48 protein-coding genes (2 of these 48 running past the window's edge) are annotated in these 57,671 nt (G+C 49.9%); 34 read left to right on the top strand and 14 right to left on the bottom strand.

The window, feature by feature from the left end; translation table 11 throughout:
* The 3 genes in view from pxpB to QMG16_RS02050 are tightly spaced (at most 33 nt apart) and all read left to right on the top strand, a layout consistent with a single transcriptional unit that may run on beyond the window.
* Positions 1-490: the 3' portion of a 5-oxoprolinase subunit PxpB gene (pxpB, locus tag QMG16_RS02060; RefSeq protein WP_281792002.1), read on the top strand. Its footprint begins 212 nt before the window's first position; only the last 490 of its 702 coding nucleotides appear in the window; its start codon lies beyond the left edge, outside the window; the stop codon is at positions 488-490.
* Positions 471-1,421 carry a 5-oxoprolinase subunit C family protein gene (locus tag QMG16_RS02055; RefSeq protein WP_281792001.1) on the top strand — a complete coding sequence of 317 codons (951 nt, stop codon included), beginning with the start codon at positions 471-473 and terminating at the stop codon, positions 1,419-1,421. The genes pxpB and QMG16_RS02055 overlap by 20 nt, the downstream gene beginning before the upstream one ends.
* 33 nt (positions 1,422-1,454) lie before the next feature.
* Positions 1,455-2,225, top strand: a complete 771-nt coding sequence (locus QMG16_RS02050; RefSeq protein ID WP_373878704.1) for a LamB/YcsF family protein — start codon at positions 1,455-1,457, stop codon at positions 2,223-2,225.
* A gap of 83 nt (positions 2,226-2,308) precedes the next feature.
* Here QMG16_RS02050 and QMG16_RS02045 read toward each other — a convergent pair whose 3' ends face one another.
* The gene (locus QMG16_RS02045) at positions 2,309-3,286 is read right to left on the bottom strand and encodes a deoxyhypusine synthase family protein (protein WP_281791999.1); all 978 of its coding nucleotides are present in this window, start codon (positions 3,284-3,286) and stop codon (positions 2,309-2,311) included.
* A 314-nt stretch (positions 3,287-3,600) separates the two neighbouring features.
* On the opposite strand from QMG16_RS02045, the gene QMG16_RS02040 reads away from it, so the two are divergent.
* The 9 genes from QMG16_RS02040 to QMG16_RS02000 all read left to right on the top strand — a co-directional run bounded on the left by QMG16_RS02040 (position 3,601) and on the right by QMG16_RS02000 (position 14,124).
* Positions 3,601-4,212 (top strand): SagB/ThcOx family dehydrogenase, encoded by a 612-nt coding sequence (locus tag QMG16_RS02040; protein WP_281791998.1) that lies wholly within the window; start codon positions 3,601-3,603, stop codon positions 4,210-4,212.
* Positions 4,213-4,292: 80 nt separating this feature from the next.
* Complete coding sequence (locus QMG16_RS02035) at positions 4,293-4,745, top strand: CBS domain-containing protein (protein ID WP_281791997.1); 453 nt, start codon at positions 4,293-4,295, stop codon at positions 4,743-4,745.
* 186 nt (positions 4,746-4,931) lie between these two features.
* A complete protein-coding gene (locus tag QMG16_RS02030) occupies positions 4,932-5,471 on the top strand; it encodes a THUMP domain-containing protein (RefSeq protein ID WP_281791996.1) in 540 nt (179 codons plus the stop codon).
* 289 nt (positions 5,472-5,760) lie between these two features.
* Positions 5,761-6,237, top strand: a complete 477-nt coding sequence (locus tag QMG16_RS02025; RefSeq protein WP_281791995.1) for a CBS domain-containing protein — start codon at positions 5,761-5,763, stop codon at positions 6,235-6,237.
* A 24-nt stretch (positions 6,238-6,261) separates the two neighbouring features.
* Complete coding sequence (locus QMG16_RS02020; RefSeq protein ID WP_281791994.1) at positions 6,262-7,167, top strand: CBS domain-containing protein; 906 nt, start codon at positions 6,262-6,264, stop codon at positions 7,165-7,167.
* A 515-nt stretch (positions 7,168-7,682) separates the two neighbouring features.
* On the top strand, positions 7,683-9,350 hold the full coding sequence (locus QMG16_RS02015; protein ID WP_281791993.1) for a sensor histidine kinase: 1,668 nt from the start codon (positions 7,683-7,685) through the stop codon (positions 9,348-9,350).
* A 2-nt stretch (positions 9,351-9,352) separates the two neighbouring features.
* Positions 9,353-9,805, top strand: a complete 453-nt coding sequence (locus tag QMG16_RS02010; protein WP_281791992.1) for a response regulator — start codon at positions 9,353-9,355, stop codon at positions 9,803-9,805.
* A gap of 42 nt (positions 9,806-9,847) precedes the next feature.
* Positions 9,848-12,388, top strand: coding sequence for a PAS domain S-box protein (locus QMG16_RS02005; protein WP_281791991.1), 2,541 nt, complete (start codon positions 9,848-9,850; stop codon positions 12,386-12,388).
* A gap of 119 nt (positions 12,389-12,507) precedes the next feature.
* Positions 12,508-14,124 (top strand): fumarate hydratase, encoded by a 1,617-nt coding sequence (locus tag QMG16_RS02000; protein WP_281791990.1) that lies wholly within the window; start codon positions 12,508-12,510, stop codon positions 14,122-14,124.
* A gap of 322 nt (positions 14,125-14,446) precedes the next feature.
* Here QMG16_RS02000 and QMG16_RS01995 read toward each other — a convergent pair whose 3' ends face one another.
* Positions 14,447-15,565, bottom strand: a complete 1,119-nt coding sequence (locus QMG16_RS01995) for an NADH:flavin oxidoreductase (RefSeq protein ID WP_281791989.1) — start codon at positions 15,563-15,565, stop codon at positions 14,447-14,449.
* A 308-nt stretch (positions 15,566-15,873) separates the two neighbouring features.
* Here QMG16_RS01995 and rpiA point away from each other — a divergent pair, with 308 nt between their 5' ends.
* Positions 15,874-16,569 (top strand): ribose-5-phosphate isomerase RpiA, encoded by a 696-nt coding sequence (gene rpiA, locus QMG16_RS01990; protein ID WP_281797022.1) that lies wholly within the window; start codon positions 15,874-15,876, stop codon positions 16,567-16,569.
* Positions 16,570-16,664: 95 nt separating this feature from the next.
* A complete protein-coding gene (locus QMG16_RS01985; RefSeq protein WP_281791988.1) occupies positions 16,665-17,372 on the top strand; it encodes a TVP38/TMEM64 family protein in 708 nt (235 codons plus the stop codon).
* Between the two features lie 157 nt (positions 17,373-17,529).
* Here the strand turns inward: QMG16_RS01985 and QMG16_RS01980 are convergent, their stop codons facing one another.
* A complete protein-coding gene (locus QMG16_RS01980) occupies positions 17,530-18,291 on the bottom strand; it encodes an SDR family NAD(P)-dependent oxidoreductase (protein WP_281791987.1) in 762 nt (253 codons plus the stop codon).
* Positions 18,292-18,871: 580 nt separating this feature from the next.
* Here QMG16_RS01980 and ercA point away from each other — a divergent pair.
* Together ercA and QMG16_RS01970 are read left to right on the top strand one after the other, a co-directional pair.
* On the top strand, positions 18,872-20,062 hold the full coding sequence (gene ercA / locus QMG16_RS01975; protein ID WP_281791986.1) for an alcohol dehydrogenase-like regulatory protein ErcA: 1,191 nt from the start codon (positions 18,872-18,874) through the stop codon (positions 20,060-20,062).
* Complete coding sequence (locus QMG16_RS01970) at positions 20,046-21,596, top strand: PAS domain S-box protein (protein WP_281791985.1); 1,551 nt, start codon at positions 20,046-20,048, stop codon at positions 21,594-21,596. Before ercA ends, QMG16_RS01970 begins: the two co-directional genes overlap by 17 nt.
* Positions 21,597-21,706: 110 nt before the next feature.
* On the opposite strand, the gene QMG16_RS01965 is transcribed toward QMG16_RS01970, so the two are convergent.
* Positions 21,707-22,807 (bottom strand): 6-phosphofructokinase, encoded by a 1,101-nt coding sequence (locus tag QMG16_RS01965; RefSeq protein ID WP_281791984.1) that lies wholly within the window; start codon positions 22,805-22,807, stop codon positions 21,707-21,709.
* Positions 22,808-23,267: 460 nt separating this feature from the next.
* Between QMG16_RS01965 and QMG16_RS01960 the strand changes: the two genes are divergently transcribed.
* From QMG16_RS01960 to QMG16_RS01945, 4 genes are read left to right on the top strand one after another with little or no spacing between them, the layout of a single operon-like run.
* Positions 23,268-24,218, top strand: a complete 951-nt coding sequence (locus tag QMG16_RS01960; protein ID WP_281791983.1) for a 2-hydroxyacid dehydrogenase — start codon at positions 23,268-23,270, stop codon at positions 24,216-24,218.
* A 40-nt stretch (positions 24,219-24,258) separates the two neighbouring features.
* Positions 24,259-24,942 carry an ABC transporter ATP-binding protein gene (locus tag QMG16_RS01955; protein ID WP_281791982.1) on the top strand — a complete coding sequence of 228 codons (684 nt, stop codon included), beginning with the start codon at positions 24,259-24,261 and terminating at the stop codon, positions 24,940-24,942.
* Between the two features lie 58 nt (positions 24,943-25,000).
* Entirely contained in the window at positions 25,001-27,496 is a 2,496-nt protein-coding gene (locus QMG16_RS01950; protein ID WP_281791981.1) for an ABC transporter permease, read from the top strand.
* Positions 27,497-27,499: 3 nt separating this feature from the next.
* The gene (locus tag QMG16_RS01945; protein WP_281791980.1) at positions 27,500-28,183 is read left to right on the top strand and encodes an arylesterase; all 684 of its coding nucleotides are present in this window, start codon (positions 27,500-27,502) and stop codon (positions 28,181-28,183) included.
* A gap of 14 nt (positions 28,184-28,197) precedes the next feature.
* Here the strand turns inward: QMG16_RS01945 and QMG16_RS01940 are convergent, their stop codons facing one another.
* Complete coding sequence (locus tag QMG16_RS01940) at positions 28,198-30,132, bottom strand: potassium transporter Kup (protein ID WP_281791979.1); 1,935 nt, start codon at positions 30,130-30,132, stop codon at positions 28,198-28,200.
* A gap of 297 nt (positions 30,133-30,429) precedes the next feature.
* Between QMG16_RS01940 and QMG16_RS01935 the strand changes: the two genes are divergently transcribed.
* Complete coding sequence (locus QMG16_RS01935; RefSeq protein WP_281791978.1) at positions 30,430-31,875, top strand: sensor histidine kinase; 1,446 nt, start codon at positions 30,430-30,432, stop codon at positions 31,873-31,875.
* 13 nt (positions 31,876-31,888) lie between these two features.
* Complete coding sequence (locus QMG16_RS01930; RefSeq protein ID WP_281791977.1) at positions 31,889-33,238, top strand: sigma-54-dependent transcriptional regulator; 1,350 nt, start codon at positions 31,889-31,891, stop codon at positions 33,236-33,238.
* A 52-nt stretch (positions 33,239-33,290) separates the two neighbouring features.
* Here the strand turns inward: QMG16_RS01930 and lon are convergent, their stop codons facing one another.
* Positions 33,291-35,309, bottom strand: a complete 2,019-nt coding sequence (gene lon, locus QMG16_RS01925) for an endopeptidase La (RefSeq protein WP_281791976.1) — start codon at positions 35,307-35,309, stop codon at positions 33,291-33,293.
* A gap of 353 nt (positions 35,310-35,662) precedes the next feature.
* Between lon and QMG16_RS01920 the strand changes: the two genes are divergently transcribed.
* The 6 genes from QMG16_RS01920 (at position 35,663) to QMG16_RS01895 (ending at position 42,616) form a co-directional block, all read left to right on the top strand.
* Entirely contained in the window at positions 35,663-36,415 is a 753-nt protein-coding gene (locus QMG16_RS01920; RefSeq protein WP_281791975.1) for a putative universal stress family protein, read from the top strand.
* Between the two features lie 114 nt (positions 36,416-36,529).
* On the top strand, positions 36,530-37,594 hold the full coding sequence (locus QMG16_RS01915; protein WP_281791974.1) for a sulfite exporter TauE/SafE family protein: 1,065 nt from the start codon (positions 36,530-36,532) through the stop codon (positions 37,592-37,594).
* Positions 37,595-37,685: 91 nt separating this feature from the next.
* Positions 37,686-38,492 (top strand): cytidylate kinase-like family protein, encoded by an 807-nt coding sequence (locus QMG16_RS01910; protein ID WP_281791973.1) that lies wholly within the window; start codon positions 37,686-37,688, stop codon positions 38,490-38,492.
* 415 nt (positions 38,493-38,907) lie between these two features.
* Complete coding sequence (locus tag QMG16_RS01905) at positions 38,908-39,120, top strand: hypothetical protein (protein ID WP_281791972.1); 213 nt, start codon at positions 38,908-38,910, stop codon at positions 39,118-39,120.
* A complete protein-coding gene (locus QMG16_RS01900; protein WP_281791971.1) occupies positions 39,117-40,613 on the top strand; it encodes a sodium:solute symporter family protein in 1,497 nt (498 codons plus the stop codon). The genes QMG16_RS01905 and QMG16_RS01900 overlap by 4 nt, the downstream gene beginning before the upstream one ends.
* A gap of 386 nt (positions 40,614-40,999) precedes the next feature.
* Entirely contained in the window at positions 41,000-42,616 is a 1,617-nt protein-coding gene (locus tag QMG16_RS01895; protein WP_281791970.1) for a DEAD/DEAH box helicase, read from the top strand.
* 47 nt (positions 42,617-42,663) lie between these two features.
* Here QMG16_RS01895 and sppA read toward each other — a convergent pair whose 3' ends face one another.
* On the bottom strand, positions 42,664-43,668 hold the full coding sequence (gene sppA / locus QMG16_RS01890; RefSeq protein ID WP_281791969.1) for a signal peptide peptidase SppA: 1,005 nt from the start codon (positions 43,666-43,668) through the stop codon (positions 42,664-42,666).
* Positions 43,669-44,181: 513 nt separating this feature from the next.
* Between sppA and QMG16_RS01885 the strand changes: the two genes are divergently transcribed.
* Positions 44,182-45,285 carry a 3-deoxy-7-phosphoheptulonate synthase gene (locus QMG16_RS01885; RefSeq protein WP_281791968.1) on the top strand — a complete coding sequence of 368 codons (1,104 nt, stop codon included), beginning with the start codon at positions 44,182-44,184 and terminating at the stop codon, positions 45,283-45,285.
* Between the two features lie 126 nt (positions 45,286-45,411).
* Here QMG16_RS01885 and QMG16_RS01880 read toward each other — a convergent pair whose 3' ends face one another.
* From QMG16_RS01880 to QMG16_RS01860, 5 genes are all read right to left on the bottom strand, one after another.
* Positions 45,412-47,361: an ASKHA domain-containing protein gene (locus QMG16_RS01880; RefSeq protein ID WP_281791967.1), complete on the bottom strand. Its 1,950-nt coding sequence runs from the start codon at positions 47,359-47,361 to the stop codon at positions 45,412-45,414.
* Between the two features lie 336 nt (positions 47,362-47,697).
* Positions 47,698-48,252: a flavodoxin family protein gene (locus tag QMG16_RS01875; RefSeq protein ID WP_281791966.1), complete on the bottom strand. Its 555-nt coding sequence runs from the start codon at positions 48,250-48,252 to the stop codon at positions 47,698-47,700.
* 553 nt (positions 48,253-48,805) lie between these two features.
* The gene (prxU, locus tag QMG16_RS01870; RefSeq protein ID WP_281791965.1) at positions 48,806-49,525 is read right to left on the bottom strand and encodes a thioredoxin-dependent peroxiredoxin; all 720 of its coding nucleotides are present in this window, start codon (positions 49,523-49,525) and stop codon (positions 48,806-48,808) included.
* A 430-nt stretch (positions 49,526-49,955) separates the two neighbouring features.
* Positions 49,956-50,549: an EF-hand domain-containing protein gene (locus QMG16_RS01865; protein ID WP_281791964.1), complete on the bottom strand. Its 594-nt coding sequence runs from the start codon at positions 50,547-50,549 to the stop codon at positions 49,956-49,958.
* 75 nt (positions 50,550-50,624) lie between these two features.
* Positions 50,625-50,849, bottom strand: a complete 225-nt coding sequence (locus QMG16_RS01860) for a hypothetical protein (RefSeq protein WP_281791963.1) — start codon at positions 50,847-50,849, stop codon at positions 50,625-50,627.
* Positions 50,850-51,141: 292 nt separating this feature from the next.
* On the opposite strand from QMG16_RS01860, the gene QMG16_RS01855 reads away from it, so the two are divergent.
* Positions 51,142-52,614: an ATP-binding protein gene (locus QMG16_RS01855; RefSeq protein WP_281791962.1), complete on the top strand. Its 1,473-nt coding sequence runs from the start codon at positions 51,142-51,144 to the stop codon at positions 52,612-52,614.
* Between the two features lie 28 nt (positions 52,615-52,642).
* Complete coding sequence (locus QMG16_RS01850) at positions 52,643-53,323, top strand: response regulator (RefSeq protein WP_281791961.1); 681 nt, start codon at positions 52,643-52,645, stop codon at positions 53,321-53,323.
* A 92-nt stretch (positions 53,324-53,415) separates the two neighbouring features.
* Here the strand turns inward: QMG16_RS01850 and QMG16_RS01845 are convergent, their stop codons facing one another.
* Positions 53,416-53,886: a PaaI family thioesterase gene (locus QMG16_RS01845; RefSeq protein WP_281791960.1), complete on the bottom strand. Its 471-nt coding sequence runs from the start codon at positions 53,884-53,886 to the stop codon at positions 53,416-53,418.
* A 461-nt stretch (positions 53,887-54,347) separates the two neighbouring features.
* On the opposite strand from QMG16_RS01845, the gene QMG16_RS01840 reads away from it, so the two are divergent.
* Both QMG16_RS01840 and QMG16_RS01835 read left to right on the top strand, forming a co-directional pair.
* Positions 54,348-55,085 (top strand): FadR/GntR family transcriptional regulator, encoded by a 738-nt coding sequence (locus QMG16_RS01840; protein WP_281791959.1) that lies wholly within the window; start codon positions 54,348-54,350, stop codon positions 55,083-55,085.
* 212 nt (positions 55,086-55,297) lie between these two features.
* Entirely contained in the window at positions 55,298-56,095 is a 798-nt protein-coding gene (locus QMG16_RS01835) for a sulfite exporter TauE/SafE family protein (RefSeq protein WP_281791958.1), read from the top strand.
* A gap of 216 nt (positions 56,096-56,311) precedes the next feature.
* On the opposite strand, the gene QMG16_RS01830 is transcribed toward QMG16_RS01835, so the two are convergent.
* The gene (locus tag QMG16_RS01830) at positions 56,312-56,713 is read right to left on the bottom strand and encodes a response regulator (RefSeq protein WP_281791957.1); all 402 of its coding nucleotides are present in this window, start codon (positions 56,711-56,713) and stop codon (positions 56,312-56,314) included.
* Positions 56,714-57,566: 853 nt separating this feature from the next.
* Here QMG16_RS01830 and QMG16_RS01825 point away from each other — a divergent pair.
* Positions 57,567-57,671 carry the start of an ABC transporter substrate-binding protein gene (locus tag QMG16_RS01825; protein ID WP_281791956.1) on the top strand. The gene runs 1,089 nt beyond the window's last position, so the window shows 105 of its 1,194 coding nt (coding positions 1-105); its start codon is at positions 57,567-57,569; the stop codon falls past the right edge of the window.

Raw genomic sequence — 57,671 nt, 5'->3', positions numbered from 1 at the left:
CTGGGAATGCTCTTTCGAACAGCTCATCCTCGATATCGAGAAGTTCATGGATGAAAAGGAAGATCACCAGGATCGAAAGGTCACCGTTGAAATTCCAGTTTGTTACGGCAAAGAATACGGGCCGGATATCGAGGATGTCGCATCCTTTCACGACAAGAGTGTTGATGACGTGATCGCTCTACACTCGACTCCTCTTTACCACGTTTTCATGATAGGATTCACTCCAGGATTCGCCTACCTTGGCGGCCTCGATCCGGGGCTTTTCACTCCGCGCAAAACGACTCCGAGAATACGTGTTCCAGCCGGAAGCGTCGGCATTGCCGATCAGCAGACGGGCATCTACTCCATTGAAAGCCCGGGCGGGTGGCAACTGATCGGGAAGACCCCTTTAAAGCTCTTTGACCCCCAACGCACTCCCCCATTTCTGCTGGAAGCGGGTATGTCCATACGATTCAGGCCCATAAGCGAAGATGAATACACCAACTATTGAGATCATTCGTCCGGGGCCTCTTGCCACCATTCAGGACAGGGGGCGCCTAGGCTATCAGCACATGGGAGTGCCCGTTTCGGGGGCCATGGATCTTTGTGCTATGAGGATCGGTAACGCTCTGGTGGGAAACGACCAGTACGAAGCGTGCATCGAGATCACACTCGGAGGACTTGAAGCGGTCTTCCTGAAGAAGACGCTTTTCGCAGTAACTGGCCCCAATGAAAAGGCGACATTGAATGATTTTACGATTCCTTCCTGGACAGCCATGTATGCCGCCAAAGGGGACCGGCTCATATTGGAACGTTCTGCAACGGGAGGCAGAGACTATCTCTTTCTTGAAGGTGGGGTAGATGTGCCTGTCGTTCTCGGAAGCAAATCCACCTATCTGAGAGGCCGATTCGGAGGAATGAACGGAAGACCTTTGCGGAAGGGAGATATTTTGCATACGGGAAAACCAGGGGGCAAGATCGTCCGGAATCATCCGTGGAGTCTCATTCCCCCCTATTCCCAACAACTCATTCTGCGAGTGGTATTGGGGCCTCAGGATGACTGTATCACTGAGGAAGGCCTCAACGCTTTTACCTCCGGGATCTACCGCCTCACCGACCGTGCGGATCGCATGGGGTGTGCTCTGAAAGGACCCAGGATAACCCATCAAAAGGGCCCCGATATCATCTCCGACGGCATTGCCCTTGGAGCGGTACAGGTACCGGGAAGCGGCCAACCGATGATTCTTCTTGCAGATCGGCCCACCACAGGCGGTTACGTCAAGATCGCAACGGTCATCTCCCAGGATATCTCTCTCATTGCCCAGGCAGCACCGGGAGCGGAGGTGCGTTTTTCGCCCATCCCCCTTCTGAAAGCCCGGGAGATCTATCTCAAAAAAGAATACGCTCTGCGAAGATTTATTCTGCAGGGAGAACCCCTGTAACAGCCAAGGCAAACCGGGACGGAGACATTCATGGTGTCCATTGACATCAATTGCGACATGGGAGAGAGCTTCGGCTCCTATGTGATCGGGGAGGATGAGAAGGTCATTCCATTCATCACGTCGGCGAACATCGCCTGCGGGTATCACGCCGGAGATCCCCTGGTCATGGCCAAGACCGTTTACCTGGCCAAAGAACATCACGTGGGAATCGGAGCTCATCCAGGATACCCGGACCTTCTGGGTTACGGGAGGCGCGCTCTTCAGACGTTTCCCGGGGAAATCAAGAACTACCTGCTTTATCAGATGGGAGCCCTCAGAGCATTTGCAGAAGCTGCCGGGGCAAGACTTCGGCATGTCAAGCCCCATGGTGCACTCTACAATCTTATCGCCCACAACGAAGCTGCCGCCATGGAAGCCGTTGAAGCGGTAAAGGCTTTTGATCCCGATTTGTTTTTCTTCATTCTTTCCGGGTCCCTGTGCGCTGAAATGGCAGAGGCGTTCGGCCTTCGGGTCGTGCAGGAAGTTTTCCCGGACCGGGGCTACCTGAGCGACGGACAGCTGGCTCCCCGCGGCATGGAAAGAGCCGTCATTCATGACGCATCCGCCGTGCGCACAAGAGTGATAAAACTGGTGGCGGAAGGCCGCATAACATCCATAGAGGGACAGGAAATCGAAATCAAGGCGGATACCCTCTGTGTTCATGGAGACACTCCAGGGGCATGGAAGCTGGCCAGGGTAATCCGTCAAGCCATGGAAGAAACGGGTATCGAAGTGACCGCTCCAGGAAAACAAGAAAACAAGTGAAGGTTGAAAGGGATGGAAAAACAATCCCTCTCCGTCCCTGGAAAAAAGATGAATGGATCATCCGGATGGGTTTTTCCGTGCGATTAAACCTGGTCCAGAACATAAGCAAAAATCAAGGGCGCCACTATGGTGGCATCCGATTCAATGATGAATTTGGGAGTGGCTACATCCAGTTTCTCCCAGGTGATCTTTTCATTGGGCACGGCGCCGGAGTAGGAACCATAGCTCGTGGTTGAATCGCTGATTTGACAGAAGTAACTCCATAAGGGCACATTCTGTTTCAGTTCCTGCCTCAAAACGGGCACCACGGAGATGGGAAAATCTCCAGCAATCCCTCCACCAATTTGGAAGAACCCTATGGGATGTCCTTTTGAAACCTCCTGATACCACTTCGCCAGGTGCATCATGTATTCCATTCCCGTTTTTACGGTATGCACATTCTGAATATGACCGCGCATACAGTGGGAAGCATAGATATTTCCCAATGTTGAATCCTCCCATCCGGGTACGAAGATGGCCAGGTTCCTCTCCGAAGCGGCAAGCATCCAGCTCTCTTTTTCATCAATTTCATAGTGATTCCGAAGTGTTCCACTTCGGAGCATACGATAGAAAAACTCGTGAGGAAAACAGCGTTCCCCTTTTTGGTCGGCTTCCACCCAAAGATCCAGGACGACCTTTTCAATGCGTTTGATGGCTTCTTCTTCGGGAATACATGTATCCGTCACACGGTTCAGTTTGCGTTCCAGCAGCTTTTTTTCGTCTTGCGGCGAAAGTTCCCGGTAATTGGGAACACGGATATAATGATTATGAGCAACGAGATTGAAAATATCCTCCTCCAGGTTCGCCCCCGTGCAGCAAATGGCATGCACCTTATCACGGCGAATCATCTCAGCCAGAGACAGCCCCAGCTCCGCAGTGCTCATAGCTCCTGCCATGGCCAAAAACATGAACCCGTTATCATCAAGAAGATCTCTGTAGGCTTGCGCAGCATCTACCAGGGCAGCGGCATTGAAATGCCTGAAATGATGTCGAATGAAGGATGAGACACCGCCTTTTCCCATGAACCACCACCTTTCTATCCCACTTTTGGCAACAACCGAACTTGAACGGCAGGGGGAGAATTCTTAAAATAACAACAATGGGGTAGAATCCTTTCAGGTATTTATACTGTGAACGGTTGAAATCTTGACTTCTGCAGGATGATCAAAAGTCATAATTTTATCCGTGCAGAGTATATGTTGAGGAAACGGATATCATGATAAATTCGAGAAAACCATCTGATGGAATACCCCGAAAATTCATCGTAAGTGCAGTTGTAGTCTCCTTTCTGATTTTGATGTTTATGATTTTTACCCAGCCGGCGAGAGGAGAAAACATGTCCGAAGAACCGCGTACAGACACCATCAAGCTTCCAGACCCTCAGTACAATAGCAAAATATCGGTGGAGAGCGCAATCCTTGCCAGAAGATCTATCCGGAATTACAGGCTGGAGCCTTTGGATCTTTCAGATATTTCACAGCTTCTTTGGGCGGCTCAGGGGATCACCGATCCCGGAGGATACCGGGCAGCCCCTTCTGCGGGAGCGCTTTATCCCCTTGAAATATATGCCCTTGTCGGAAATGCGACTCACCTTTCCGCAGGCATCTACAAATACCGGCCTGCAAGGCACGAGCTCCAGAAGAAAGGGAGTGAAGACCGAAGAGACGCCCTCTGTCAGGCGGCTCTCAGCCAGGACCCCATCAGGAAAGCTCCCGTTGTTCTGGTCATCTGCGGAGTCTATGAACGCACGACTTCAAAATACGGGGAACGTGGAATCAGGTATGTATATATGGAGGCCGGCCACGCCGCTCAAAACGCCTTGCTGCAGGCCGTTTCGCTGAACCTGGGAGCGGTGGTCATCGGCGCCTTCCGTGACGAAACTGTGGCCCAAGTAGTCGGTTGCGAGAAAGGCGAATCCCCTCTCTATATTATTCCCGTCGGGAAATAATCCATATTTTTTCGCAGCATGTGGCGCAATTTGAGATTCGTGGAATGCTCTGCCCCCCCAAACTGTGAAGGAGTAAAATCATGACAGCAGGTGAGATCTGTATTCGGGAAGTCGCCATCGCCACCAGGAAAGAAACTCTCATGGAAGCGAGTAAACGCATGCGTGAATATCATGTGGGCAATCTGGTCGTCGTCGAAGAAAAGGAGGGGGAGCGGATTCCCATTGGCATTCTGACGGACCGGGATATCGTCGTTGGAGTCATGGCCAATGCTCCAGATTACATTGGATCGCTCACTGTCGAAGACGTGATGACGCCGGAGCCTGTGACGGCACTGGAAAACGACGACATTGCCGAAGTTTTAAAAAAGATGCGCTCCCGCGGTTTTCGCCGCATCCCGGTGGTCAACGCCAAAGGCGGGCTTGAAGGGATTCTTACCCTCGATGATGTGCTGGAACAAATCTGGGAACAGCTCACGGATATGGTCACAATCATTTCCCGAGAACAAAATCTTGAAAAAGAGAGACGAGCCTGAAGAAACCGGAAAAAGTAAGGGCATAACCTTCTTATGACCCCTTCCTTTCCTTGGACAGTTCACCGCCATGACCCGGAAAGACACAACGATACATGGAAATCGGTGAAGGGGTGAGCCGGCCCGCCTGTCCACCGGCTCACCCCTTCACCGGTCCAAAGGTTTTTCATATAGATTCAAGGGCACGAAATGCGGGATTGGAACGTTCTCATCACGGTTCATGAAAAAGCATACGGTCGAGTCCGCAATTTATTGAATGAATTTGGACCGATCCAACGCACCGAGTTTTTCAACGTACTCATCATGCGGTGTTCTTATGTTGATGAAATGCTCACAAGATTGAGTGAAAAAATCGCCGCAGATCCATCAATCCTCACGCACCTGGCACGTCTCATTCCTGTGACCGATATTTTCAGCTTTCAAACACCGGAAGAATTTCAAGCGAAAGCCAAAGAAATCGCTTTGAGCTTCGTGGAGAAACTGCAGGGAAAGAGTTTTCATGTCAGGATGCACCGGCGGGGCTTCAAGGGCAAAATTTCAACGGTCGAGGAAGAAAGGATGCTCAACGAAGCCATCCTGAAATCCCTGGAAGAGCTGGGAACACCGGGTCACCTGAATTTCGAAGACCCGGATGCCATTTTGGCGGTCGAAACCCTGGGACAGCAAGCCGGATTTTCCATCTGGACCCGGGAAGAACTCAATAAATACCCTTTTTTGAAATTGACCTGATCCCTCCGCTGGAGTTCAAAGCCTCCCAAATCCCGATGCTCCTGGAAACCTCCCGGGAAATGGTGGCGGATCAGGAAGGGTAGACCATCCGACGGTGTTCTTTCATCGTTTCGAGGTGCTGCTCCCAAGATGAATATGAATATGGATCTGGTTCATCTCGTAAATCTTTCGTAATGCCATAAGAATGTTGACACTTCGGCCTGAAATGATACATCATATTCCAGTCCTCGACAGAAGATTTCAAACCATATTTTCCATTTTGATGTCTTTCAAACATAGAGGGGATGATATGACCGTTACAGCAAAAGACGTAATGGATACCACCTTCCTGACCCTCCACCCCAAGATGTCTGTTACGGAAGTCGTCAAGGTTTTCAAGAAAGCCAGTGAAGAACAAAAGTCCAAGAGTTTTGGACTTCTGGTGACCACCGACCAGGGGGAGCTCGTGGGAATGGTTTCCATGTTCGATGTCCTGCTTCTCATGCGCCCCAAGCATATTCATATCTGGGGTGAAATGAACGACATGGACGTAACGGGATTTTTGGACGAAACCTGCCGCCGAGCCAAGTCCATCCTGGTCGAAGACATCATGACCACCGATCTCATCTCCATCACACCCGACACTCATCTGCTCTTCATCGTAGACATCATGATCCGCAAGCACCTGCGCCGCCTCCCTGTTTTAGAAAATGGAAAAGTTGTTGGGATTGTTTATATTTCCAAGGTCTTCTACCATCTCATGGAACGTCCCAGCTGCATGACTTAACCTTTTAGCTTTTTGGTGAGTACTATGCCCATCGTCGAGAGGAAGAGCGTTTTGAGTGGGCTGACGGTCCTCGATGCCATGCGCAGGATTGCCGCCCAGTTACCTAAAGATGCGCCCATCGAAGAGGCAGCCAAAACTGTCATCAAGTTTCGAGTCAATTCCCTGCTCATTACAGACGAAAAGCATGAGCCCGTTGGGGTTGTGTCCAAAACCAACATCATGGGGGGATATTACGCAGGTATCCCCATCGAAACCCCTCTGGAAGCCATCATGATGCCCTCTCCCCTGTTCTGCGAGCCGGGGGATACCCTGGAATCCGCTCTCGACCTCATGAGAACCCACAACGTCCACCGCCTCTTTGTAAAGGAAAGCGCTCCTGACCAAGTTGTAGGTGTTTTGGCGTATTACGATATCTGTGGTCTGCTTTACAGATATTGTCACAAGTGCGAAAGGAATATCCTGCGCACCAGGGAAGCGGACTCCGAAGGGTTCCTTGCCGAGCCTTTTCATGTATATGAAGTGATGACCCCATCCGTCTTTGTAAACCATGAAAACGAAAGCTTGATGGAGGTGATGGAGGGGCTCGAGGCCAACAATGTGGGAGCGGTCCTCATTATCGACGAAAACGGACTTCCCGCCGGGGTGGTTTCCAAAACGGATCTCATCATTGCGTACAAACATGGGATTTCCGCCGAGGTGCCCGCCAAAACGATCATGAGCACTCCCGTACGATCTTGCGATGAGAGAGAGCACCTGGTTTTAGCCATTCAGAGGATGATTTTCGCCGATGTTCAGCGTCTTTTCGTTCACAAAGAAGATCCCGGGAAAATAGTGGGAGTGCTTTCCCTTTCGGATGCGGCTCGAACCCGGTCGGGTTCCTGCCGGGCCTGCATCAGTAGTCGCATCGAGGTGGAAAACGCTCCTGATTGATCACCGCTTTCAGCCGGTTCAATCTTTGGATAATCTCCTCCCTTCGCGGAAGAAGGAAAATTGGTAAGCTCCCACCTGTCGCGCTCGCTTCGAGGTATCAACAAAGTACGAGCAGATGTGGCTTTTCGATACCTCGGGGCAAACTTTCATTCCCAGCATCCCTGCCGGTTTCCAACATCTTCCCAAATGGAACCCTTTTCCGCAGTTCCACGTCCCCCGTAATACTTATGCATGCCTTAGCTCCAATGTTCTATTTAACTCCCATGCCGGAACGGTCACAACGAAAAATGAAAAAAGGCAATAAGATATAAGGCATAAGGAAAGCGGAAAACACTCTTGAAAAACGATGTCGTTATAAGCCATGAGCCTTTTTTATATAAATTCTATAGAGAGGGAATCCAACAAACGGATTCGGCCCCGCAATACATTGCGGTTGGAAAAGACTTCATAATGAGATAACATATAATGCCTTTACTTATTAAGTGTTTGGATTTTTAACAAAAATGGTGATAACGATGTCATTTCGCGGTTTGAAAAGCTTCCTTTCCCTGATCGCATTCGTTTTTTTTGCCACGCTTACGATTCTCTTATGGCAAGCCCAAAACCAGCACGAACGCCAGGTGCTCATGCACTTGACGGAGACCACGGCAGAGCAATTACGAATACGCATCGAAGGATTTGTCAATGCTCGCATCGCATCTCTCGAACTCCTGGCGGACAGGTGGGTGGAACGGCAACCTCCCGACTTCAGCCAGCAGCGTTTTCTTACTTTCAGTAACGCCTTGTTCAGGCACTACCCGGGATTTACGGCCATCAATTGGATCGATCCTGAAGGCTATATTCGCTGGGTGTTTCCCAAAGAAGAAAATGCAGAAAAGCAGGGGAAAAACATCTCGGCCTATGGAAATGCCGCCTATATTGCCACGATTGAGAGAGCCAGAAACGAACTGCAGTATGCTTTGACCCCTTGCATGGAGCTTTTTGAGGGTGGAACGGGATTTGAGATTTTAGTGCCTCTTGTGCACGATGGTAGAATTCAGGGATATATCGATGGAGTGTTTCAGCTGAAAAGACTGTTGGATGTTGCTGTATCCAGAGAGATTTTTTCAGCGTTTGATCTGGTCATCTCCGAGGGAGGGCACATCATCTATCCATCCATGGATAAATGTGATCCGGCCTCCCCCGACTATGATATGAAGATTCCCCGGATTGTGAAGCAGGTGAATTTAGGGGGAAAAATTTGGAACATTCAATTGGCGCCGACCGCTACCCTCTACACTCCTTCCCTGGTGCCAAACTTTCCCTTTTTGGCTTTCGGACTGGCCCTCTCCGCAGGGCTTGCTATTCTCCTTCACCTGCTTCTCCACCGCATGGAACTGTACAGAGAATCCAGAGATACTGCCCTTTATGAGATCAAGGAAAGGAAAAAAGTCGAAGAAGCTCTCCGGGAAAATGAGAAGAAACTCAAGGAAACTCTGGACGAACTGAGTGCCGCAAATGTAGAAATGGAATCCTTCGTTTATACGGTTTCACACGACCTGAAGACCCCCATCGTCACCATTGAAGGGTTTATCGGAGCATTGAGGGAGGATTTCGGCCAGGTACTGGCGGGGGATGCAGACAAATACCTCAAGTACATGAGTGATGCCGCGCTGAAGATGGAATCCCTCATCAACGACCTCCTGAACCTCTCCCGAATAGGTCGCGTCACGGAAAAGAAAACAGTTTTTCCTTTTGGCACGGTTGTCAAGGGGGCAATCAAATTATTACAACCTCAGATCGATGCCCGGGGCATTGAAGTCCATGTGCAGGAAGATCTTCCCGAGGTATTCGGCGAGAAAAAACGCATCACGCAAGTGGTCGACAACTTCCTGTCCAATGCGGTGAAATACATCGGCAAGGACAACCCTTCCCCTCGCATCGATGTGGGATGCAACGAGGAAAACGGGCAGAAAGTCTTTTATTTCCGCGACAACGGCATCGGCATCGAAGAAATGTATTTCAATAAAATATTTCAAATATTTCAAAGGCTTCCAGCAGCAAAACGTGCTGGGGACGGGACCGGTATGGGGCTCACAATCGTCAAAAGAATTATAGAATACCACGGAGGCAGAATCTGGCTTTCTTCGGAGCCAGGGAAGGGAACAACTTTCTTTTTCACTCTCAAGGATAAGGATGTTTAACGATGGGCTGTGACCCCACTCACATTTTAATCGTAGAAGATGAGGAAGCTCATGCCGAGCTCACCAAGCGGGCCATACGCAAAGCCGGCCACGCAAACAGGATCGATATTTTGAACGACGGGGAGCAGGCACTCGACTACCTGTTCAACCGTGGAATTTACAGCGACCGTGAAAAGTATCCCTGCCCCGCTCTGATCCTGCTCGACATCAATCTCCCCGGTATAGACGGCATAGAGGTACTGAAAAGGATCAAGGAAGATCCCAGGCTAAAGCCGATCCCCGTCATCATGCTCACCACTTCCAAACGTGAAGAAGACATTGCGGCATCCTACGGACATTACGCCAACAGCTACCTGACCAAGCCCGTAGGGTTCAAGGAATTCGAAGAAAAAGTCATGCAGATCGACTTCTACTGGATGAACCTCAACGAACCCCCCACCACCTCCGAAGATTAGTCCGCTCGTACGGCAATCAGAGTTATCAGAAGGATGATGAGATTGGAAGAACCACTGACGATAGTCATTATCGAAGATGAAGAACCCCATTTTCAGCTCATGAAACGGGCGATCCTCAAAGAATTTCCCGGCTCCTCCGTCCAGCACTTCGAAGAGGCGAGTTCCTGCTTTCAAGAAATAGAAGTATTGCATCCTGATGTCATCATGGTGGACTATCTCATGCCCGGTATGAACGGCATCGAATTTCTGGAAGCTCTCCAAGCTGGAGGAAAAGACATTCCCGTAATCATGATCACGGGGCAGGGGGACGAGGGCATCGCCGTCAAAGCCATGAAGCTCGGCGCTTCCGATTACCTGGTCAAGTCCTCCGATTTCTTTTCCCTTGTTCCCAGAATCATTGAAAAGGTGATGCGGGAAAGGGAACTCAAGAATTCCCTCCGCGAAACGGAAAAACGTTTTAGAGACCTGGCTGAAAGCACTTCCGACTGGATTTGGGAAGTGGATATGGAGGGGAAATACACCTATTCCAATCCCATGGTCCAAAAAATCACAGGTTACACCTCCGAGGAGATCCTTCAGAAACATTTTTATGATCTGTTTTCCCAAAAGGAAAAAGAAGCTCAGCGACGACTAGCCTTTCAAGTGATGCGTGAAGGAAAACCCCTTACAAGTTTCGTCAATCGCGTCGTTCACAAGGAGGGCCGCGAACTCATTCTGGAAACCAGTGGTGTTCCCATTTTCGGCAGTTCCGGTGAACTGAAAGGATACCGGGGCATTGACCGCGATATCACGCGAAGAAAGAAAACGGAGGAGGCCCTCAGAGAGAGCGAAGAAAGATTCAGGAATATTTATGAAGCCTCCCCCATCGGCATTGAACTCTACGACGCATCGGGAGATCTCATCGATCTCAATGAAGCCAGTTTGAAGATATTCGGCATTTCCGACCCGCCCCAGCTTCAGAAGGTCAATCTTTTTGAAGATCCCAATCTTCCAGCCGGATTGGTGAAGACACTGCAAGAAGGCAAGAGCGTTCGATATGAAATCCCTTTCGACTTCGACAAGATCAAGGAGATGAACTTCTTTGAGTCCAGTAAGTCGGGAATCATCCATATCGACGTTCTCATCACCCCCATGCACGAAGGGGACCATATCAGCGAATATCTGGTTCAGATTCAGGATATTACGCACAGGAAGCGCGCAGAGGAAGCCCTCAAAATTTCCCACCGCTTTCTGGAAATTGCCAATAAAAACCTGCAAATGTCCGTTATGTTGAAGGAATTTGTGCACGAACTGAGACACTACACGGGGTGCTCCGCAGCCGGAATCCGTATTTTGAATCAAGACGGCAGCATCCCATATCAAGCATACGATGGGTTCAGTCCCGGATTTTTCGAGGAGGAAAATCTTCTTTCGATTCACTCGCATCGATGCATGTGCACTACGGTCATCCAGGGCAAGACCGAACCTCATCTTCCTCATTACACCCCGGGCGGTTCCCTTTACATTAATGGCACGACCCGTTTTCTGTCCGGCCTGACGGAAGAAGAAAGAAAATTCACCCGTAACAAATGCAATGAATTCGGCTATGAATCTGTTGTGCTCATCCCTATACGCATGGAAAACTCTATCCTTGGACTGATTCACATCGCCGATCATCGAGAAAACGTCATCCCCTTTGAAATGGTGGAAGTCCTGGAAGGGGTGGCCATGGGACTGGGAACGGCGATTCAGCGTGTGCGCACCAGGGACGAACTGAGAAAGGCTCATGACGAACTCGAACTACGCGTGCAGGCGAGAACCCGGGAACTGGCCCACACCAATCAACTGCTCATAGAAGAGATCGAAGAACGCAAAAAAGTGGAAGAAGCTCTTCGTCAAAGTTCTGAGAAACTCAAGCTCTTTGCTTATTCCGTCATGCACGACTTGAAAAGTCCGGCCATTGGCATTCATGGACTGACGAAGCTTCTTCAGAAGCATTACGCTCATAAACTGGATGAAAGGGGCAAACATTACTGTGAACAAATCCTCAAGGCGGCTGAGCTCAATTCAGCCCTTGTGGAAAAAATAAATATCTACATCGCCAGCAAGGAAGCCCCCCTGCAGATAGAGAAGTTCTATTTCAAGGAATTTCTCAAGATGATCCGGGAAGAATTCACCGAACGACTGGCGGATCGCCACATTTTGTGGATTGAACCTGACAGGGACATAGAAGTCATGGTGGATCGATTGTCTTTCTTACGTGTTTTCAGAAATTTCATCGATAATGCAATGAAATACGGTGGAAAAGAACTTTCTGAAATTCAAATCGGCTATGAAGAATCTCAAGACTTCCACACCTTTTCAGTGCGGGACAATGGGGTGGGAATAAGGAAGGAAGATTGCGAGAAGATCTTTGGCTTGTTCAAGAGACACAGCAGTTCCAAGGGAGTAGCGGGGACCGGTTTGGGGTTGAGCATCGTCAGGGAAATCGCTGAACGGCATGGCGGAAAAGTGTGGGCGGAACCGGGGCCTGAAGCGGGCACTACATTTTACATTTCCATCCCCAAAGTCAATCCGGGCAATTCTTTCCAGCCCACCCCATGAGAATTGCGGATAAGCGCAACTCCATGCTCGACAAATCATTTTTTTCCGATAATATACAATGTTGGTTATTTCACAACGATCTCATTGAGTCCGAAACAGTACACCCAAAGGAGCTAAAGATGCCCGAATTCAAGTACCAAGATCCATTTCCCCTCGGAAAAGACGAAACCAAGTACAATCTGCTGACAAAAGACTATGTTTCGGTCACCACTTTTGATGGCAAGGAGATACTCAAAGTCGATCCTGAAGGGCTTACCTATCTTGCCAACAACGCCATGCGCAACGTCTCTTTCATGCTGCGCCCGGCGCATCTCGAAAAAGTCGCCGCTATCCTGGAAGATCCCGAATCTTCGGCCAACGACCGCGGTGTAGCCATAGCCATGCTGCGAAATGCCGAAGTGGCCGCCAAGGGCGTGCTGCCACTTTGCCAGGATACAGGAACGGCAACCATCGTCGGCAAAAAGGGACAGCAGGTCTGGACGGGCGTGAAGGACGAAGAATACCTTTCCAAGGGAGTCTATAAGACATATACCGAAGAAAACCTGCGTTACTCCCAAACGATTCCCCTCACCATGTATGAAGAGAAAAATTCCGGCACCAATCTCCCCGCACAGATCGACCTCTATGCAACGGATGGTATGGAATACAAATTCCTCTTCGTAGCCAAAGGCGGCGGTTCCGCCAACAAGACCTACCTTTACCAGGAAACCAAAGCGCTTCTAAATCCCGCGAGCCTGGAAAAGTTTCTCGTGGAAAAGATGAAGACCCTCGGTACGGCCGCCTGCCCTCCGTACCACCTGGCTTTCGTTATCGGTGGAACTTCCGCTGAAGCCTGCCTCAAGACGGTAAAGTACGCTTCTACCGGTTACCTGGACGCGCTGCCGACCCAGGGCAATGAAGGCGGCCAGGCCTTCCGTGACCTGGAAATGGAAGAAAAAATGCTCAAGGCCGCTCAAAAGTGCGGATTCGGCGCTCAGTTCGGCGGAAAGCATTTCGCTCTGGACGTTCGCGTCATCCGCCTGCCGCGCCACGGCGCATCCTGTCCCGTCGGAATGGGCGTCTCCTGTTCCGCCGACAGAAATGTCAAAGCCAAAATCAACAAGGACGGGATCTGGCTGGAAGAACTGGAAGCCAATCCCGGCCGTTTCATACCTGAAAAGTACCGCGGAAAACATGAACACGGCGTGGTGAAAATCGATCTCAACCGCCCCATGAAAGAGATCCTTGCCGAACTCACCAAGTACCCCGTGACCACTCAGCTTTCCCTCACCGGCACCATCATCGTCGGCCGTGACATCGCCCACGCGAAACTCAAGGAACGCATCGACAAGGGTGAAGGGCTTCCTCAGTACATCAAGGATCATCCCATTTATTATGCAGGCCCGGCCAAGACCCCCAAGGGCATGCCCTCCGGTTCTTTCGGTCCCACTACTGCGGGACGTATGGATTCCTACGTGGATCTGTTCCAATCCCACGGCGGTTCACTCATCATGATCGCCAAGGGCAACCGCAGCCAGCAGGTAACCGATGCATGCAAGAAGCACGGCGGCTTCTACCTGGGCTCCATCGGCGGCCCCGCTGCTCTGCTGGCCCAGGAAAACATCAAGAAAGTCGAAGTCCTTGAATACCCGGAACTGGGTATGGAAGCCATCTGGAAGATCGAAGTGGTTGATTTCCCCGCTTTCATCCTGGTGGACGACAAGGGCAACGACTTCTTCCAGCAGCTTACCTGCTAGGAGCAAAACGCTCATCTCCTGGAGCGTGTTTCAAAAGAGTATCTCGACCCGTTCCCCCCGCGAAAGCGTATAGATGTCGGGTTGAGTTAAGAACCTGATCAGAAGTTATTTAAAATTCTTGGTGGATACCGGCCTTTCGCCGGTATGACGGTATGAGAATATTAAGAAACTTTTGTCCGGAAGATTAACTCAAAATTGTCAGATTTCATCTAAACCACAGAGACACGGAGAACACAGAGATTTCATTCGGAAGGTCTTTCTCCGTGCCCTCTGTGTCTCCGTGGTTAATGTGACAATATCGCATTCTGCTTTCCTCGACGGCTCATTGCGTCTTCGCCTTCTCCTTTGCCTCTACGACGCAATACAACCCCTCGCCCGCCATGGCCGGTTTGAAGCACTGATTGTCCGAAAGACACGTGGACTTGCGTGTATCTCCGGATCTCCAGCGGTTGACAAGACCCGGTTCGCGGATAAGGGGTCTTGAGAGTGAAATATAGTCCGCCAAACCCTCTTCCACCAACTTGTCGGCCACATGGTAGGAACGAATGCCCCCAACCAGAATGAGGGGAACCCGGATCTTTTCCTTGAAGAGCCTGGCCTCTTCCCGGTAATAGACCTCTTTCTCCTCCGTCTCCAGCTTTCCCATTCGCACAGGACTGAGGCGGGGACCGGAATGAATCGTTCCTCCACTCATTTCGATGGCGTCAATTCCTGCCTTTTCAAGCATGGAAGCCACCTGTACCATTTCCAGGGAACTGAAGCCTCCCTCCAGGAAATCCTGAGCATTCATCTTGACAAGAACCGGAAACTCACTCCCGACTGCACCTCTGATGCGTTCATAGACTGCGAGCAGGAACCTGGCTCGGTTTTCGATGCTCCCACCGTATTCGTCCTGTCTTTTATTGTAAAAGGGCGATAGAAACTGGCTGAGAAGGTATCCATGAGCAGCATGAATCTGGACGCCGTCGAAACCGGCTCTTTTCGCTCGAGCCGCTCCCTGTCCAAATGCTTCGACGATCCCGCCTATTTCCTTGGGGTTCGCCTTCCGGCAAACCTGCCCCTTCTCCCCATCCACACTTGAAGGTCCCAGGGGGGTGAGCCCTGTCAGAGCTTCGGCTGCCTGGCATCCTGCATGAGCAAGCTGCATGACGATCTTTCCACCGGCCTTGTGAACCGCATCAGTCAAGGAGATCAATCCGGGAATGAGGGTATCGTCGTAAACACCCAACTGGCCCGGCCCTGCCTGTCCCTCTCTGCTTACATACGTGTGCCCGGAAACGATCAAACCGACTCCGCCCTCCACAAGCCGCACCATGAAGTCTGTGAGCTTTTGAGTCGAAGAACCGTCTTTGCCCGCCATTCCTTCCCACGTGGCAGACCGAACAAACCTGTTATTCAAACTCAAATTTTTTAATTTCATGCTATCGAAGAGTTTGGACATCTTTTCCTCCTGAAGATTAAAATTTCCGCATCTTTCCGGTCCAGTTCTTCCTCTCTTATTCCTACAATGCGATCTAAACCTTTGAATGTATCTTTGCAGCCATTTTCTTTATCGATATACTTCCGAAAGCTTCCTTCACCACACCAGAATAACCATTGATGTTCATGAGCACCATTTTTTCTTGTGCACAATATTCGAGAAAGATTTACCATATGTATAAATTTGCCTGATATTCGACCTCCCCCATCAACGGGTTGTCGATCACTTTCTAATTACCATCTGCTGATCCTGGAGGAATTACCTTGATAGTGAGTGGAGATGTCAACAGAGAACTCAAAAAGAGGGCTGCCGCCAAAGCGGTCGAACTCATAAAACCCGGCATGGTTGTTGGAATCGGGCACGGCTCCACGGCGATAGAAGCAGTGTATTGCCTGGCATCGCTTTTCGAGACGGGAAAAATTCGAGATATCGTTGTCGTACCCTGCTCCAATCACATGGTGGAAGAAACCAGAAAATTGGGAATTCCCATGAGCACACTTGAGGAACACCCCGTCGTCGATCTCACCATAGACGGAGCCGACGAAGTGGATCCTCAGTTGAACCTGATCAAGGGCGGGGGGGGAGCCTTTCTGCACGAGAAGATCCTGGCGGAAGCCAGTCGACGTGAAATCATCATTGTTGATGAGACGAAGCTTTCTCCCATCTTGGGAACACGCTGGGCGGTTCCGGTAGAAGTCATCTCCTTCGGATGGCGATCTCAGGCGGAATACCTGCAAACGCTGGGAGCGACCGTAAAGTTGCGCCAGGACAGTTCCTGCAATCCCATCAAAACGGATCAGGGGAATTTGATTTTGGATTGCAGATTCGGCCCCATTGCAGACCCCGTCAGGTTGGCGGGTCAGATCAAGGGGCGCGCGGGAATCGTGGAACACGGGCTTTTCCTCGGTCTGGCATCGGAAGTCATTGTCGGTTGCAGGAGTGGAGTCTGCCACTTGAAGCGTTAGAATTCCGTCCGGCGCGGAGAGACTGCGGCAATTTTTCCACATGAGCTTGATTTTTCAGTAAACGATTATTCAGTCCTAACAGGAGTCAAACCGGAATGTCCTCCAGCAAACGAACAGCCTCGCGACAGCGTGCCATCATAAAAGCTTGCATTCTTCTGACGCTGGTTATCGTGGCCTTTGTCACGGCCCTGCATATCCCGCTAAAACACTACCTCACACTGGATGTGCTCGGAAGTTTGCTGGAAACTACCGGTTTCTGGGCCCCCATCGTTTTTATATTGATCTATACCGTTGGTGTCACCCTTTTTATTCCAGCGATAATTTTCACCGTACTAGGAACGGTTTTTTTCGGCATCTACTGGGGGTTTTTCTACGTGATGATGGGGTCCATGAGCGGTGCTAGTTTGAGTTTCTTCATCGCACGCCATCTAGGGAGGGGATTTGTTGAGGGCTGGATGGGAGACAGGCTGCGAAAATATGACGAGGCTATCGAAAAACACGGTTTTACCACGGTATTCTATCTGCGCCTTCTCTATTCGCCTTTCGCACCCGTCAATTTTGGAATGGGGCTCAGCAAGATAGGCTTTTGGGACTTCTTCTCAGGCACCGGGCTCGGGATTCTGGTGGAAACCTTTCTTTTCATCTCTTTGTTCGCAAGCCTGGAAGAAATCTGGAGTACCGGCAACTGGCACGAGCTGCTCTCGCTGAGGTTCCTGCCCTTCTTCGCCCTTTTCATTCTTTCATTTTTTATCCCAAGAATCATGAAAAAGCTCAACAATTGTAGATTCAAGTTCCCTGCTTAAAGGGGATGTAATTCTCAACATTCCCCTTGAATCCCCCTTCGAAGGGGGAATTTTCCGATATCCATCTTCTTAACTCGACGCCTGTTCCTTTTTTACCCCTTTAAGGAAAAACTTTAAGAAATTCCGGGCAGAATGATGACTTCTGCCGTGATATACGCTAAAAGCTCCCTATTTTCGGATCTGCGTAATCGATCATTTCCCCACTCCAGGCTCTGGGTGCATGAAGGGCAAGCCATGCCGCCGACCGTGCGGGCACCTCGGGTGGTTCCAGTCTGCCATCTTCCTTAAGCTTGAGAAAGTACGCGAACCGTTCACGAGACATCACCCGGCGGCCTTCCCTGCGGATAAGCGCCTGCATCTCGGTGTCGACAACACCGGGACGCAAGGCAATCGACGTCAGCTTCGGTTCCTCCACGGCCAAGACACGTGTAAAATGGGTGAGCCCCGCCTTGGAAACACAATAAGCGCTCCAACCTTCTATGGCTTGCAGGGCTGCTCCCGAACTGATGTTGATTACTCTCCCTTCCGTCTTTCTGAGATGAATAATCGCCGCATGCGTCAAGTAAAACGGCCCCATGAGATTGACCTCCATGTTATAGCGCCAGCGCGCCGGGTCGACCTCCGCAATGTTTTCCACAGGTTCCAGAATCCCCGCATTGTTCACAAGGGCATCCAGCCGACCAAAGGCCTTCACCGTATCGCGCACCACTTGCAGGCTCTGTTTCGCATCGGAAACATCGCCGGCATATGTCAGAACCTCTCTTCCCGCTTCCTTCCGTATTTCAAGAGCGGCTGTTTCCAAGGCTTCTTTCCCTCGCGCCACCAGCATCAGGTCAGCACCCGCTTTAGCCAGTTGCCGCGCCGTTTCCTTTCCCAGCCCACGGGAAGCTCCCGTCACAATGACTATTGGTTTTGTCATACTCTCATCCCTGTTTTGAAGGTTTTCAGGATATAACGTTCCGGCAAAAGCCCTACCCTTGTTGTCATCGGGAAACGACAACGCACTGTCTGAAATGGGTCAAGGACTTTCAATCTGCTGTACTGCTTACTTCATCAAACAATGATTAAAATGATTGTAGTCCATGCTGAAATACTGATAGGAATTATTTTTTTTCACACTGCTGTACGGTATATTCCCTTCAAAGAGGTTTGGCTCGTTGCAATAACAGTTTAGAAAAAAAGCTCATGGTTCTAGCTCATGGCTCATAATAATATGGCTTTTCAAGAACGTTTTCCGCTTTCCCTGTCGCTTTGCATCTCTTTGCCTTTTTCGTTTTTCTTTGCGACCGTTCCGGTCATGAGAGTCAGTGAAATCTCAGCGCAATGGAACAGGGCGGAGTCATTTAGAAATTACTTCAAAGTTCGCTCACTCCGTCACCCAGGTGAAAGCCAGGGTCCAGCCCTCTTGGGGAATGCCTGGATCCGGTTTTCACCGGAACGACGAGGATATTCGGACATTTTGAGGTAGTTTCTTATCCCCTGTCATGAGGGAGCACCAAATGACATATCGAGAAAAAATAAAAGAAGCCGAGGAGCAGCAATTTGCCCTCAGAAAGTTCGTCCTTCCCGAGTTTGTCTTCGGCCCCGGAGCCAGAAAGCTGGCGGGGCGGTACGCGCGCAATTTCGGGGCACGCAAAGCCCTGATCGTCACCGATCCAGGGGTTATGAAGGCCGGGTGGACGGAGGATGTCACAGTGAGCCTGGAAGCGGCGGAACTCTCTTATACTATCTACAGTCATGTCACTCCCAATCCGCGTTCGGAAGAGGTCAAGCTTGGAGCTCAAGTTTATCAGAGGGAGGGCTGCAATATTCTTATTGCTGTCGGAGGGGGGAGTCCCATCGACTGCGCCAAAGGGATCGGGATCGTCACCTCCAATCACAAGGATATCCTCGATTTTGTGGGAGTCGATCAGGTGCCGGTTCCCATGCCGCCTCTGATCTGCATTCCAACAACGGGAGGCAGTTCGGCGGATCTCTCGCAGTTTGCCATCATCAACAACGAGAAAGAAAAAATCAAGGTCGCTATCATCAGCAAGGCAGTCGTTCCCGATCTGGCTCTCATTGATCCCATCACCCTGCTGAGCATGCCGCCCTATCTTACGGCATGCACCTCCTTCGATGCCCTGACACACGCCATTGAAGCCTACGTTTCCATCGCACATTCCCCCATCACCGACCTCCATGCCCTGGAAGCCGTTCGCCTGATTTCCTCCAACCTTGAAGCTTCCCTTGGAAATCCGGAAGACATCGAACTGAGAACCCAAATGATGCTGGGAAGTGTTCAGGCGGGAATTGCCTTTTCCAATGCGAGCCTAGGAGCGACGCACGCTATGGCTCACAGTCTTGGGGGTTTGTTGGATGTAGCGCACGGGGAATGCAATGCGATTCTCCTGGAACATGTGGTCGCTTTCAATTTCGACGAGGTACCGATGCGGTATGAAAGAGTTGGCGAGGCGATGGGACTGGATTTAAAAGGAAAATCGATTGAGGGGAAAAAATCCGCAATCCTCTGTGAAATCAGGAGACTCCGCATCTCGGTCGGGATCGAGCGCACCTTACGGCAACTGGGAATGCAACAAAGCGACATCCCTCAACTGGCACAAAAGGCCATGAAGGATACCTGCATGGTGACCAATCCCCGCCGCCCAACCCAGAAAGACATCGAGGCAATCTATGGCGCAGCATTCTGACGACAATTGGGAAAACCTTCAGGCCAAAATCATGGGGCTTGGGGAGCATTCCCTTCGCAAGAGCCATTATCCCGAACTCCAGGAAAAGCTCAAGGAACTGGAGAGATTCAAGGCGTTGATCGATCAAGCCAATGATCTCATTTTTCTTCTGCAAGTCCCTGGAGGAGAGATTGCCGACGGCAACCAATCCGCCTGCAGGCAGTTGGGATTTTCACGGGAATCGCTACTCGCAAAAACCCTTCCGGACTTGCTTCCTCCCGAAACTGCGGCCTGGATGAGAAGCTACTTCTCGAACCTCGAAGAAAATGTGGGACGCAGGGAAATTCTCACCACGTCGCTGCGCAGAAAGAACGGTGAAACCTTTCCCGTCGAAATGACCCTTCACCTCGTTCCCTTTCATGATTCCGTTTATGCCGTCGTGGTCGTCCGGGATATCACCGAACGCAGCCAGGCTTTAGCGGCTCTCACGGTTTCCGAACAAAAATACCGAACCTTGGTGGAGAGTTCTTCGGATGCCATTCTCATGATGGATCCCCAGCGAAAAATTGTCTCATGCAACCGGGCTTTCCTGGATCTTTTTGGATATGAAGAAAATGAGGTACTGGGAAAATCCATTCGGATAGCTCACGTGTCGGATGAGAGCTTTCAGTCCTTGAGGCGCACAGCATTTCCCATAGTCCAAAATATGGGGTCCTTCAGGACGGAATGGCAACTCAAGCGCAAGGACGGTTCCATTTTCCCCGTCGAAGGATCCATTTCGGTCATCAAAAGCCCCGACGGTTCATTGAACGGTTACGTGGCCATCATTCGCGACGTGAGCGACAGAAAACGCGCCGAGGAAGAATTGAGAAAGCACCGCGATCACCTTGAGGAGATGGTAAGGGAACGCACTCAAGACCTGGAGAACGCTCAGAAGGCATTGCTTCAGAGAGAGAAGTTGAAGACCCTGGGAACCATATCGGCCACAGTGGCTCATGAAATCCGGAACCCCCTCATGTCCATCGGAGGCTTCGCAAAACGGCTTCAGAAGAAATTTCCCGGTATCCCAGAGGTTGAAATCATTCTGAAGGAATCCGAACGCCTGGAAAACCTGCTGAGCAGAATCACCACTTATCTCAAGCCCACTGAAATGGGGGCACAGGAATGCTACGTGAACACAGTCATTTTGGAATGCATCGACCTGCTCTCCCCCGAAATGGTTCAACAAAACGTCCAATGGGAAGTGAATCTACCTCAAGACATTCCCTCAGCCTATGTAGACCCATCCATTCTCTCACAGGTACTGATCCATTTAATGAAGAATGCGTTCAGCACCATGGACAAAACCAAGCCGATGGTCATCAGTGCATTTGAAAGCGATCAGAAAATTCGTATCGATTTGACCTATTCCAGTTGGGCGCCGGAGTGCCAAAAAGCAAAAATCTGTCTCCTTCCGGAGACGAACAAAGAAATCGAGATGGAAGGCCCCCCCTCTCCTTCAGAATGCTCGGAGAAATGGGAGGGACCCTATCCACAAGTCGGCAACAGCATTTGACCATTCATTCCATATCCCTTCTCAAGGCGCTGAAGCTCAGTTTCGATAGCACTTGCACCGGAAACATCGAGTCGCCTTAAAGAAAGTTGCCGCTTTCTTTTATGTGCAACTCAAGCATTCAATTTTGCGCCGAAGCTCGTTCCCACTGATATGGCTGCTTTGATGAGAGGGGAATCCAGGGGAACCAGGCGTTGTCTCCCCGCAACCTCTTCCAGGGGAACCGCTACCAGTTCATTTCCCTTCAAAGCGGCCATGTGATTGAATTGTTCCATAGCCACCAGCTCCATTGCTTTCACTGCAAACCGGGTTCCCAAAAGGCGGTCGCTCGGTGTGGGCGAACCTCCCCGTTGCACATGGCCCAGGATGGCAACCCGACATTCAATTCCCGTTTCCCGCTCCAACTCACCGGCAATGACGTGACTCACTCCACCCAGGCGAACCGGATCGGGGCTGTCGCTCACCATTCTCTTGATCGTCTGTGTTCCACCCACAGGCTTCGCCCCTTCAGCCACTGCGACGATACTGAAACGTCTGCCGAAATGACTCCGTTTCCGGATCACACTCGCTATCTCTTTCACTTCGTAGGGGATTTCAGGGATAAGTATGACATCGGCTCCGCCCGCAATCCCCGATTCCAAAGTCAACCAACCCGCGTTTCTGCCCATGATTTCCACCAGCAGCACTCGATGATGCGACTGGGCCGTAGTGTGAACGCGGTCGAGAGCCTCCGTAGCAATGGCGCGCGCAGAATCGAAGCCAAATGTGATATCCGTTCCTTCCAGATCCTTGTCGATGGTCTTGGGGAGGCCGACAATTTTGGCTCCCTTTTCGGCCATCATTTGCGCAATGGTCATGGTGCCATCCCCGCCCACGCAGATCAGTGCATCCAGTCCCAGGTCATTATAGAGTTCCATGCACTTGTCCGAAACATCGACTTTGACCTGCTTTCCACATTCCGTAACGGTATATTCAAATGGATTCGCCTTATTGTCCGATCCAAGGATCGTCCCTCCCTGAGTGAGAATTCCCGAAACCCCCTCAAAGGTCAGGAGGCTGAATCTTTTCTCGATGAGCCCCAGAAAACCGTCGTTGAAGCCGATCACGTCCATGCCGTGTTCAATGATGGCACACTTGGTGACTCCCCTGATAACAGCATTCAAACCCGGGCAATCCCCTCCCCCCGTCAGTATTCCTATTTTCTTCTTACTCATCTGATCCTCCCATCTCTTCTGGATATAGTCGTTAAGGGAGTTGGCGAATTCCGATATCCCGTTATTCACCACGGAGGCACGGAGAGTAAGGAGAAGATTTTGGAATTCCTCTGTGTCTCCGTGGTAAATGGGGATTTCAAGAGCGATTCACTCCCTAAATTCAAAAACCATGCTTTTCCTTCATTTACCCTTTGCACAAAAGATGAACACAAGATCTTTTCGCGAAAATAAGATCTTGGCTCTATTTTTTCTATTTGTATTCAGGGTGAAATATGGAAAAAGTATATACTATTTCTCTGCTATTTTACGGTCTTACTTTTCCAAACGGAAAGGTAGAATATCTCCCCGCATGCCACATGGTCTCTTGACTGAGCCCCTGGCGCCGGGCGATCGCCGTTGGATGCTATGTCGAACTACGCAAACCTGCAACAGATCAGTTGCTTTGAGAGGAGGCTGTTTCATGAGAATTCTTTTTGCCGCGCACGAAAATGCATGGGGAGGACTATTGAATCATTTGCGGTCGGAACTCCCTCAACATGAATTTGAAGCTGCTGGAAAATTCGAAATAGAGAGTCTGAAAGGCTTCGATATACTGATCCCTACCATGTGCCGCATCACTCAAGACGAACTGGCGGACTCCGACCGCTTAAAGCTCATTCAACAGTGTGGTTCAGGTCTTGAAGGTATAGATATCGAGGCTGCAAGCGAGCGGAATATCCGGGTAGCCAATGTTCCCGCGGACATTTCCGGTAATGCGGATTCCGTTGCTGAATTGGGAATCTACATGATGATCGGTCTCTCGAGAGATTTTCGAGCCATGGCTCAAAGCTTCAAGGACCGAAAGTCGGGTGAACCCATGGGCAGAGCGTTGATGGGCCGCACTGTCGGCCTGGTGGGACTGGGAGGAATCGGGCGTGCACTGGCCAGAAGGCTGAAAGGTTTTGACGTGCGCCTCATAGGAATCAAAAGGAATCACCTCGAAGAGACACAAAAAGAACTCGGCCTGAAATGGGTGGGAAAACCGGAGGATCTTCCGGAACTCCTTGAAAAGTCGGATTATGTGATGCTTTGCCTCCCCCTCACGCCGGAGAGCATGCATCTCATGAACCGGAAAAGCTTTCAACACATGAAACCCGATGCCTTTCTGATCAACCTTTCAAGAGGGGGACTGGTGGATCGCGACGCCTTGGAAGAAGTCCTGGCTACAGGGAAGATTGCGGGTGCCGGACTGGATGTTTTTTGGGAGGAACCTCCCGATCCTAACGATCCAATCTTCAAATACAACGTAATGGCGACACCTCATATAGCCGGTTCTACAGATATTTCCCTTCGAGGGATTCTCAAGGTGGTCGTGGAAAATATCCACCGAGTCGAGAATGGTGAAATGCCCCTTCACTGCAAGAATCCATGAAGGGGTGAGAACTTCCACCGCCGTGTACCGGAGAGATTTCATGACAATCCTTGAAGCTAGGCAGATCACCAAGACCTATGCTGTAGGCGACCGCAATATTTGTGTTTTGGACAATGTCTCCGTTGCCGTTCCGGCAGGAGAATTCCTTGTCATAAAGGGCAGCAGCGGGAGTGGTAAAACCACTTTGCTGACGCTTCTTTCAGGCCTGGACAAACCGTCTTCCGGCCGCATTCTTATTGAAGGACGGGATATAACGGATCTCAAGGAGGATGAACTCGCTCCCCTGCGCAATACAACCATTGGATTCGTTTTCCAGTCCTTCCATCTGGCGCCGTCCCTCACCGCCATGGAAAATATCATGTTTCCTGCAGAACTGAGACGCGATGTACGGGCTGAAGAAAAGGCGGAAATCCTCCTTCGTCGTGTGGGCCTGATCGAGAGAAGCCACAACTTTCCCCACCAACTTTCAGGTGGAGAAAAACAGCGTGTGGCCATCTGCCGTGCCCTCATCAACGATCCCAAGATCGTTTTCGCCGATGAACCCACCGGCAACCTGGATTCAGCCAACGGTAAGGCCGTCCTGGAATTGCTCCTGGAGCTTCAAAAAGAGCGGCAATCCACACTGGTGCTGGTCACCCACAGTACGGAAATCGCCGAGATGGCCGACCGGGTTGTTCTTCTGAAGGATGGAAAAATCGTGTGCGACGGCGCCAGGGTGCATTGATGCACCGGTTTTTGTATTCCCATTTGTGTGGTGCTGTGCTTGCCGAAAGAGTAAAAAAATGCTCCATAGATCTTTTATCATCAGGGAGCTCACCCGCTCCAAAAAACAGGGCGTGGTCTTCGTGCTCTGCGTGGTTCTTTCCCTTGTGACCCTGATCGCCCTGGACGGCTTCAGCCGCAGCGTGAACGAATCCATGTTGAAGGATGCTCGAACACTCCATGGTGGAGACATCATCATTCATTCTCACTACAATTTCTCTACGCCCCTGGAAGAAGCTGTCGCGTCTCTCCGCGAACGGGGACTCGTCCGGAGCGCAAAAGTCTATGACTTCTATTCCGTAGTGAGAACTCTGCAGGAGAACGACTCCCTCCTTACCGATCTCAAGATTGTGGAACCGGCTTATCCCTTTTATGGAACCGTCGAACTGAAATCCAAACGACCTTTTGAGGAGGTACTCACCCGGGGAAAAATTATCGTGGAGCAGGGGGTTCTGGACCGCCTTCATGTGCGGGTGGGGGATACGCTTCACGTAGGGGATGCCCCCCTTACTATTCAGGATGTGGTACTCCATGAACCCGATCGGCCGGTGAGCTTTTTTTCCCTTGGCCCTCGAATCTTTATATCGAGCGAGGACCTCGAGGCATTGGATCTCGTACAAAAAGGCAGCCGAATCGACCATCTTTATCTTCTCAAGGTTTTGGACCCGCAAAACGTGGATCGTCTGGCGGACGAACTCCGTATCGTGGCCGTCAGCGGCCAGGAAAGAGTGGATACCTATCGGACAGCAGAATCACGGGTCAAACGTTTCTTCGACAATTTTCTCTTTTTTCTCAGCCTTATCGGAGTCTTCACCCTCCTGCTGGCAGGTATCGGGATTCAGAGCGCGCTGACGGCCTTCCTGCAAGAGAAGGAAAAGACTGTCGCCATCATGAAGACCGTCGGAGCCACCAACCGTTTTATCACCTTGCAGTTTACCATCGTCCTCTGCCTGCTGGGGTTGATGGGAACTCTCATCGGCATTTGCGCCGGCCTTTTGCTCCAGGACTATCTCCCCGCAGTCTTCAAAGGGCTGCTGCCCGAAAACATCCAAGCCTTTCTTTCCTGGCGCGCCGTTTTCGAAGGACTTTCCCTGGGAGTCTTTGTGGTAGCCATGTTCGCTTCCCTGCCCCTATACCGGCTGCGGGACTTGAAACCAAGTGCCATATTCAGAAAAGAGGAAACAGGATCGCGCAAAGGCTACCCCTATTACCTCACGGTTTTCACCATCCTTCTGGTCTTCGTGGCAATGATTTTCTGGCAGCTCAAGGAAGTGAAGATCGGGCTCTATTTTATCCTGAGTGTTTCCTCACTTATTCTGATCACAAGCTTCCTCACCCGCGCAATCCTCTTTTTTCTCCAGAAAAAGCAGGTAAAATCCCTGGCCCTGAGGCAGGCTCTCAAGGGTCTCTTTCGACCGAGAAATGCCACCCAATCCATCATCATCACTCTGACGGCATCCCTTTCCGTGATCTTTTCCATCACCCTGCTGGAACAGAACCTGGATGCCAATTTCATTCGATCCTACCCCCAGGATGCTCCCAACGTTTTTTTCCTGGACATTCAGCCGTCACAATTGAAAGACTTTTCCAGCAGCCTGGGAATGGATGCGGAATACTATCCCATCGTGAGAGCCAGAATCGTTTCCATCAACGGAATCCCTATCGACACGAGAAAGGAAATGCAGCGCCGAGGCGACAATCTGGCACGGGAATTCAACCTCACGTACCGGGATTACCTCCTCAAAGACGAGGCAGTCATCAAGGGCGGGAGTCTCTTTCAGGAAGATGGAAAAGGAGTCCAGGTCTCGGTGCTCGATTCCGTGGCCGAGGCGAACCACATGCGGATTGGAGACAGGATTGATTTCAACATACAGGGCGTCCCCCTGACGGCAACCATCGTGAGCATTCGAACGCGGACCAAAGAATTCATACAGCCTTTTTTTTATTTTGTGTTCCAGGAAAAGGTGCTGCGCGACGCTCCGCAGACTGTCTTCACCGCCGTGCGCATTCCCGCGGACCAGATATCGAGCATTCAAAACAGGATCGTCACTGCCTTTCCCAATGTGAGTGTCATCGATCTTACGAAAAGCATCGACATCTTCGCAAAAGTCCTGCATAAACTTTCCGGAATCACTCAATTTTTCACTTTTTTCAGCATTATCGCCGGCATTCTGATCATCATCAGTTCGGTTCTGGCCACACGGTTTGCCAGAATTCAGGAAGCCGTTTATTTCAAGATCCTCGGAGCTCGAAGGAGCTTTATACTGAAAGTCTTCACGCTGGAAAACGCTCTACTGGGATTCGTGAGCGCCCTTCTTGCCCTCATCCTTTCCCAGACGGGAAGTTGGATCATCAGTGCTAAAATTTTCGACATTCCGTACCACTCCTTCCCCCTCTGGAGCATTTTTATGGTAATGGGAACCTTGGTCATGGTCATCTCTGTGGGACTCGTCTCTTCCATTTCCATTTTGACCCAGAAGCCGGTGACCTTTTTGAGAGAACAGACGGAGGAATAAATCATGGGGAAAAAGAGCCTTCTTGTGAGCTTATCCATCCTGGTGTTTCTGTTTGGCTTGACTGCATGCGATTCTCAAAAAACCTCCCCACCCCCCGAGGCAAAAGAAACAGCATACAGCGGAACCATCGTTGCCATGGGAAACAGCCTGACCGCAGGTTTCGGCCTCGCTCAGGATCAGGCTTATCCGGCTCTTTTGCAAAAAAAGCTGCTTGCCGATGGCCACAATTACAAAGTGGTCAACGCAGGAGTCAGCGGTGAAACCAGCAGTGGAGCCCTCTCCCGCGTCAAATGGATCCTCGGTCTCAAGCCGGATATCGTGATCCTGGAAACCGGAGCCAACGACGGGTTCCGAGGAATCAATCCTGTACTCACCGAAAAGAACATCGACGAAACGGTCCGCATTCTTCAGGAAAACCAGGTGACCGTCGTGCTGGCCGGAATGCAGATTGTACGAAACCTGGGCAAGGAATACTCGGCTGCCTTCAAGGAGATCTATCCCAGGATCGCCCAAAAGCGCGAGGTCATTTTCATTCCGTTTTTTCTTCAAGGAGTTGCTGGAGAAAAAGAACTGAATCAGTCGGATACCATCCATCCCACGGCGGAGGGGTATGAAATCATCGTAAAAACCTTGTACCCATATGTGCTGGAAGCAATACAGAAAAGGAAGCAGGAACAGAAGGGATAAAATAGCGTATTCTTCTAAAGTTCCAGTTGCACTCCGACTTCAATGATCTGGTCCGTGGGAATTTCGTAAAAAGTGGCAGCTTCCAGAGCATTGCGCGACATGAAACGGAAAACAGCGGCGCGCCACCGACTCATTCTGGACTGCTTTCCCAGCGTCAACCTTTCCCGCCCAAGGAAAAAGCTGGTATTTTCCATTTTGAATTCCAATCCCTGCTCTCGAGCCAAAGAGAGGATCTTTTCAATGTGGGGCTCTTCCATAAAACCATGGTGCGCAATGATGCGGAAGAACCCTCCACCGAGCTTTTCGACTTCGACCTTTTCCAGATTGGGAACACGAGGAACGTCCTCTGTCTTGAAATGAAGAAATGCGATTTCTGAATGCAACACTTTATTGTGTGCGAGATTGTGCATCAGCGCTGCAGGAACCATGTATGGATTCCCCGTAAGGAATATGGCCTGTCCCCGAACGCTCTGCGGCGGATTGAGTTCAAGGTTTTTCTTGAATTCAAAAAAGGACATGGTGATATCCTTCAGTTGATCCGAAAGGATTTCACGGCCTCTCTCCCAGGTCAGCATAAGAGTGAAAATGATGCCGCCTATGGCCAGGGGAAACCAGGCACCGTGGAGGATTTTACTGATATTTGCACTGAAGAATGCAAGATCCACTGCCCCAAAGAGACCACACAACAATCCGGCCGCCGGCCGATTCCATCCCCAGCGCGTCCGGGCCACCACATAAAACAGTCCCGTAGTGATCAGCATGGTGGAGGTCACCGCAACACCGTAAGCGGAAGCAAGCCTGCTGGAGGATTGGAACCCAAGGACCAAACCGATGGTCGATACCATAAGCAGCCAGTTGATCGGTGCCACATAGATCTGCCCCATCTGGGTTGCGGAAGTGTGGGTGGTTCTCATTCGCGGAAGATATCCCAACTGTATGGCTTGTTTGGTCAGGGAAAAAGCTCCCGTGATTACGGCCTGGGAGGCAATGATGGTCGCCAGAGTGGACAGGATCACCATAGGAATCATGGCCCACGGCGGAACGAGAGCATAAAACGGATGATGAGCTTCTTCCGGACGGGCGAGCAGAACCGCCCCCTGACCGAAATAATTCAGAGCGAGAGCGGGGAACACCAGACAGATCCAGGTCCATTGTATGGGCCGTTTGCCAAAGTGTCCCATGTCGGCATAGAGAGCCTCTGCGCCGGTAACCACAAGAAAGACTGCACCGAGGACCAGAAATCCATGCATTTTATTCATCAAAAGGAATTCGAAACCGTACCAAGGCAGAATGGACCGGAGAACCTCAGGATTCCGTATGATCTCACAGGCTCCGAGAAAACCCAGTATGCCGAACCAAACCAGAATGACCGGACCGAAAAGAATACCCACCCGGGCAGTACCACGGTGTTGTAAAAGAAAAAGTCCGCCGAGAATGACGACGGTCAATGGAATCACGAAAGGCTCGAAAAGCGGTGTGATGATTCGTATCCCTTCCACAGCACTGAGCACTGAAATGGCGGGAGTGATCATACCGTCTCCATAGAGCAGGCAGGCTGCAAAAAGTCCTATCAAGACGAGAACATTACCGGCACTCTTTGCCTTTGCACCGGCGGTTTTGACCAATGCTGTAAGGGCGATCACCCCCCCTTCACCATGGTTGTCCGCCCTTAGAATGAATACGAGATATTTCAACGTCACAATCATCAGAAGAGCCCAAAATATGAGAGAAAGCACACCGAGCACGCTGGCCTTCGTCACCGCAATCCCGTATTCTCCGTAGAAGCATTCGCGAATGGCATACAGTGGGCTGGTCCCAATATCCCCAAAAGCCACTCCCAGGGCGGCAAGGGAAAGTTTTACAAGCCGGCTTCCGTCTTCCATCCTGCTGAAGACCTCAGCGCCGGCATTATTTTGACCATAACCTGGAGATCCTTGCGATGAATTCATAGTGTGAACGTCCTGCTTATTGATGACAGCTTGTTGCGTTTTGTTGGCTTGAGCATTTGTTTACAGCCATCTTTCCGGGTTCCTGGGAGGAATGAGACAGATTGCTGAAATGAGCTCAATGAGCAATCGTTTTGCGCCACATGCGCATGACTTTGCTCTATTGTCTTCTCGGTCTGTAAGTGATAATTCATCGACTGTCTGCTTCTGGATCGACATCCCGTCCCTCTTGCGATTTCGTTCTTTTTTGCAGCTCTGAAATCTTACTTACTTGAAGCACCACCATTCAAGGAGAATTCCATGCACTGGCCCTTTCCATTATACTTAAACATTCGGCAGAAGGTCCTGGTAGGCCTGATTCTCTGTATTTTTGCAATCGGTTCCATTGGAATGATGTCCCTGAACAATTTGAAGGCCATCGAGAAAAAACAGCATCTTCTTCAGGTTGCGGATGACCTTGGCAACATTATCCTCGAGATTCGGCGCTACGAGAAAAACTATCTTCTCTACGGCTCCTCAGAGGATCTGAATGAAACCCACAAATACCTCGAGGAGGCTCAAAAGGTTCTTGCCCGCATTTCACCCGAGGAAGGCAATCTCAAAGCCGTTCCTCTGCTCAATCGTCTGCGGGAAGAACTCCTGACCTACAAGAAGTTTCTGAACCAGATGACTCACAAAGGCAGCCAGAATGAAGATGCGAGCGATTCCACCCTGCAGGAGCACACGCGAGAAAGCGGCAAATCCCTTGTAGACCTTTCTCAGGAGCTCGTAATTCTGGAGCACCGGCGCATTCTCTATCTCCTCAATACGCTAAAAGCTCAGCTTCTCGCTTCCCTCGGAATATTGCTGCTTTTGGGACTGTCCCTGGTTTCCGTCGTGGCGAACAAGATCGTCCGCCCTCTGCGGGTGATCGAAAAAACAACACTCCGCATAGCGGAAGGAGACTTTCAACCCATTCCGGTTCTCCAAACGCATGATGAGACTCAAAGGGTCGTCGAGGCATTGAATCGCATGGTGGCGGAGCTGGAAAAACGCCAGGACCAGCTGGTCCAGGCAGAGAAACTTTCATCTCTCGGAATCCTCTCTTCGGGTATCGCTCATCAGCTCAACAATCCGCTCAACAATATTTCCACTTCCTGCCAGATCCTATTGGAAGAACTTGACGAAGGCGACAAAGACTTCGCACGCAGGATGCTCAACAACGTGGAAGGCGAAGTACACCGGGCGAGAGACATCGTCAGGGGGCTTCTGGAATTTTCCAGGGCAAAGGAATTCAGCCTGGCTCCCGCTTCGCTCTCGCAGGTTGTAGAACGATCCGTAAGGCTCATCTCCAGCCAAGTCCCTCCGGGCATTGAGGTTCTAACAGAGATCCCCGAGGGATTGACCCTCAATCTGGACTTCCAGCAAATGCAGCAGGTTTTCCTCAACTTGACCATGAATGCCATTCAGGCCATAAAAAATCCTCCGGGCCGGATTCTCATTCGGGCCGAAATAAATGAATCCGATGGAGAAAAGGAGGCTCTCATCCAAGTAAAAGACAGCGGGATCGGCATTCCGGCAGAAAACATCAGCCACGTCTTCGACCCGTTCTTCACGACCAAGGAAGTAGGAAAGGGCACTGGTCTGGGGCTCTCCGTCGTCTATGGCATTGTACAAAAACACCAGGGCACCATTTCCGTGGAAAGTCGGGAAGGAGAAGGCACCTGCTTCACCATTCGTCTGCCTCTCCCAGCGGTCAATACATAAGGAGGTTTTCGGCATGCGGGGAGCAAAAATACTGGTTGCGGAAGACGAACCCATAGCACGTGAAAACCTGGAACACATTCTGCGCAAAGAAAGTTACAATGTCGTGTCCGTTGAAAATGGGGCAGCCGCTATCAAAGAAATGGAAAAAAGCGAGTTTGATCTTGTCATGACCGATCTGCGCATGCAACCTGTCGATGGGCTGCAAGTCCTCAAACGGGCCAAAGAGTTGTACCCGAACACGGAAGTCATCGTCATCACCGGCTTTGCCACAGTGGGATCAGCGGTCGAGGCCATGCAGAAAGGGGCTTACTACTACGTTCCCAAGCCTTATAAAATCGATGAAGTCCGCATCATTGTAAGACAGGCCCTGGAAAAACGATCCCTGCGGCAGGAAGTGAGCGAACTGCGGGAGCGGGTCAAATGCCAGAGGGACACTCCCCTGCTTATCGGCAGCAGCCCTCAGATGGAGGCCCTCAAGAAAACCATCGAGCAGGTCGCACCCGCTGACTGCAGCGTGCTCATTCTCGGTGAAACGGGAACAGGCAAGGAACTGGTGGCTAAAACCATTCACAGTCAGAGCCTTCGGGCGGACAGACGGTTTCTGGCCGTCAACTGTGGAGCGTTCAGCGAAGAACTGTTGGCAAACGAACTCTTCGGTCACGAAAAGGAAGCCTTCACAGGCGCTAGGGGAATCAAAAAGGGGCTTCTCGAAGCTGCAAACGGCGGCACCATTTTCCTAGACGAAATCGGAGACATGCCCCTCTCCATGCAGGTCAAGCTGCTGCGTGTACTCCAGGAAAAAGCTTTCATACGGGTGGGGGGTACCGATGAGATTCCCGTGGACATTCGAGTTCTCGCAGCGACCAACAAGGATTTGAAAAGGGAAGTGGAACATGGCAACTTTCGGCAGGACCTCTATTACCGCCTGAACGTCATCACGCTGCACGTTCCCCGCCTGGCTGACCGGAAAGACGACATCTTGCTTTTGTCCCTCCACTTCCTCCGCAAAATATGTCATGCACAGGGCAAGCACATCGAAGCGATTTCAGATGAAGTGATGGATGTTCTTCTTTCTTATGAATTCCCGGGCAATGTGCGCGAACTGGAAAACATTATGGAACGCGCCGTTACTCTCTCCAATAAGAAAACCATCGAAATAGAGCATCTCCCTGCGGATTTGCGGCAACTGGCCCTTCAAGTCCAACGGCCCGACACAGGATTTGTGACCCTGGAAGAAAACGAACGGCAATACATTTCTCGGGTTCTGGAGAAGGTGGACTACAACAAAACAAAGGCGGCGGAAATCCTCGGAATCGACCGGGTTTCCCTCTGGCGCAAGCTCAAGAGGCATCATATGGATTGAAGGGTATGCCCATGAGATTAAAAACCATCGATCCTTGAATCGGGATCCATTCTCAGTCCTTTCCAAACACAACATCCACCAGGCTCTGAACCTCGTCGGCCAGAACGACTTCCAACCCCTCCGTCACATCGGCTTCGAGTCCCTGTACGTCCACCTCGTTGGCCAGGGGAAGTATGACCACCTTCACCCCCGCCCTCTGGGCAGCAAGGAGTTTGTCCCGGATCCCGCTCACGGGCAGTATGCGTCCGCTCAGAGTCAGTTCCCCCGTGAGAGCCACGTCCCTCCGGGCAGGTCTTTTGGTGAGGAGCGAGATGAGGGCCATGACGATGGTGATTCCTGCCGATGGTCCATCTTTGCTCACAGCGCCCGAGGGGATGTGAACGTGGATATCGCTTCGTGCGAAAAAATCGGGATCGATGGAAAAGATATCCGCGTGACTGCGGATATAGCTCAGGGCCGTTTGGGCCGATTCGCGCAGCACACTTCCGAGAGACCCCGTCAGGATGAGCTGCTGACTCCCGTTCATGATCCCCGCTTCAACAGAAATGATTTCGCCGCCGAATTCGGTCCAAACAAGCCCCGTGGTCACACCCACCTGCCGACCCGCCACGGCTATCTCGTGTCTGAATTTTCTTGGCCCCAGGAGTCTTTCCAGCATGGATTCATCCACACGCAAAGGCGGCAAATCCTGTTCGCTCTGGACATAGATTCGGGCCAGCTTCCTGCAGACGGTTGCGATTTGCCGCTCCAGATTGCGCAATCCCGCTTCCAGCGTATAGTCCTGAATGAGCTTGGTCACGGCACCATCTGAGAATTCGATTTTTTTGCGGGTGAGGGCATGCTCCCGCATCTGGCGAGGAATGAGGTATTGCTCGGCAATCATCTTTTTTTCCCTGGCTGTATAGCTGGGGAAATAGATGACCTCCATCCGGTCAAGAAGGGGTTCCGGAAGTTTATCCACAGCATTGGCCGTGGCGATGAACATCACTCCGGAAAGATCGAAAGGAATATCCAGGTAATTGTCCGTAAAGCGTTGATTCTGTTCAGGGTCCAAGATCTCGAGCAGCACGGAGGCCGGGTCTCCCCTGAAATCCTGACCGATCTTGTCGATCTCATCCAGCATGAAAACAGGGTTCTTCACTCCCACTCTTTTGATTTCGTTAATGATTCTTCCCGGCATGGCCCCAACGTAAGTTCGCCTGTGTCCACGCAGCTCGGCCTCATCTCTCAAACCCGCAAGGGAAATGCGAACGAATTCCCTTTCCAGAGCTTCGGCAATGGAGCAACCCACGGAAGTCTTTCCCGTTCCCGGCGGACCGGCGAAACAGAGCACAGGGCTGCGTGTCATCTGTAAATGCCGTTTCTTGTCCCGGATACCGCGCACGGTGGCGCGAATTTCGTCCAGGTCGACGGGCTTGGGCAAATAATGAGCCGCCCCCTTCTGGAGCGCATCCACCGCTGTACTGACGGTGGCATAGCCCGTGATGAGAACAATTTCCGGCCGCGGCTCCTGCTGCTTTGCATATTCCAAAAGTTGAATGCCGTCCATGCCCTCCATCTTCAAATCCGTCAGCACCAGATCGAAGGAATGCTCTTTCATTTTCTTGACCGCTTCAAGCCCATTGCCGGCGGTAACAACGCGGTATCCTTCCTTCTTGAGGATGTAGGCCAAATTGGTTCGCGCTATTTCTTCATCATCCACGACAAGAATCTGAAAATCCGCCAGGCTACAAAGCGTCCGCACGGAAAGGTACTCCAATACGCGTTCCTTAATGAGGCGCAACCCGTGATGGTGAGATTCCAGGATATTCTCCGCTCGTTTGAGGTCGAGATTATCTTCGGTAAACGAGTGCCAGGGAAGGGAGAGGAGATAATCCATGTAATTTAACCCAATGGTGTAATCGGGGTTTGAAGAATCCATTTTCTCGAGCCGTTCCAGTTCCTTGCCGACCACGAGCGCTACGGGTGCGGGCAGCTTTGCCTTTTCGATTCCCTTGCGAAGATCGTCCAGGTCCGTTCCCGCCTGTGCTTCTTCATTTTCAGTATTTTCTGCCTTCCAAAAGAAAACCATCGGCCAATCCTCCTCGAGGAAAAACGATCTCCAATACAGCCAGAAACCATGTGTTGCAATTTGCAACAAACAGGATCAAGTGTTGCAACACCGCTCAATGGGCCGGAACCCATAAAACACCCTACAACACAACCAGGCATGTTGCAAAATGCAACATAAAGAAAATTTTCTCAAAATTCATACTCAGCTATTTTAATCAATAAAAACCAATTGTTAAATACATTTTTCTTGAATGGCACGCTGCTTGATAAAACCACTTTTCACAATTAGCAAAATCAAGACCTCAGGAAAGTGAATGAAAAATGGACATCAGCGTACATACAAAAAACAGAGATCAAGGCTCCGTTAATAAAGTGAGCAGAGAACGCCGCAAGATTCTGGTGTTGAGCAGAGAGGAGGCTTTCTCCGCAGAAGTGATGGACTACGCCATCTTCCTTGCCGAACGTCTCGATTTCAGCATTCTCGCGCTGAATGTTTTTCCCTTTGGGGAAAAGACAAGGGACCGCGCTGAATTTTTTCTGAAGAGTACCTTAAAGGCAGCAAGAAAATTTCAAGAGAGGGCTATGCTGAGCGGTATCGAGTGTGAACATCGTGTCAAGTTCGGAAACTTGCTCGCATCCATTGAAGAACTGAAACATGAAATGAAGCGCATTGAATTCGTTGTAACGGATTCGGAAAAAAGTCGCATGGAAATCGCTGAAGGAATTTCTATTCCGGTATTTGGCCTTGTAACAAATCGTTCGAACCAAAAAGGAGAAAACATCATGGCAAATTCATCGAATCTTAGCAGTAAACAACAGATCGCCAAAACCCTCGGCCTCGGGGTCGTCACTTTGGCATTGTACGCAGCCGTCTTCGCCAAAGCCGATACGGTAATGCACTTGTTTGCAAGAGGTGGTTGGTACGCAGCCCTTCCCATCGGCACGGTGTTTGTCTTCTCCTTCATTCATGGTTCATTTGCCAGCAGTCTCTGGTCTCTCATGGGAATTGAAGCAAAGAAACAGGATTCTCTCAGGAAGGTGGATCAGAAGACGATTCAAAAGAAAAAAGTGGCCACCAAAAGACCTCGTGCCTACGCATACGTCAACCCGTTCCACAGAATGTAGTGAATTCGAGAAACAGTTTCAGAAACACACACCTTGGGAAATGGGGATTTCAAGAGCAACTCACTCCCTAAGGAATCAAATCATCAAAAAATATCCCGTGACAAGGAGCTGCAGATGCACAACTTAAGCCCTGAATCCATTCAATTCATTGATTTGAATTCTCTAACCATCATCTTCCTGTTTCTGGTGGGATTCATAGGAGGTTTGGTGAGCGGGTTTATCGGTTCGGGAGGAGCCTTTGTACTCACTCCCGCCATGATGAGCCTTGGCGTTCCAGGTACGGTGGCCGTTGCAAGCAACATGTGTCACAAGTTCCCCAAAGCTCTTGTGGGAGCCTATAAACGATACAAATACGGACAGGTAGACATCAAACTGGGACTCATCACGGCGGCTTCGGCGGGTGTGGGAGTTCAGATCGGCATTAAAATTCAAAATATGATTCTCGAAAAATGGGGACAGGCCGGCTCCAACCTGTATGTGAGTCTTTCCTTTGTCGCCGTGCTCTGCATTGTCGGAGCGTATGTCATGAGAGATGCCTTAAAGAGTTCTAAGGCCGGCGGCGAGTGCAAAATCTGTGCGTTGGCGCGAAAGCTGCAATCCATCAATATCCCTCCCATGATTCATTTTAAAGCAGCCAATGTCAGGATTTCTCTCTGGTTCACCATCCCCGTCGGTTTCGCCACCGGCATGCTCGCAGCCACCATCGCAGTAGGCGGCTTCATCGGTGTTCCGGGCATGATCTACGTATTGGGAGCATCGAGCATCGTTGCATCCGCCACGGAGCTAGTGGTTGCTTTCGCCATGGGTTTGGGCGGAACAATCAATTGGGCGATGCACGGCATGGTGGACATTCGCCTGACACTGCTCATACTGGCAGGATCTTTGCTCGGAGTCCAGCTCGGCGCCATCGGAACAACTTATGTCAAAGAGCACATGATCAAAACCGTAATGGCTACCATCATGTTGATTGTAGCGGTCAGCAGAACCCTCGCCATTCCAGCCTATCTGAATGCTCTTGGCATCACGGCATTTGAAGAAAAGGTACTCAACATTCTCAATACCATCAGCTTCCTAACCATGTGCCTTGCCCTGGCTACGGGAGCCATTATCATCCTCGCCAGCATGTGGCAGGGAAGCCGCGCGGCGGCAGCTGCACCCCTGGTTACAGAAAGCGCTTGATACTTGAGCAACCGGCATCGAATCATCCCCCTCCGCATATGGGGGATGGTTCATTTTAAGAGAAACACTTGAAACGACAGGGAATACAATTATGGCTATCATTACCCTCTCAAGAGATTCCTACAGCAGGGGAAAAGAGGTTGCCGAGAAGGTAGCCAAGGAACTTGGATATGACTGCATATCGAGGGAAATCCTTCTGGAGGCTTCTGAAATATTCAACATCCCCCAGATCAAGCTCTATCGCGCGATCCACGATGCTCCATCGATCCTGGACCGCCTGACAAACGGCAAACAACGTTACATCGCCTACATAAGAGCCACTCTCCTCGACTACCTGCGCAAGGACAATGTGGTGTACCACGGCCTGGCAGGTCACTTTTTTGTCCGGGAAATTCCTCATGCCCTGAGAGTCCGGATCATCGCCAATATGGATGAACGCGTCCGGGTCGAAATGGAGCGGGAGAATATTTCCAAGAAGGAGGCAATGGAACTCCTCAAAAGCGACGATGAACAGCGAAGGAAATGGAGCAAATCCCTCTATGGGCTGGATACATCGGATCCGTCCCTCTATGATCTCATCATCCATTTAAAGAAAATATCCGTCGATGAAGCGGTCGAAACCATTTGCTATGCTGCGCGGCAAAAGTGTTTTGAAACCACACCCCAATCACAGAAGGCCATGGATGATCTGGCTCTGGCAGCAGAAGTGAATGCAGCCATCATAGAAATGGCTCCACATGCCCGCCTCTTCGCCGAAGACGGCAATGTAACCGTGACCGTTAAATCACAGCTTGAAGACACTGTTCTCACATCGCAGATAATGACTGCTGCAAAAAACATCAAAGGGGTCAAGACCGTCAAGGTGGAAATGGAACCTTTTTCGTTGTACGCAAGCTGACCGTTTGACATAAATGACAATGTAATGAATACGGCTGAATGCATTTCAGTCGCCTTCCCACAATGAAATAGCCCGGGGAGGGGAGTTTTCCTTTGCTGCAGAATTCCCCCTGAGGAACCCCTTCCCGCTTCCCGCCCCGGGTAACTTTTGCCTGCTCCGCATTTTCCCTTTAGCTTTCAAACCTTTTTGTCATAAAATATGTTGTGCTCAAAATTACTTGAGCCGTTTATCCCGAAGTGTGAATACCTCGGTTTCAGCATCAGCGAAAAAGTCAGAGTATTCCATTTCAGTGCAAGAAAGCCATCGTTGCAGCAAAACTATACATATGAGTAAGAAATCGAAGCTTCGGGAAAGAACCTCTGCATTTTGGTTCGGGGGAATAAGAATCCTTTAAATTTTTGTGAAGAGTCAAGAAATGAGAAAATCTTTTGGAGCATGGGTTTCCTGGTTTGTGTTTCTCATTGCTTTGGATTTTGTCGTTCCGTTCTGTGTGCTGAAGGATATTCCAAAGATTACAGGCAGTTTTCTCTTTTGGGTCGTGTGGATTCTAGTGGCCATCGTCAGCATGTTCTTGATCTTCCTCCGATGGCAGGAAGACAAAGATGAGAATTCAGAGGGTAAAACGTGAGTGAGAACTTCTATGTATGGTCAGCCCTTTTCATTTACGTTGTGCTGGGAGTTGTCGTCGCGGTCATAGCGAAGAAAAACCTCGGCCATGGAATGAATGAGTTTTTTCTTGCGAATCGTCAACTGGGCGGATTTGTATCCGCCCTGACCTATGCGGCAACCAGTTATAGCGCCTTCATGATGGTGGGGCTTACAGGGTTGACATACAAACTGGGAGTAGGAGCCCTCGGGTTTGAACTCACCTACCTGTGCGGACTCGCATTGGTGGTGTTTTTTGGTCCGCGGTTTTGGCTGGTAGGGCGTAGGTTTGATTATCTGACTCACGCTCAGCTCCTTTCCGACCGTTACGAAAGCAAGGCTGTCGGGATTGTCGCGGCCCTGCTCTGCCTTATCTTTCTCATTCCTTATGCGGCCGTTCAACTGATGGGAATCGGTTATCTCCTCTCGGGGGTTTCCAAGGGAGCCGTCTCCGTTCTGGCAGGAATGCTCATCGCCACCCTCCTGGCCATCATCTGGTCCAATATCGCCGGCTTGCGGTCCGTTGCCTGGACCGATGCTTTTCAGTCGATCATCATGCTCGCAACTTCTATAGTGGCCCTCTGCTTTCTGGTTTACAAGGGATTTGGAGGCTTTCGGATTTTCTTCAACGAAATGGAGAGAAAGATTCCACATTTGCTGGCTGGAGCGGGTCTTTTCAAATTCAATGTATTTTTCGGACTCGCCCTGCCCTGGCTCTTTTTCTCCATCTCCAATCCGCAGGTGACTCAAAGACTCTTTGTGCCAAAATCGGTTTGCGCCTTCAAACAGATGATCGGGGGATTCCTCATTTTCGGGTTTATCTATACAATGGTCTCCATATTGTGGGGCTTTGGCGCAAGACTATTGATCCCCGGACTGGAAAACCCCGACTTCGCCACTCCTTCGCTGCTCTCGCTTCCGATTATTCCACGGATGATAGCTCTGTTCATAATGGTCGGAATATTGTCAGCGGCTATCACGACAATCGACTCCATCCTATTGACGCTCTCTTCCATGTTTGTACGCGACCTTTTGAAGGTTACCTTTGGAAAGAATGTTTCTGAAGATATGGAAGTCAAAATCGGGAAACTGATCATTCCCCTTCTGGCTGCCATATTCTTCATCTTTGCATACTGGGCGACAGGTCAGACCGGCCTTGCTTTTATGATAGCCCCTCTTGCAACGGCGTCTTCGGCAGGCCTTATGATGGTTGTACCCAGCCTGGTCGGCGCCTTTTTCTGGAAGAGGGGCACGGCGGCCGGAGCTTTGACCAGCATGATATTTGGCTCTGTCGTCGTATGGATACTTCAGTCTACCGGTCGTACACCCCTGGGGTTTTGGCCGGGGGTTTGGGGAATGATAGTCTGTTTGATCCTCTATGTCGGTATCAGCCTCTTGACGAGAGCTCCAGAAAAAAAAGCGGATGATTTCATCGGCTACCTGAAAAAAGAACTTCCAAAACACAGATTTCTTTAGCGTGCTGTTAAAGAATTCCTGGAAGTTCTATCCTCTTGGCTGATTTCAAACATTGCGTTTCATAGAAAGATCCATTCCATGGCCCCAAAAGAAAAATTCCGGACCTTTCAATTACAAAAAAGATTAGGATAAATTTATGAATTTTGTTATATTATATTGTTTTATAGAATGAACTGGTATGTAAGACTGCAGGACCATTCCCTCCTGACCGTCTCTCATCATCCGTTCCCCCCGCCATGAAATACTTTTGCAAGGAAGTTCTATTGCCTCGGCATATTGATTCATCCATGGAAGACGGGTATGAACGGAGCGCATTGTCTAAAGAGCATTCATCATTTGCAATAAAAATCGGCGAAAACCGCCACATGATACGAAAAGAAGAAAATATGCAAAAATTTAAAGACTTGGGCCTTTCCGAAAAAAACCTTCGTGCTCTTCGCGCAAAGGGTTTTGAAGAACCGACAGAAATCCAGAACATGGCCATTCCTCTTCTCCTCCAAAACGAGATAGACATCATCGCCCAGGCTCAGACGGGCACGGGCAAAACGGCGGCCTTCGCTCTGCCACTCATTGAAAGAGTAAAACCGGATTCGAGGAAAACGCAGGCGATCATCCTGGCGCCAACCCGCGAACTCGTGATCCAGGTTTGCGAGGAAATCATTTCCTTGAAGGGTGAAAGCAATCTATCCGTGGCGCCCATATATGGCGGTCAAGCCATTGAACTGCAGCTCAAAAAACTGAGGCAGGGGGTCTCTATCATTGTGGGAACTCCCGGCCGGGTCCTCGACCACATCAACCGGGGGAGCCTGGATCTGGATGAAGTTCAGTACTTTATTCTCGATGAGGCGGACGAAATGCTCAATATGGGTTTTATCGAGGATATCGAAAAAATATTCGGATACACTCCAGAATATAAGCGCGTGCTTCTGTTGTCCGCCACCATGCCGGACCGCATCAAAAAGCTCGCCGAAAAATACATGGGAAATTATACCCATCTCAAAACCCGGACAGAGCCGACCACAGACCTTACGGATCAGGTCTACTTTGAAGTGGCTAGACAGGACAAGCTGGAAGCTTTGAGCAGAATCATTGACATGGAAAGCGATTTTTATGGGATGGTTTTCTGCAGAACCAAGATAGAAGTAGACGAACTGGCAACGAAACTGATCGAAAGAAATTATCCCGCCGATGCGCTGCATGGAGATATTTCCCAATCGCAAAGGGAAAAGATCCTTGGCAAGTTCAGAAAGCAGCAACTGTCCATACTTGTAGCAACGGATGTCGCCGCACGCGGTATCGATGTGAACAATCTGACTCATGTCATCAATTATTCTCTTCCGGAAAATCCCGAGGCGTATATTCACCGTATCGGAAGAACGGGCAGAGCCGGCAAGCAGGGAACAGCCATAACCTTTATAACGCCGGATGAATTCAAGAGGCTCGGCTTCATTAAGCGGATCGCCAAGGCTGTCATCCGCAAAGAAGACGTACCGAAAGTGAGCCAGATTGTCGATGCTAGAAAAAAGCGAATCACCAACGATATCCTAACTGTTGCAGAGAACAACGAAATCGGCGAATACAGACAATGGGCAAGGGAGTTGATTTCTGAAAATCCTGCTGAAGATATTGTGGCTGCCATCCTCAAATATTCCTTCGGCAAAACTTTGGATGCGAGCAATTACCGGAAAATGACGCCCATCAAAACCAGGAAGAGTAATGTGAAAGGTAAGGCGCATGTTGGGGAACAGGGCAAAACGCGCCTCTTCATTGCCAGAGGGAAAAACACGAAAACGACAAAAGAAAACCTTCTGACGTTTATCGAGAAAAAGGCCGGAACCGCTCGAAGTATGATTGAAAACATTGAAATACAAGATACCTGTTCTTTTATCACCGTCCCATGTTCTGAAGCTGAGTTCATTCTCAAGAAATTCAAAAAAAGCAAAGCCGGAAAAGAATCCGTTGTAAAAGTAGCAAGACCGGCCAGGAAGAGTGTGAAAAAGTAGATTTGAGAAATGATACAGGGAAAACTCCGAATGTTTTCATTATATGATCAGTCGGATTGCCCCGGAAGCCACAGGTAATAGAACCCGCTGCGAAAAGGGGGAATGGATTCCACCAAATCCAGCTGGATCAGGTTTATATCCGGCATCCCTCTTTTGCTGCTGGAGGTGTTGTAGAAGTTATCGTCGGCATATTCACTCCGGCGGTACACCACAACCCTGGCGTCTTCTGGAAGTCCCGCCATCCTGATGGTTTCAAGGATTGCATCATCCAGATATCCGATGCGATCCACCAACCCAAGGCGCAAGGCATCCGAAGCGGTGTAGATACGTGCGGAAGCGATATCTTTTTTCGCTTCGTCGCTGAGTTTTCGACGCTCGTCCACGAGAGAAAGAAATCTCCCCGCAAGATCGTCAACCAGCCCCTGAACAATCTTCTGCTCTTCCGGCGTAGCCTTTCGGAACGGAGATCCCATGTCTTTGTTCCTTCCCGATTTATCTATCTGTACTTCCAAACCCATCTTATCCATGAGTCCCGATACATTGGGCTGTAAAAAGACAACGCCTATCGAACCGGTGATCGAAGTGGGATGCGCCATAACGAGGTCCGCGGACAGCGAGATGTAATACCCACCGGAGGCCGCCACTCCCATCATGACCGCAATCAATTTTACCCCGCTGCGTTCCTTGAATTTCAGGATTTCATGGTACAAGATATCGCTTGCCGTGACTGATCCCCCCGGTGAATCAATTTTCAAAAGGACCGCCTTGATATCTTCGTCTTTTTCCGCCCGTTTCAAGTGAGCCACCACTTCCTGAACCATGCCGACTTTGCGATACAAAGGCAAGTTCCTGGGACTGTCGGAAATGAAACCCTTGATCGGGATGATCAGTATTTTTTGTTTACCGCTTCCCTGCAAAGTGTACTCTTTGAGGGGCTCGGCACCATCTGGAAAGAGTGTGATTTTTGGTTTGATGCAGCCGGAACAGACCAGGAAACTCGTCAGGGAAAAAACGAAAAACAGACTTTGGAAGGCTCTGAAAAAATGACTCATAGATCCTCTCACACACTCCATTTGTGACACATGAAAAAGTACACCGAAAAGAGCCCGATGAAGTAACGACACCACTCTACCATCAAAGAAAAGAATCATCAAAAAAATGGTCCCAGCATAATGGGCTGCATATCGGGCAAAATAGGTGAAACTTGATCTCAACGCGCTTTCACTTCGATGGGGTCAAGGAAGTCAAAGAAAAGGATTGGAAATTTGCTGCAAATGATGAGAAAATTCTTGACAACATCGACATATTTGTCTATCTATTTTTAAAATAGTTAACTTTATAGAAAGATTATTTTATGGTACAGCTCATTTTCAGCGGACTTTTTGGTTATTATTATTTTTATTATTATACCACTCGTCTGCCTGAGGTGCGCTGAAACACACGACTCCAAAAAATAAACAAGCCGCAGGCAGCCAAAGAGCCCGCGGCTTTTTTTTATTTCGAAAAAACCGTAGGGCAGAGGTCTTACGGTTTTTTTATTTTTTGGTCTGAAAAGGAAAATGACAATGAAACCAACCCACGACATCAACGTTAAAGAATTCATTCCCCTCATTTCTCCAAACGCATTGAAAGATGAATTGCCCATGACGGAAAAAGCCCACCAGACAGTAGTTGAGGGGCGTGAAGTGATCCAGAAAATCCTGCGGAAAGAAGATCCGCGGCTTCTGGTGATTGTGGGACCCTGTTCGATTCATGATGAAAAGGCTGCCCTGGAATATGCCGAACGGCTCAACGCCCTCAAAGAAAGTGTCAAGGACACAATCTACCTGGTGATGCGCGTTTACTTTGAGAAACCGAGGACGACCGTGGGATGGAAGGGTTTGATCAACGACCCCTGGCTTGACGGATCCTGTGATATCGTTTCTGGATTGCGCAAAGCGCGCAGCCTGCTTCTGAAAATCACCGAAATGGGCCTGCCGACCGCCAGCGAGATGCTCGATCCCATTACACCGCAATACATTGCAGGGTTGGTTTGCTGGGCTACTATTGGCGCGCGGACGACCGAATCCCAAACGCACCGGGAAATGGCGAGCGGTCTTTCCATGCCCGTAGGATTTAAAAACTGCACGGACGGAGGCCTTGCAACCGCCCTGAATGCCATGATCGCCGCCAGCTCGCCTCAGAGTTTCCTGGGCATGGATGAGAATGGTCAAACAAGCATCGTCAAGACCACCGGCAACCCATACACACACATCGTTTTGCGCGGCGGCCGCCGTCCCAATTATGATTCGGTCAGCATCCAGGAAGCTCTCAACCTCTTGAGGGAAAAGGGACTCCCCGAGACTATCGTGGTCGATTGTTCCCACGCCAATTCGAGGAAAAAACACCAGATCCAGGCAATGGTCTGGCAGGATGTCATCAATCAACGCATCGACGGCAATGACTCGCTGATCGGTTTGATGCTCGAAAGCAACCTCTACGAAGGCAATCAGAAGAACAAAGGAAATCTGGAAGAGATGCAGTACGGAGTTTCCATTACGGATGCGTGTATTTCCTGGGAAACTACCGAACACCTGATCAGAAGTGCTCATGAGCAACTGCTTCGACACTCCCATGGAATAGACAGGAGTGACGGATCAGCGACTTTCAGCCGCTACAAAGTTGCCTGATTCCATGCCGAGCAACTCATCTGCGGGATGGTTGCTCGGAAAAAAAAATTCATTCCAAAACAGGGTCACCATACACAGGACGCCCTCTTCTTCCCGCTCAAAAAAAGGCAGGATGACGGTTTCGATCTAGCGCAGAAACCTTCTGCGGGCACTCATGCGCGCTTTGAGCTTGGGAAAATGGTTGATTTCCGTGTGGGGCAGGAAGAGTGATGCCACATAGCGGTTCATGAAGGAAGGCGTCTCCGACAGCTCGAAATTAGTCATTTTCTTCGTCACCTCCACGACATCCCTGCGAATGCGGTTGGTGAGAGAGCTCATGCGACACCCCATGAGCGAGCCGTTGCCGATAAAAGTGATCTTTTCGGGGTCCGTTTCCGGAAGGAGCCCAATAACCATGGCCTTTTCGAGATCAATGTAGCTGCCGAAGCCCCCCGCCAAGACGATTTTATCGACATCCTCAAAGCGCAGACCGACCTCTTCCAGCAAGGTCTGGAAACCACTGAAAATGGCCCCTTTGGCCCGAATGAGGTTGTCTATATCGTTTTCGCTGATGGTAATATCCCGATCAATCTGTGTTTCATCAGCCCAGACGAGAACATATTCACAGACGCCATCGGCTTCACGCACCCGATCGGTCTTCAGATTCACATGGAATTTTCCCCGACTGTCGATGATGCCCATTTCAAAGAATGTGGCTACAATGGTAATGAGTCCCGAACCGCAGATTCCCTTCGGTCGAACATTGCCGATGGTCACCAGCATCGGTTCAAGGGAGACAGGGTCCACTGAAAAATCCTCAATTGCCCCTTTGGCCGCACGCATACCGAATTTGATCCCTCCACCTTCAAAGGCGGGGCCGGCCGAACAGGCAGCGCAGGCGAACCAGTCCTTGTTTCCCACAACGATTTCGGCATTGGTGCCGATATCCAAATAAAGAGTGACCTCTTCTGTCCGGTACAGACCGGCGCCCATCACTCCAGCGACGATATCCCCACCCACATAAGAAGAAATGGCGGGGTAGACAAGCGCCGTGACATGATCCCCCAATTCCAGACCCAAATCCACAGCATTGATGGGGGGATACAGGGTTGAGGCGGGAACGTAGGGGGCAAAGCGAATGTAGCGGGGATTTATTTTGAGCAGCAACTGTGTCATCGTGGTATTGCCAGCCAGCGTGATGCTCGAAATCTCGTCGAGCTCAACCTTCGCCTCTTTGACGATCCGTCGGATGATGGTATTGATGGTGGCCACAACTACCTGATGCAGCTTATCGAGCCCTCCTGGTCTTTCGGCAAAGACGATACGGCTGAGCACATCTTCCCCGTAGCTGATTTGGCCATTGAATTCCCCGTGCTGAGCCACAACCTCACCGCTTATAAGATCGATCAATTGCCCATAAACCGTTGTGGTACCGATATCCATGGCTATGGCGAAATTTCGGTTCGTCGTGTCGCCCGGTTCAATATTGATGATATGGGTTTTGCGGCCTTCGTGCACCGGCCGGGCAAGGGTGGCGGTTACCTTGAATGCGGAGTTTCTCAGGGTATCGGGGATCTTGCGTATCACCGGAAGCCTGGCCACGAGCCGATGTTCATTGTATTTGGCCTTGAGAAAATTGATGAGCCGGGTGACATCCGGCAGACGATCCTGGTCATTGGGCGGGGGAAGTTCCAGGTAGCGCTTCTCTACAGGGGGAATGAACAGTCCCTGATCCTTCAGTTCCTCGAAATCGACCTGATGAATGCGGGCAGTCTTACGGGGAGTGGCAAATTTATTCAGGACCCCCGCATCGACTTCGGATTCAACAGGGATTCGCACGACCAGATCGCTTCGAATCCTGCTTTGGCATGCCAGCCGATACCCTTTGGCCAGGTCATCAGCACTGAGCTTTTCCGTAATGCCGCCCTCAACGGTTCCACTCTCGATCAAAACTCGACACTTGCCACATACACCGGCGCCACCACACGATGCATTGATATGGACACCGGCTTCCATGGCCGTACGAAGGAGATTGTCGCCGTCGGCCACAGTTATCGCCTTGTTAAAGGGCTGAAAGATCACTTTGTATTCACACATCGGGCATTTCCTTTCCGGTTGTTTCCCCATCTATACGACCCATTTGGGAAAGCCGTCATCTGTTGATGCGTCTTGTGGAGTAAGCCTGCAAATCCGGGGATATTCAGCCTTCAAATGAAAAGCATCAAGATGAATCCAATGTTTATCCCTTCATCTTACAAACCGGATTCCTGTATTGGCAAAGCACCACTTTATAATGGCGAACGAAAACCCTACTTTGAATGTGCTTGAGAGAGACAGTCCGATGGAGAAGATCCGAGATTCATGAAATCAACATGTTCAACAGGCGATGGGAGACATGGCGGTAGCATGATTTGCGCCATGAGCAATGCAGAGTCAGGCCACTAGGCTTTTCCCGATCTCTCTTGCCCTTTCCAGTACCTCTTTTTGATCGAGAATGTCATCTTTTTTTCGCATCCCATGAGCAACAACCCTTCCCCTGACATCGTAATACATAAATGAAAACAGCTTTTCGAGATAATCGAAATAGAATTTAAAGGATTGCGGATCCGGATTTCCTTGCGTGAAAGCCAACACCAAATCCTTCTTCCCATTTAGGCGGGAGGAAAAATCAGGCTTGACAAATACCACGAGACGGTCCATTAGCATTTTTGTTTGAGCGGTCACCTGCCACATATATATAGGCGAACCCAATACGATGGCATCGGAAGCTTGTATTTCATCGTAGAGTATCGTCATTTCGTCTTGGATCACACAAATACCGCTCTCCCTGCAGCCGATGCACCCCCTACAAGGCGAGATATTCATTTTTGAAATTTTGTAAAACCGGGTGTCGGCGCCTTTTTGAGCAGCGCCGGCCAAAATGGCTCTTACCAGCTTTTCAGTGTTTCCGTCTTCCCTTGGACTCCCTTCAATTCCGATAACCTTCATCGTGACTCCCCTCGGTATCGATTCTATTTCTCTATGGGTTTTTCGACAATTTTTTTTAAAAGATAACATCCCATGCCGGATATAGCAGGTCAAAAAACGCATAGAATTTAGTGCTCATATTATATGCCATTGTAGATATTGAATAATACATTTTTTTGATTAAAAAAGAGGCAACCTTCAGGCTGAACTTGACGAAAAAGCCGGCGAAAAAAGGGAATATATGTCTATCTTCCGATAAAGAATATAGTGGTTCGGGAATGGATTGTTTTGAAATCAGGGGCAAGATCGGCACCGTAAGACCTGAAAAAGCTTTTCATACCGCTGGGTGAACAGCGGGCAGGATCGCCATTGAAAAGGCGATGGAATGGATTGAAATAGCGAGACTGAGCAACAGGCCCTGCAGCTGTCATCCTCACCAGAAACATGCGGAAAAGACGGCTGCAGGGATTCGCAAGCTACTTACCACACAGAAAAATCTTTTTAAGTCAATCAGCAAAAACAGGAATTCGGATTTTGCTTTTATTTTTCGTTGAGGCCGCTCCGGTCATGGCGGTTAATCGAAGGCCATACGAGTTTTCCAGACTTCCCAAACCTTACCGACGAGATCCGGGCCCGGTTTCAGAGTAAGTTTCCCAGGCCTCCATCCCGATGGTGTGGCTTCCTTACCCTTACTCTCTCTCACTACCTGGAAGGCTTGCACCTGTCTTATGGATTCTTCGACATTCCGTCCCACCGGAGGAGTAAGAACCTCGAATCCCTGAACTACTCCCTCAGGATCGATGATGAACCTTCCACGCGTTTCGACACCGGCATCTTCATCGAAAACACCAAAAACTTTTCCAACCCTTCCTCCCGCATCCGAAAGCATGGGGAAAGGGATACCCCCTTCCACCATTTTGGAAAGCTCGTTATCGTCCCACATCTTATGAACGAAAACACTGTCGATGCTCATGGAAAGGATTTCCACGCCCAGCTTCTGAAATTCCGCATACTTTTCGGCAACTGCCGAAAGTTCAGTGGCTCAGACGAAGGTGAAATCACCCGGGTAGAAGCACAACAAAACCCATTTTCCAAGATATTCCGAAAGTTTTACCGACACGAACTTCCCCTGCTGATACGCCGGGGCGACAAAATCTGGCGCTTTCTTTCCGACTCGTATCATGGATACAACCTCCCTGACAGGTGTGATGTCTTTCTCCGATTGTTCGTGGATTGCCTCCCCCACCGGACCTCCGGTTGGTCGTGCACAACCGACTTCCATCTCCTCGCCCATAACAGCCTCCTTTCTTAGTCAATGCCATTAGAATATTCTATACTTTATGTGCAATAATATCGAAATATTCAATGAAATCCAGACAAAAGGCCTCTTTATTTTTATCTTCCTCAAAGAAACCAGCATGTTAATATATATGAACAATTAACAATCCGGCCTGCATGTCGGCGCCAAGTTCCATATTCCGTTATTCTGGAACACCACGGAAAAAGTCATGCTCCCGCCTGGAAGTTTTTGAAGCCCCCCCTTTGAAGGGGGGCGATGGAAAATCATTGGGGTCTGTCGGAGAGACCCCAATGGAGGAGAAAAATCAGGGATAAAGAAGCCTTTTCTTATGCCTTAACGAGATTCAATTCCTCAAGATCTCATGTCAGGATAGAACCCCGAACTGTATTTTGTGGTAGACACTCACATGAGAATCCCCTGAGACTCATTGGTTATTGGAGTTGTCTCCAACGGCACCGCGGTGAGGCTTCCGGGGCACCTCACTTTCATCGATAAAGCCGTCGCCGTTTTTGTCCAGGCTGGTAAAACGTTCATCGGGGCCGCGGAACTCCTCTTTCGATATTTTTCCATCCGAATTCGTGTCGAAACGTTTGATGAAATTGCCGCCTCTTTTACCACACCGATGCTGCATTCGAGAAATCTCTTCGGAATCGATGTAACCGTCGCTGTTTTTGTCCATTCGAGCAAAACGATCGTCATGCCCGGAAAATTCCTCACGAGACACCTTCCCGTCACCGTCTTTGTCGAATTTTTGGATAAATCTTCCCTTGCCGGGAGCCTCTCCGGCATCTACGACGTCATCCCCATTGGTATCCAACCTGGTGAACGCTTCCTCACGACTGGGGAATTCCTCCCGAGAGACCTTTCCGTCGCCATCCTTGTCGAAATTTTGAATGAACCTGTCTCCCGCTTTTGGAGGGGCGGTGTTTTCCTGGGAGTAGCCGTTTGCAGGGATAAAAAACATCATTCCTGCGAAGAGCAAAGTCCAGCCGGCCTTTGATAAACTTATTGTTTTCATTATCTTATCTCCTTTTTTTGACAATCTATTTCCATTCTCGAATTCTAAAATTCTTTTTTTGAAATGTGCATGAAATCAGAAGGCGCTTTGATAATAGACGACCATGGCTGTAGCCACGACAATCACACCCATGACGGTGAGAAAAGCCTCCTTCAAGGTGTTTTTTACATTACCCGGTTGGTCCACAGTATCCCCTGCAGCACTCTTTTCGCAACTCACACCCTCGCCAAACACCTCGAAGGACTCTTGAGCCGACGGAACCGAAACGCTTGCTCCCCCAAGGTTCTTTCTTCGATTCATAGCAGTCTCCTCTAATCTTGTCAGACTTCAACCGCCTCATTTCATAGAAAATCTCAACCCTGAAATGTGTGCATGAATTAACATTCAATTGTGGAGAAACTATGAAGGAAAGATGTGAAGATTGTGGGATCGATCGATTGTGTGGAAAGGATGAAGAAGCGGTGTGATTAATGTGAAGATTCATGAATTCTTTGAAATAGAAGTTATATTTCATTAGTCTATTGCAGTGATGCGTTCGAGACAATGTTACGGACCATAGAATACGGCGTATGGGAATGGGAGAAATCGATAAGTGAAACTTAAGCTGGCACATAAAATTTTCGGCGCTTTTTTATTGACATCCTTGATGATTGTGGCTCTGATGGTTGGAATCATGCGTTTCTATGTTGAACAAAATTTTGAAGAATTTGTGAATAAAATGGAATTGGAAAAACTTGACCATATTGTCAAGATTTTGAGCGAAGAATATGAGAAGCACCACAGTTGGAATTCATTGAGGGAAAATCATCAGCTTTGGCTGGAGAAGCTTCGATTGGGAGAGGAGAAAGAAGATTTCAACAATCTGGAAGGTCCTCCGGGGCCTCCGTACCGCCAGCGACCTCATGACGACGCATACGTTGCCATGCAGAACTTCAGGAGGAATCCGGCCCCCCCCAGAGACCCGCTCAGGATCATCTTTCGGCTTTCCCTTTTCGATACTCAGGAACGCCTGGTGGCTGGAAGACCTTCTGTGCTTTCATCAAGCAAGCATACCCTTCGCGAGATCACCCTGGATGGAAGGAATATCGGCTGGCTGGCGCTCGAGAAACGAGATCGATTGTCCCACCCTCTCGCCATCGCCTTCATAAAAAAACAAACCCAGGGGTTCTTCATTACGGGAGGCGGTATTCTATTGCTCGCAGCCATCGTCTCGTTTCTCCTCTCCAAGCACCTTCTGGCTCCCATCCGACAACTTACTGTCGGCACTCAGGCCCTGACATCCCTCAAATTCGATACACGCATCCAGGTGCACACCAGCGATGAACTCGGACAATTGGCAAATGACTTCAATCTCATGGCGCAAACCCTGGAAAAATATGAACTCATGCGAAAACAATGGATTTCCGATATTTCCCATGAACTTCGAACCCCTCTCTCCGTCCTGCGGGGAGAAATCGAAGCCATGCAGGATGGCGTGCGTCAGGTGACGGAAGATTCTCTTGATTCGCTCCATACGGAAGCGTTACATCTTGCAAAGATCGTAGAAGACCTCCATGAACTCTCTCTGGCGGATAGCGGCTCGTTGCATTTGAACAAGAAACCGGTACATCCGCTGAGAGTGTTAAAAGACGTTTTAAGACTTTTCGAAACCAGGCTCATGCAATCACAAATCACAGTTCATGACGAACTGCCGGAAGAAGATGACTTCATGATACAGGGGGATAGAGACCGCCTGTCGCAGCTCTATTCCAACTTGATTGAAAATACCCTTCGCTATACTGATTCTCCGGGAACCCTGCTCGTCTGGCGGGAACGAAAGGGAAACCGGGTGACCCTCTATCTCGAGGATTCGGGTCCCGGGGTTCCTCAAGAGTCTCTTGGCCGCTTGTTCGATCGACTCTACCGGGTCGACGCATCCAGGACCCGCGGCAAAGGCGGAAGCGGGCTGGGGCTCGCCATCTGCAAAACGATCGCAGAGAGCCACGGTGCAGAGATCAGTGCAGCCAACGGAGCGTCAGGCGGTCTCAGGATCGAAATCGGGTTCCCGAATACTGCCTGTGCATAGCCAAAATGAAATCATGCAGGTTGAAACTATGACAAGTGCAAATATACTGATAGTGGAAGACGAAAAGAAAATAGTGGAACTTCTGCGGGATTACCTGGAAAAAGCTCAATACAAGGTATCCTCTCTCGAACGGGGGGACGAAGCGGTGTCTCATGTCAAGAAGAGTGCACCCGACCTGATCTTGCTCGACATCATGCTTCCGGGAATGGACGGGATGGAAGTCTGCCGGGAAATCCGCAGATTTTCTTCTGTTCCTATCATCATGTTGACGGCAAAGGTAGAGGAAGTGGACCGTCTGATAGGATTGGAACTCGGGGCTGATGATTATATTTGCAAGCCTTTCAGTCCCCGCGAGGTCGTTGCCCGGGTAAAAGCGGTGCTACGGAGAGCCAATACCGGCCCCATTATGGAAAAGATGGTCGTAGGGCCATTTATGCTGGATGATAAAACGCACCAAGTAGCCGTAAACGGCGAGAGCCTGGAGTTGACACCCAGTGAGTTCAGCCTGCTTAGAGTCTTGATGGCACATCCCACTCGCGTCTTTTCCCGAAACGAGCTCTTGAACCAGGTTCAGGGATATGACTTTGAAGGTTACGACCGCACCATCGACACGCATATAAAAAATTTGCGCAAGAAAATCGCTCAGAAACTTCCTAACCAGGATGTCATCACCACGGTTTACGGCATTGGGTACAAGTTCACCGTCTGATCCAAGCTGGCTCGATATGACGGGATTGCATGGATAGCGAAGTCTGATTCCACGTTTTCACATGGGCCGTGGAAAACCTGCCCTCATCGACTTCAACTCCCTTTGACATTGATTTCTTTAATAGTTTTGTCCCTTGCAATCTTGAAAACAGAACAAAATTCGAGAACGCATCTCCCCTCCTCGTTGTAAAGGGTTGCCCGGCCATCTATGGTCCTGCCTTCCCGGTGAATGACCTCTGCTCTCGCAGTCACAACACCCTGCTTCACAGGATATAGGAATTTAATTTCCATTGAAATCGTTGCAAAATGAGTCCCCTGGGGAAGAAGACTCTTGATGGCCATCACCACCGCTGTATCCGCCAGGCTGACCAACGCCCCCCCATGCATCAAGCCACCCCCCTGAGCAAAATCCAAAAGAAAAGGCATGGTGAGAGTGGCCTTTCCATTCTGGGCTTCAATAATTTCCAAATGCAATAACCGTTCGAAGGGGGCACAGCTGATCCAGCTCTCCAATTGAAACTGGTGAGGACCTGTAGATCCTCCTTTATGTTGTGTTTCACTCATGATTGCACTTTTCAAAACTCGATCCCTTTCCCACACAATGTCACGTTCCCGGTACTATTATCAGAATTCCCCCTCCCGTTTCAAGCGTTCCAAAGCCGACAGAGAGGACAGGTCATCCAACAAAAAATCAACAGATAGGGGAAAATGCCCCCCGGCCGGAACTCCTCGAAAAGAAAAGCAAGCCCACTCTCCAATGATCCGCACTCCAGAACTGAAAGCAAACAAACACGCTACACCTTCAAATCTGGACAAAATTGGTTCTACCTTTAGAAAAACACATCAACACTCGACTGAAGACAAGCTATTGTAAATAGAGAACACATCCAGATTATAAAAAAACGTCCTTAAAAAATGCCTTGAAAAATCGAAACGGACTTGTTATTGGTAGAACCAATAATGACAGACAATGGCAATATGCCGGAACTTTTCAATGCCAACACGGCGAAAAATTGGATATACCAATGGAAATTCAGTGTGTCCAACCCAAAGAGGACAGGAGTCCTCCGGATAAGCCTGTTTCGAAGAAAAAGTATCTTTACAAAGATATTGTGGAACAGATTCAGGAAATGATCCAGAAGGGAGATCTCAAGATAGGAGATAAGATTCCCCCTGAGAGGACTCTCGCAGAAACCTTCAGGGTCTCCCGCAACTGTGTGAGGCAAGCCGTGCAGGCCCTTTCGGAAAAAGGCATCCTTGAAAGCCGCCGCGGAGATGGAACTTACGTCTGCGCAGTGGATCCTTCTCTTTTGGTGGACCCTTTTGCCTTTGTCATTCACGCCGAAAAGGACCGATTACGGGATATCCTCGAGTTTAGGCTGCTTTTGGAACCTCAGGTAGCCTACCTCGCTGCGAAGAATATTACCCTGGAAGAACTCGACCGTCTGAAGATCATCGTCTGCGATCAGGAAAGAAAGATTTTGGCAGGAGAGACGGATTCGGACCTGGATCAGACCTTCCACGAACAAATCATACAGGCATCCAAAAATAAAGTGGTTCAGGAAGTATTCAATACAATAAATGAAATTTTAAACGAGAGTCGTTCAGAATTCTTGCAAAGCGGCAGTAGAAGAAAGGCTTCCGTTGTGGGACATCTGAAAATTATCGATGCATTGGAAAGTAGAGATCCGGATATGGCATATCAGGCAATGAAAGAACATATCCTGAGAGTGGAAAAGACCGTATTCGAACCTGATACATAGGAAGATTCCGAACAGGCATCCCCAGCTCTGTGAGCTGTTTTGGCAAAGAACGCATTAGGTCTACCTGAAACTCGTTTGAAATGCAGGACTGAAATCTCTTTTCAGTAAATGCCGTCCGTCAAAGTCTTTCTTCGAAAAAGAGAGCCCTGGGGGACTGAAACTGAGCAGTGCTTTTCGCCCGGAGACATCATGTTATTTAGAAGGAGCCTCTCATGCTGTCCGTTATCATGATTTACCTCGTTGTCGGCGTAATTGCCGGAATACTCGCCGGCCTGCTAGGAATTGGCGGAGGACTGATTATTGTCCCCATGGTGGTTTTATGTCTGACCTGGCAAAAAATTCCCAATGAACTCGTCATGCATTTGGCCTTAGGGACTTCCATGGCCAGTATCATTTTTACTTCCGTCTCCAGCTTCTGGGCCCACCACAAAAGAGGGGCAGTTCAGTGGCTTGTGGTCCAACGCATTGTCCCCGGCATTTTGCTCGGTACATTTCTGGGTTCTTGCGTGGCAGCTCGCCTATCCACCAACTTCTTGAAGGCCTTTTTCGTCGTTTTTCTCTATTATGTGGCGGCTCAAATGCTGACCAACCGAAAACCCAAGCCTTCGCGGGAACTCCCGGGAAACCTCGGCATGTTCGGCGTGGGCAATGTGATTGGGGGAGTTTCCAGCCTGGTGGGCATCGGAGGCGGCACCCTCTCGGTCCCCTTCATGATGTGGTGCAACCTGCCAGTACACAAGGCCATCGGAACTTCGGCCGCCATTGGCTTCCCCATCGCCATTGCCGGAACGGTCGGGTACATCTACAACGGCATACACACATCGGGCTTGCCGGGCTACTCTCTCGGATATATCTATCTCCCCGCCCTGGCTGGAATTGTGGCTGCCAGCGTGCTGACGGCACCCCTGGGCGTGAAGCTCGCTCATAGCCTTCCGGTTCCGAAACTCAAACGTGTCTTCGCCTTTCTGCTCCTTGTCGTGGGAACCCGCATGTTGATCAGCCTTTTTTAGAGGACACTCGGATGCAACGGCTACAAAAAAGCCGGGCATCCTGAACACTGTCCAGGATGCCCGGCTTCGCTCTCGGATTCGCCCCTTCTACATTTGCTTTTCACAAGGCCGTGCATTTCCTGGGTATCCACTTCTGACCGTGGAGTGTTGGAAAGCCGGCCCACCGATTTTCAGGCGTGCAAATACGCCCGTTCGAGGGACAATGCCAGGGCTCTTTCATGCCTTATCAAGAGTTTCTCGAATCGCATCAAGCATTTCATGTATTCTGTAGGGTTTTTTGATGGAAGTCACCCATCTGCTTTCCACAAATTTTCCCAGGAGATCGTAGTTGGAATGGCCGCTTGAGACAATCACCTTTACTTTGGGGTTCACATGCCGAACTTCCTCCAGAAATCTTTTGCCCCCCATTCCCGGCATGATCATATCGAGAATGATCAAATCTACCTGATCCCTCTTCCGACAGTAGAGTTCCAGGCCCATCTCCGCATTAGCCGCTGTCAAGACTGTATAACCAGCCTTGGACAACAACTCTTCACCCAACTGCCGGATCAAGTCCTCATCATCCACCAGTAGTATGGTTTCCTTTCCACCCCTCAACATACCGTTTTTCTCAACCACTGATTTCTCTTCCACAGTTGCAGCTACACGATTCCTGTCCAACGACACATTCGCCGCCATTCAACGATAAAACTATCGCCTTCGGGCGTGGCATCTCTTGCTCTGGCGACCAGGTTCAATCACGACCCGCTCCGTCTGCAATGGATATGCACCTGCTTATGTAAAAATCATCGTACAAACATTATTCCATGTCAATCATCATGAAAAATGCGCGGCAAAAACTTTTAGGGCTGCTTGATTTCCCAACGGACGAGTTTAAATCTTCACGCCAACTGAGTCATGTACCTTTATTTTACGCTCAAACCAACCATTTTTTTGAGGAAGCGGTTCGTTTCCAGGCTTCCCCAAAACCCCAAACTCAATTTCTATATCTTATTCTTCTCAGAAAGAGATTCTTCGGCTATTATGTTTTCCGATCTCGTTTCCCCGGCTCATCTAAAACCTGCAGGGCTGTACGCCCTGCATAGATCTTTGACAAACTGATCCAGTCGCGAAAAAACGTTCTTCATTGCTCTTCATCCCCTTTGTTCCGCCATACGTATCCTCACTCCAATACCAAGAAGCTCAGCAGGAACGCGTATCTGAGATTGCCGATTCCCCTCTCTTCACAGCTCCGTAAAATTGCGCTTTATCAGATTGAGTCAAAGCTTTGTGGCCAGTGCACATCAATGACGCTTACGGAAAAATAATTTCATCCCTGGTTCCGCAGGATTGAAGAATATTTTGGTATGCCGAATCATGTCCATGGGGTCATTTGATCGTTCCATGGGGAAACGGGATGCAGCGGAGCCTTATGCAGTAAGAAAAGGCAGTGTTTCAGTGGGGCTAACAATTCATGAGATGGAGGAGTAAAATGAAAAAATTGATGTTTGCACTTATGGTCTTTTGCCTGTCTATGGTCTCAGTCTCTGTACCGGTATGGGCTGAAGAAACAATAAAAGTCGGTATTATCCTTCCT

The organism is Desulforhabdus amnigena (assembly GCF_027925305.1).
In the GTDB taxonomy this organism is placed as follows: domain Bacteria; phylum Desulfobacterota; class Syntrophobacteria; order Syntrophobacterales; family Syntrophobacteraceae; genus Desulforhabdus; species Desulforhabdus amnigena.
Note: the sequence above shows the minus strand (reverse complement) of the source record. Positions and strands in the feature narration are given on the sequence as shown.

Coding starts and splice junctions, on each gene's coding strand:
- QMG16_RS01945 (WP_281791980.1), top strand. CDS start 27,500: ATGGGGAAAAAGAGCCTTCTTGTGAGCTTATCCATCCTGGTGTTTCTG.
- QMG16_RS02015 (WP_281791993.1), top strand. CDS start 7,683: ATGTCATTTCGCGGTTTGAAAAGCTTCCTTTCCCTGATCGCATTCGTT.
- QMG16_RS01850 (WP_281791961.1), top strand. CDS start 52,643: ATGACAAGTGCAAATATACTGATAGTGGAAGACGAAAAGAAAATAGTG.
- ercA (WP_281791986.1), top strand. CDS start 18,872: ATGACATATCGAGAAAAAATAAAAGAAGCCGAGGAGCAGCAATTTGCC.
- QMG16_RS01950 (WP_281791981.1), top strand. CDS start 25,001: ATGCTCCATAGATCTTTTATCATCAGGGAGCTCACCCGCTCCAAAAAA.
- QMG16_RS02025 (WP_281791995.1), top strand. CDS start 5,761: ATGACCGTTACAGCAAAAGACGTAATGGATACCACCTTCCTGACCCTC.
- QMG16_RS02055 (WP_281792001.1), top strand. CDS start 471: ATGAATACACCAACTATTGAGATCATTCGTCCGGGGCCTCTTGCCACC.
- QMG16_RS01885 (WP_281791968.1), top strand. CDS start 44,182: ATGAAACCAACCCACGACATCAACGTTAAAGAATTCATTCCCCTCATT.
- QMG16_RS01935 (WP_281791978.1), top strand. CDS start 30,430: ATGCACTGGCCCTTTCCATTATACTTAAACATTCGGCAGAAGGTCCTG.
- QMG16_RS01910 (WP_281791973.1), top strand. CDS start 37,686: ATGGCTATCATTACCCTCTCAAGAGATTCCTACAGCAGGGGAAAAGAG.
- QMG16_RS01915 (WP_281791974.1), top strand. CDS start 36,530: ATGCACAACTTAAGCCCTGAATCCATTCAATTCATTGATTTGAATTCT.
- QMG16_RS01960 (WP_281791983.1), top strand. CDS start 23,268: ATGAGAATTCTTTTTGCCGCGCACGAAAATGCATGGGGAGGACTATTG.
- lon (WP_281791976.1), bottom strand. CDS start 35,309: ATGGTTTTCTTTTGGAAGGCAGAAAATACTGAAAATGAAGAAGCACAG.
- QMG16_RS02040 (WP_281791998.1), top strand. CDS start 3,601: ATGTCCGAAGAACCGCGTACAGACACCATCAAGCTTCCAGACCCTCAG.
- QMG16_RS01965 (WP_281791984.1), bottom strand. CDS start 22,807: ATGAGTAAGAAGAAAATAGGAATACTGACGGGGGGAGGGGATTGCCCG.
- QMG16_RS02030 (WP_281791996.1), top strand. CDS start 4,932: ATGCGGGATTGGAACGTTCTCATCACGGTTCATGAAAAAGCATACGGT.
- QMG16_RS01880 (WP_281791967.1), bottom strand. CDS start 47,361: ATGTGTGAATACAAAGTGATCTTTCAGCCCTTTAACAAGGCGATAACT.
- QMG16_RS02045 (WP_281791999.1), bottom strand. CDS start 3,286: ATGGGAAAAGGCGGTGTCTCATCCTTCATTCGACATCATTTCAGGCAT.
- QMG16_RS02020 (WP_281791994.1), top strand. CDS start 6,262: ATGCCCATCGTCGAGAGGAAGAGCGTTTTGAGTGGGCTGACGGTCCTC.
- QMG16_RS01930 (WP_281791977.1), top strand. CDS start 31,889: ATGCGGGGAGCAAAAATACTGGTTGCGGAAGACGAACCCATAGCACGT.
- QMG16_RS01875 (WP_281791966.1), bottom strand. CDS start 48,252: ATGAAGGTTATCGGAATTGAAGGGAGTCCAAGGGAAGACGGAAACACT.
- QMG16_RS02010 (WP_281791992.1), top strand. CDS start 9,353: ATGGGCTGTGACCCCACTCACATTTTAATCGTAGAAGATGAGGAAGCT.
- QMG16_RS01970 (WP_281791985.1), top strand. CDS start 20,046: ATGGCGCAGCATTCTGACGACAATTGGGAAAACCTTCAGGCCAAAATC.
- QMG16_RS01840 (WP_281791959.1), top strand. CDS start 54,348: ATGGAAATTCAGTGTGTCCAACCCAAAGAGGACAGGAGTCCTCCGGAT.
- QMG16_RS01865 (WP_281791964.1), bottom strand. CDS start 50,549: ATGAAAACAATAAGTTTATCAAAGGCCGGCTGGACTTTGCTCTTCGCA.
- QMG16_RS01905 (WP_281791972.1), top strand. CDS start 38,908: ATGAGAAAATCTTTTGGAGCATGGGTTTCCTGGTTTGTGTTTCTCATT.
- QMG16_RS01895 (WP_281791970.1), top strand. CDS start 41,000: ATGCAAAAATTTAAAGACTTGGGCCTTTCCGAAAAAAACCTTCGTGCT.
- QMG16_RS01835 (WP_281791958.1), top strand. CDS start 55,298: ATGCTGTCCGTTATCATGATTTACCTCGTTGTCGGCGTAATTGCCGGA.
- QMG16_RS01940 (WP_281791979.1), bottom strand. CDS start 30,132: ATGAATTCATCGCAAGGATCTCCAGGTTATGGTCAAAATAATGCCGGC.
- QMG16_RS01995 (WP_281791989.1), bottom strand. CDS start 15,565: ATGTCCAAACTCTTCGATAGCATGAAATTAAAAAATTTGAGTTTGAAT.
- QMG16_RS02000 (WP_281791990.1), top strand. CDS start 12,508: ATGCCCGAATTCAAGTACCAAGATCCATTTCCCCTCGGAAAAGACGAA.
- QMG16_RS01845 (WP_281791960.1), bottom strand. CDS start 53,886: ATGAGTGAAACACAACATAAAGGAGGATCTACAGGTCCTCACCAGTTT.
- sppA (WP_281791969.1), bottom strand. CDS start 43,668: ATGAGTCATTTTTTCAGAGCCTTCCAAAGTCTGTTTTTCGTTTTTTCC.
- QMG16_RS01860 (WP_281791963.1), bottom strand. CDS start 50,849: ATGAATCGAAGAAAGAACCTTGGGGGAGCAAGCGTTTCGGTTCCGTCG.
- QMG16_RS02035 (WP_281791997.1), top strand. CDS start 4,293: ATGACAGCAGGTGAGATCTGTATTCGGGAAGTCGCCATCGCCACCAGG.
- QMG16_RS01985 (WP_281791988.1), top strand. CDS start 16,665: ATGTCCTCCAGCAAACGAACAGCCTCGCGACAGCGTGCCATCATAAAA.
- QMG16_RS01955 (WP_281791982.1), top strand. CDS start 24,259: ATGACAATCCTTGAAGCTAGGCAGATCACCAAGACCTATGCTGTAGGC.
- QMG16_RS01980 (WP_281791987.1), bottom strand. CDS start 18,291: ATGACAAAACCAATAGTCATTGTGACGGGAGCTTCCCGTGGGCTGGGA.